51 protein-coding genes (2 of these 51 running past the window's edge) are annotated in these 57,358 nt (G+C 68.9%); 33 read left to right on the top strand and 18 right to left on the bottom strand.

The genetic code is table 11. The annotated features are described in order from the left end of the window. Positions 1–160, bottom strand: partial view of an aldehyde dehydrogenase family protein gene (locus GB932_RS11870; protein WP_156760910.1) — the 5' portion only. Its footprint begins 1,250 nt before the window's first position; the window shows 160 of its 1,410 coding nt (coding positions 1–160); it begins with the start codon at positions 158–160; its stop codon lies off the left edge, out of view. A 219-nt stretch (positions 161–379) separates the two neighbouring features. Further along, complete coding sequence (locus GB932_RS11865) at positions 380–2,257, bottom strand: FAD-binding monooxygenase (RefSeq protein ID WP_156760909.1); 1,878 nt, start codon at positions 2,255–2,257, stop codon at positions 380–382. A gap of 288 nt (positions 2,258–2,545) precedes the next feature. Here GB932_RS11865 and GB932_RS11860 point away from each other — a divergent pair, with 288 nt between their 5' ends. Beyond that, positions 2,546–4,192, top strand: coding sequence for a thiamine pyrophosphate-binding protein (locus tag GB932_RS11860; protein WP_156760908.1), 1,647 nt, complete (start codon positions 2,546–2,548; stop codon positions 4,190–4,192). A gap of 78 nt (positions 4,193–4,270) precedes the next feature. Here GB932_RS11860 and GB932_RS11855 read toward each other — a convergent pair whose 3' ends face one another. Beyond that, positions 4,271–5,644: an MFS transporter gene (locus tag GB932_RS11855; RefSeq protein WP_156760907.1), complete on the bottom strand. Its 1,374-nt coding sequence runs from the start codon at positions 5,642–5,644 to the stop codon at positions 4,271–4,273. A gap of 80 nt (positions 5,645–5,724) precedes the next feature. Between GB932_RS11855 and GB932_RS11850 the strand changes: the two genes are divergently transcribed. From GB932_RS11850 to GB932_RS11825, 6 genes are read left to right on the top strand one after another with little or no spacing between them, the layout of a single operon-like run. Next, on the top strand, positions 5,725–7,221 hold the full coding sequence (locus GB932_RS11850) for a fumarylacetoacetate hydrolase family protein (protein WP_156760906.1): 1,497 nt from the start codon (positions 5,725–5,727) through the stop codon (positions 7,219–7,221). Further along, positions 7,218–7,877 (top strand): GntR family transcriptional regulator, encoded by a 660-nt coding sequence (locus GB932_RS11845; RefSeq protein ID WP_156760905.1) that lies wholly within the window; start codon positions 7,218–7,220, stop codon positions 7,875–7,877. Before GB932_RS11850 ends, GB932_RS11845 begins: the two co-directional genes overlap by 4 nt. 36 nt (positions 7,878–7,913) lie before the next feature. Further along, entirely contained in the window at positions 7,914–9,416 is a 1,503-nt protein-coding gene (hpaE, locus tag GB932_RS11840; protein ID WP_156760904.1) for a 5-carboxymethyl-2-hydroxymuconate semialdehyde dehydrogenase, read from the top strand. A 30-nt stretch (positions 9,417–9,446) separates the two neighbouring features. Next, positions 9,447–10,625 (top strand): 3,4-dihydroxyphenylacetate 2,3-dioxygenase, encoded by a 1,179-nt coding sequence (gene hpaD, locus GB932_RS11835; RefSeq protein WP_156760903.1) that lies wholly within the window; start codon positions 9,447–9,449, stop codon positions 10,623–10,625. Positions 10,626–10,630: 5 nt separating this feature from the next. Continuing rightward, on the top strand, positions 10,631–11,416 hold the full coding sequence (hpaH, locus tag GB932_RS11830) for a 2-oxo-hept-4-ene-1,7-dioate hydratase (RefSeq protein WP_156760902.1): 786 nt from the start codon (positions 10,631–10,633) through the stop codon (positions 11,414–11,416). After that, the gene (locus GB932_RS11825; RefSeq protein WP_156760901.1) at positions 11,401–12,180 is read left to right on the top strand and encodes an HpcH/HpaI aldolase family protein; all 780 of its coding nucleotides are present in this window, start codon (positions 11,401–11,403) and stop codon (positions 12,178–12,180) included. The genes hpaH and GB932_RS11825 overlap by 16 nt, the downstream gene beginning before the upstream one ends. Before the next feature lie 87 nt (positions 12,181–12,267). Here the strand turns inward: GB932_RS11825 and GB932_RS11820 are convergent, their stop codons facing one another. From GB932_RS11820 to GB932_RS11810, 3 genes are read right to left on the bottom strand one after another with little or no spacing between them, the layout of a single operon-like run. Next, a complete protein-coding gene (locus GB932_RS11820) occupies positions 12,268–13,629 on the bottom strand; it encodes an NAD-dependent succinate-semialdehyde dehydrogenase (RefSeq protein WP_156760900.1) in 1,362 nt (453 codons plus the stop codon). Further along, positions 13,626–15,194: an APC family permease gene (locus GB932_RS11815; RefSeq protein ID WP_156760899.1), complete on the bottom strand. Its 1,569-nt coding sequence runs from the start codon at positions 15,192–15,194 to the stop codon at positions 13,626–13,628. The genes GB932_RS11820 and GB932_RS11815 overlap by 4 nt, the downstream gene beginning before the upstream one ends. Before the next feature lie 42 nt (positions 15,195–15,236). Continuing rightward, a complete protein-coding gene (locus GB932_RS11810; RefSeq protein WP_156760898.1) occupies positions 15,237–16,595 on the bottom strand; it encodes a flavin monoamine oxidase family protein in 1,359 nt (452 codons plus the stop codon). Between the two features lie 173 nt (positions 16,596–16,768). On the opposite strand from GB932_RS11810, the gene GB932_RS11805 reads away from it, so the two are divergent. Beyond that, the gene (locus tag GB932_RS11805) at positions 16,769–17,236 is read left to right on the top strand and encodes an Lrp/AsnC family transcriptional regulator (protein WP_156760897.1); all 468 of its coding nucleotides are present in this window, start codon (positions 16,769–16,771) and stop codon (positions 17,234–17,236) included. Positions 17,237–17,249: 13 nt separating this feature from the next. Here the strand turns inward: GB932_RS11805 and GB932_RS11800 are convergent, their stop codons facing one another. The 7 genes from GB932_RS11800 to GB932_RS11770 form a co-directional block, all read right to left on the bottom strand. Further along, positions 17,250–18,380, bottom strand: a complete 1,131-nt coding sequence (locus GB932_RS11800; protein ID WP_156760896.1) for an adenosine deaminase — start codon at positions 18,378–18,380, stop codon at positions 17,250–17,252. A gap of 23 nt (positions 18,381–18,403) precedes the next feature. Then, positions 18,404–19,693, bottom strand: a complete 1,290-nt coding sequence (locus GB932_RS11795; RefSeq protein ID WP_156760895.1) for a thymidine phosphorylase — start codon at positions 19,691–19,693, stop codon at positions 18,404–18,406. Between the two features lie 34 nt (positions 19,694–19,727). Further along, on the bottom strand, positions 19,728–20,129 hold the full coding sequence (locus GB932_RS11790) for a cytidine deaminase (protein ID WP_156760894.1): 402 nt from the start codon (positions 20,127–20,129) through the stop codon (positions 19,728–19,730). Between the two features lie 7 nt (positions 20,130–20,136). Then, positions 20,137–21,435: an ABC transporter permease gene (locus tag GB932_RS11785; RefSeq protein WP_156760893.1), complete on the bottom strand. Its 1,299-nt coding sequence runs from the start codon at positions 21,433–21,435 to the stop codon at positions 20,137–20,139. Beyond that, a complete protein-coding gene (locus GB932_RS11780) occupies positions 21,432–22,616 on the bottom strand; it encodes an ABC transporter permease (protein ID WP_156760967.1) in 1,185 nt (394 codons plus the stop codon). Before GB932_RS11780 ends, GB932_RS11785 begins: the two co-directional genes overlap by 4 nt. Positions 22,617–22,672: 56 nt before the next feature. Then, positions 22,673–24,187 carry an ABC transporter ATP-binding protein gene (locus tag GB932_RS11775; RefSeq protein WP_156760892.1) on the bottom strand — a complete coding sequence of 505 codons (1,515 nt, stop codon included), beginning with the start codon at positions 24,185–24,187 and terminating at the stop codon, positions 22,673–22,675. Between the two features lie 140 nt (positions 24,188–24,327). Next, positions 24,328–25,434, bottom strand: coding sequence for a BMP family lipoprotein (locus GB932_RS11770; RefSeq protein WP_156760966.1), 1,107 nt, complete (start codon positions 25,432–25,434; stop codon positions 24,328–24,330). Positions 25,435–25,706: 272 nt separating this feature from the next. Here GB932_RS11770 and GB932_RS11765 point away from each other — a divergent pair, with 272 nt between their 5' ends. The 8 genes from GB932_RS11765 (at position 25,707) to GB932_RS11730 (ending at position 34,617) form a co-directional block, all read left to right on the top strand. Then, positions 25,707–27,683, top strand: coding sequence for a primary-amine oxidase (locus GB932_RS11765; RefSeq protein WP_197517455.1), 1,977 nt, complete (start codon positions 25,707–25,709; stop codon positions 27,681–27,683). A gap of 86 nt (positions 27,684–27,769) precedes the next feature. Next, positions 27,770–28,774: an AraC-like ligand-binding domain-containing protein gene (locus GB932_RS11760; RefSeq protein ID WP_438616715.1), complete on the top strand. Its 1,005-nt coding sequence runs from the start codon at positions 27,770–27,772 to the stop codon at positions 28,772–28,774. Between the two features lie 98 nt (positions 28,775–28,872). Further along, the gene (locus GB932_RS11755) at positions 28,873–29,673 is read left to right on the top strand and encodes a MoaF C-terminal domain-containing protein (protein WP_156760890.1); all 801 of its coding nucleotides are present in this window, start codon (positions 28,873–28,875) and stop codon (positions 29,671–29,673) included. Between the two features lie 6 nt (positions 29,674–29,679). Continuing rightward, entirely contained in the window at positions 29,680–30,075 is a 396-nt protein-coding gene (locus GB932_RS11750; RefSeq protein ID WP_156760889.1) for a nuclear transport factor 2 family protein, read from the top strand. Positions 30,076–30,131: 56 nt separating this feature from the next. Then, positions 30,132–31,292 carry an ABC transporter substrate-binding protein gene (locus GB932_RS11745; protein WP_156760888.1) on the top strand — a complete coding sequence of 387 codons (1,161 nt, stop codon included), beginning with the start codon at positions 30,132–30,134 and terminating at the stop codon, positions 31,290–31,292. A gap of 16 nt (positions 31,293–31,308) precedes the next feature. Then, the gene (locus tag GB932_RS11740; protein WP_156760887.1) at positions 31,309–32,169 is read left to right on the top strand and encodes a branched-chain amino acid ABC transporter permease; all 861 of its coding nucleotides are present in this window, start codon (positions 31,309–31,311) and stop codon (positions 32,167–32,169) included. Then, on the top strand, positions 32,156–33,913 hold the full coding sequence (locus GB932_RS11735; RefSeq protein ID WP_156760886.1) for a branched-chain amino acid ABC transporter ATP-binding protein/permease: 1,758 nt from the start codon (positions 32,156–32,158) through the stop codon (positions 33,911–33,913). The genes GB932_RS11740 and GB932_RS11735 overlap by 14 nt, the downstream gene beginning before the upstream one ends. Beyond that, on the top strand, positions 33,913–34,617 hold the full coding sequence (locus tag GB932_RS11730) for an ABC transporter ATP-binding protein (RefSeq protein WP_156760885.1): 705 nt from the start codon (positions 33,913–33,915) through the stop codon (positions 34,615–34,617). The genes GB932_RS11735 and GB932_RS11730 overlap by 1 nt, the downstream gene beginning before the upstream one ends. Positions 34,618–34,653: 36 nt before the next feature. Here the strand turns inward: GB932_RS11730 and GB932_RS11725 are convergent, their stop codons facing one another. After that, on the bottom strand, positions 34,654–35,466 hold the full coding sequence (locus GB932_RS11725) for an SDR family NAD(P)-dependent oxidoreductase (RefSeq protein ID WP_156760884.1): 813 nt from the start codon (positions 35,464–35,466) through the stop codon (positions 34,654–34,656). A gap of 46 nt (positions 35,467–35,512) precedes the next feature. Next, positions 35,513–36,259, bottom strand: coding sequence for an SDR family NAD(P)-dependent oxidoreductase (locus GB932_RS11720; protein WP_156760883.1), 747 nt, complete (start codon positions 36,257–36,259; stop codon positions 35,513–35,515). Positions 36,260–36,481: 222 nt separating this feature from the next. On the opposite strand from GB932_RS11720, the gene GB932_RS11715 reads away from it, so the two are divergent. From GB932_RS11715 to GB932_RS11705, 3 genes are read left to right on the top strand one after another with little or no spacing between them, the layout of a single operon-like run. Continuing rightward, positions 36,482–37,918 carry an APC family permease gene (locus tag GB932_RS11715; protein WP_156760882.1) on the top strand — a complete coding sequence of 479 codons (1,437 nt, stop codon included), beginning with the start codon at positions 36,482–36,484 and terminating at the stop codon, positions 37,916–37,918. A 28-nt stretch (positions 37,919–37,946) separates the two neighbouring features. Further along, on the top strand, positions 37,947–38,786 hold the full coding sequence (locus GB932_RS11710) for a molybdenum cofactor biosynthesis F family protein (RefSeq protein ID WP_156760881.1): 840 nt from the start codon (positions 37,947–37,949) through the stop codon (positions 38,784–38,786). A 1-nt stretch (position 38,787) separates the two neighbouring features. Next, positions 38,788–40,425 (top strand): amidohydrolase, encoded by a 1,638-nt coding sequence (locus tag GB932_RS11705; protein ID WP_156760880.1) that lies wholly within the window; start codon positions 38,788–38,790, stop codon positions 40,423–40,425. A gap of 32 nt (positions 40,426–40,457) precedes the next feature. Here GB932_RS11705 and GB932_RS11700 read toward each other — a convergent pair whose 3' ends face one another. Beyond that, positions 40,458–41,048, bottom strand: a complete 591-nt coding sequence (locus GB932_RS11700; protein WP_156760879.1) for a TetR/AcrR family transcriptional regulator — start codon at positions 41,046–41,048, stop codon at positions 40,458–40,460. A gap of 173 nt (positions 41,049–41,221) precedes the next feature. Here GB932_RS11700 and GB932_RS11695 point away from each other — a divergent pair, with 173 nt between their 5' ends. The 5 genes from GB932_RS11695 (at position 41,222) to GB932_RS11675 (ending at position 47,078) form a co-directional block, all read left to right on the top strand. Continuing rightward, positions 41,222–43,543 (top strand): arylsulfatase, encoded by a 2,322-nt coding sequence (locus tag GB932_RS11695; protein WP_156760878.1) that lies wholly within the window; start codon positions 41,222–41,224, stop codon positions 43,541–43,543. Positions 43,544–43,563: 20 nt separating this feature from the next. Continuing rightward, the gene (locus GB932_RS11690; protein ID WP_156760877.1) at positions 43,564–44,553 is read left to right on the top strand and encodes an ABC transporter substrate-binding protein; all 990 of its coding nucleotides are present in this window, start codon (positions 43,564–43,566) and stop codon (positions 44,551–44,553) included. An 82-nt stretch (positions 44,554–44,635) separates the two neighbouring features. Next, a complete protein-coding gene (locus tag GB932_RS11685) occupies positions 44,636–45,403 on the top strand; it encodes an ABC transporter permease (protein ID WP_156760876.1) in 768 nt (255 codons plus the stop codon). Next, positions 45,403–46,221, top strand: coding sequence for an ABC transporter permease (locus GB932_RS11680; RefSeq protein WP_156760875.1), 819 nt, complete (start codon positions 45,403–45,405; stop codon positions 46,219–46,221). Before GB932_RS11685 ends, GB932_RS11680 begins: the two co-directional genes overlap by 1 nt. Then, a complete protein-coding gene (locus GB932_RS11675) occupies positions 46,221–47,078 on the top strand; it encodes an ABC transporter ATP-binding protein (protein WP_156760874.1) in 858 nt (285 codons plus the stop codon). Before GB932_RS11680 ends, GB932_RS11675 begins: the two co-directional genes overlap by 1 nt. 11 nt (positions 47,079–47,089) lie before the next feature. On the opposite strand, the gene GB932_RS11670 is transcribed toward GB932_RS11675, so the two are convergent. Beyond that, positions 47,090–48,202, bottom strand: coding sequence for a mannose-1-phosphate guanylyltransferase (locus tag GB932_RS11670; RefSeq protein WP_156760873.1), 1,113 nt, complete (start codon positions 48,200–48,202; stop codon positions 47,090–47,092). A gap of 221 nt (positions 48,203–48,423) precedes the next feature. On the opposite strand from GB932_RS11670, the gene sdhC reads away from it, so the two are divergent. From sdhC to pstB, 9 genes are all read left to right on the top strand, one after another. After that, a complete protein-coding gene (sdhC, locus tag GB932_RS11665) occupies positions 48,424–48,858 on the top strand; it encodes a succinate dehydrogenase, cytochrome b556 subunit (protein ID WP_156760872.1) in 435 nt (144 codons plus the stop codon). Then, positions 48,858–49,301: a succinate dehydrogenase hydrophobic membrane anchor subunit gene (locus GB932_RS11660; RefSeq protein WP_156760871.1), complete on the top strand. Its 444-nt coding sequence runs from the start codon at positions 48,858–48,860 to the stop codon at positions 49,299–49,301. The genes sdhC and GB932_RS11660 overlap by 1 nt, the downstream gene beginning before the upstream one ends. 26 nt (positions 49,302–49,327) lie before the next feature. Next, the gene (sdhA, locus tag GB932_RS11655) at positions 49,328–51,154 is read left to right on the top strand and encodes a succinate dehydrogenase flavoprotein subunit (protein ID WP_156760870.1); all 1,827 of its coding nucleotides are present in this window, start codon (positions 49,328–49,330) and stop codon (positions 51,152–51,154) included. Next, a complete protein-coding gene (locus tag GB932_RS11650) occupies positions 51,154–51,912 on the top strand; it encodes a succinate dehydrogenase iron-sulfur subunit (RefSeq protein ID WP_156760869.1) in 759 nt (252 codons plus the stop codon). The genes sdhA and GB932_RS11650 overlap by 1 nt, the downstream gene beginning before the upstream one ends. 85 nt (positions 51,913–51,997) lie before the next feature. Beyond that, on the top strand, positions 51,998–52,876 hold the full coding sequence (locus tag GB932_RS11645; RefSeq protein WP_156760868.1) for an exodeoxyribonuclease III: 879 nt from the start codon (positions 51,998–52,000) through the stop codon (positions 52,874–52,876). 134 nt (positions 52,877–53,010) lie between these two features. Further along, positions 53,011–54,126, top strand: coding sequence for a phosphate ABC transporter substrate-binding protein PstS (locus GB932_RS11640; protein WP_156760867.1), 1,116 nt, complete (start codon positions 53,011–53,013; stop codon positions 54,124–54,126). 133 nt (positions 54,127–54,259) lie between these two features. Continuing rightward, positions 54,260–55,252, top strand: coding sequence for a phosphate ABC transporter permease subunit PstC (gene pstC, locus GB932_RS11635; protein WP_156760866.1), 993 nt, complete (start codon positions 54,260–54,262; stop codon positions 55,250–55,252). A 1-nt stretch (position 55,253) separates the two neighbouring features. Next, positions 55,254–56,345, top strand: coding sequence for a phosphate ABC transporter permease PstA (gene pstA / locus GB932_RS11630; protein ID WP_156760865.1), 1,092 nt, complete (start codon positions 55,254–55,256; stop codon positions 56,343–56,345). A 49-nt stretch (positions 56,346–56,394) separates the two neighbouring features. Then, positions 56,395–57,174, top strand: a complete 780-nt coding sequence (pstB, locus tag GB932_RS11625) for a phosphate ABC transporter ATP-binding protein PstB (protein WP_156760864.1) — start codon at positions 56,395–56,397, stop codon at positions 57,172–57,174. Positions 57,175–57,317: 143 nt separating this feature from the next. On the opposite strand, the gene GB932_RS11620 is transcribed toward pstB, so the two are convergent. Further along, positions 57,318–57,358: the end of a DNA-directed RNA polymerase subunit beta gene (locus tag GB932_RS11620; RefSeq protein ID WP_156760863.1), read on the bottom strand. The gene runs 589 nt beyond the window's last position; 41 of the gene's 630 nt are visible here — the last part of the coding sequence; the start codon falls outside the window, past its right edge; the stop codon is at positions 57,318–57,320.

The raw sequence follows: 57,358 nt of genomic DNA, 5'->3' as shown, positions 1-57,358 counted from the left end.
CGGGCTGCGCCGCCTGGGCGCGCGCGACCGCGGCATCGACGTCATCCGCGGTCTGCTTCGGCACGTAGCCGATCGTCTCGCCCGTTGCGGCATCGGGGATCGCCCGTCCCGTCTCGGGGTCCGCCTGGATGCGGTCGAGCAGTGCGGTGGTCTCGGACATCTTCGTCTCCTTCGGAAGCGGTCGCGCCGCGACGGCGCACGACAGGGGCCGACAGGCCCATCGAGCCCAGTCTCCGCTTTCCGATGCGACGCGAGTAGGCCGTCGCCGCACGCGTCTTTCCTCCACGCGCACGGCTTCCCCATCCGCGACAGAGCCACCTCTCGCGCGAGCACACGATCCGGTGCTCCCCAGCGAGAAGGGGGCTCTTCCTGGGGCGGGTCAGCCCCCCATGATGCCGTCGAAGAAGTCCGCGAGCTCGGTCGTCGCCGTCAGCGGCAGCACCTGCGAGACATACTGGTCGGGCCGCACGACGACGATCGCCCCCTCGCGCGAGACGCCGCGTCCCTCGAAGATGTCCTCGCCGGGCAGCGTCGCGTACACGCGCTCGTAGTCCCGAACCCGGAAGGGACCGACACGCGGCCAGAACGCATCCGGAACCGCGGGAATCTCGACGTCGGTGTGGGGCTGCTGGTAGATCACCTTCACGTCGAACCAGGCGTCGATGTCGGCGCCCTCGGGGCGGTGCCGGACGAGAGGCGAGGCCGGGTCGTCGACGAGCCACGCGGCGAGGTCTGCCGTCGGCGACGGAGCCCCGGCGGGAGAGGCGTCCGCGAATACGTAGATGCGCCACCGGCCGTCGGCCGTCGCGTGGTGTCCGAGGTGGACAGGGTTCGCGTCGCACACCCGCGTGACCATATGCGACTTGAAGCGCTTGCCGACAGGGAATCCCGTGGCCAGGCCCTGATGCTCGGCAGCACCCGTGACGATCGACGGCTGATACCGGGTCATGAATCCCGCGGGGAACTCGGCCGTACGCACATAGAACTCCTCGAGCTCGGCCGGATTCTCGAACTCCTCGGGCTTCTTCGCCATGAGGCTCGACCACTCGCGGTCGAACTCGATCAGATCGACGGCGATCTGCTGACGCTCACCCGAGTAGGTGTCGAGAAGCTCGTCGCCCGCGCGTCCGTCGAGCACATGGGCGAGCTTCCAGGCGAGGTTCCAGCCGTCCTGCATCGATACGTTCATCCCCTGCCCGGCCTTCGCCGAGTGGGTGTGGCACGCATCGCCGAGGATGAACACACGCGGGCAGCGCGATCCGACCTCGTCGACGTCGTCGAACTTGTCGGTCACGCGATGCCCGACCTCGTAGACGCTGCGCCACGCGACCTCGCGCACCTCGACCGTGTACGGATGCAGGATCTCGTTCGCGCGGCTCTCCACCTGATCCTGCGTGGTCTCGCGTACGTTGCCGTGGTCGCTCTCGCTCACCTCGCCGAGATCGACGTACATGCGGAAGAGATGGTTTCCCTCGCGCGGAATCAGCAGGATGGATCCGCCGTCGTGCGATTGGATGGCGCACTTCGTGCGGATGTCGGGGAAGTCCGTGTCTGCGAGGACGTCCATGACGCCCCAGGCATGGAAGGCCTGGGATCCGCGCAGCTCGCGACCGATCGAGCGGCGCACACGGCTGCGCGCACCATCGGCGCCGACGAGGTACTTCGTGCGCACGATGCGCTCGGCCCCCTCATCGGCGCCCGCGCTGCGGCGCAGCGTCACCTCGACAGGGTGCTCTCCGTCGACCGCCCGCTGGGAGACGAACTCCCACCCGTAATCGGGCGCCGTGCGCGTCGGCGCATTGTGCATCGACTCGAGGAAGTAGTCGAGCACGCGCGCCTGGTTGACGATCAGGTGCGGGAACTCGCTGATGCCATGCTCGTCGTCGACGGCGCGACCGCCCCGGACGATCCGGCGCGGATCCTCGGCGTCCGGTCGCCAGAAGGCCATCTCGGTGATGCGATACGCCTCCTGGGTGATCTGCGGAGCGAAGCCGAAGGCCTGGAACGTCTCGACGGAGCGGGCCTGGATGCCGTCGGCCTGTCCGACCGCGAGGCGCCCCGGGCGGCTGTCGATGATGCGCGTGTGGATGTGCGGGAACTCCGCGAGCTGCGCCGCCGCGATCACCCCGGCGGGCCCCGTGCCGACGATCAGCACATCCATCTCGTCGGGAAGCTCGGCAGGTCGGTTCAGGCCGATGCCCGCGGCGGGCTTCACACGCGGATCGCCGGATACGTACCCGTGGTGGTGGAACTGCATGCGCTTCGTGCTCCTCACATCTGTGTGGGGGCGTTCCGGATCTTCATCCATCCGCGACGCCGTCGTCGTCCCAAGTAGTTCGATAATCGAACTCTCAGTTCTTTAATAGATACCCGGATCATACGGGGTCATCGTCTCGCGCACAACGAGAGGCGAGTTACACTCGATGCGTCCGACCCCCGACGACGAGGGTCGGTGCCCGAAAAAGGGGCACGAAGCGCGCACGGCAGTCGCGAGACACATACGGACTCCCCACATTCCGTTTCTGTCTCCCGAAAGGCCATCTCCATGCCGAACGTCGCACAGCACGTCGCCCATGCCCTCGCCCACCACGTCGACCACGTCTTCGGCGTCATGGGCAACGGCAATGCGTACCTCCTCGATGCCCTCCTGAACTCGACCGACGCCACATACACGGCGGTGCGCCACGAGCAGGGCGCCGTCGTCGCGGCCGACGCGCACTTCCGCGTCTCGCGCCGCATCGCCGCCGCGACGACGACCTACGGCGCCGGCTTCACGAATACGCTCACCGCGCTCGCCGAGTCGGCCATGGCGCGGATCCCGCTCGTCCTCGTCGTCGGCGACGAACCCACGTCGGGGGCGCGCCCGTGGGACGTCGACCAGATCGCGCTCGCGGCCGGGGTCGGCGTACGCACCTACACCGTCGGCCGCCTCGACGCCGTCGCGACCGTGACACTGGCGATCGAGCAGGCGCTCGCGAAGCGACTCCCCGTCGTGCTCGCGCTCCCCTACGATGTGCCGACCCGCGAGGCGGGCCCCCTCCCCGACGTCCTCCCCGAGCTGTCCCCGACGCCGAGCATCGCGCCCGGACCCGATGCGCCGATCGCGCAGGTCGCGGCGCTTCTCGATGCCGCAGAACGCCCCATCCTCATCGGCGGGCGCGGCGCGTGGCTCGCGGATGCGTCCGACGCGCTGGGCGCGCTCGCGGAGCGCACGGGCGCCGTGACGTCATCGTCCACGCTCGGACGCGGCGTCTTCCCCGACGAGCGCTACGACCTCGGCGTGACGGGCGGCTTCGGCGCGCCGGGAGCGATGGACCTCATCCACGCGGCCGATGTCGCCGTCGTGGTCGGGGCATCCCTCAACCAGTTCACGATGCGCTTCGGCGAGCTCTTCTCCCCCACGACGCACGTCGCGCAGATCGACACGGCACCGTCGGCGACGCACCCACGGGTCGGCACCTATCTGCGCGGCGACGCCCGCCTCGTCACGGAGCGGCTCGTCGCCGAGCTCGGCGCGGGATCCGGATCCGGATGGCGCGAGAGCATCGACGCGACTGCCCTCCGGATCCAAGAGGTCGGCGAGGAATTCGCGGACGACGGGCGACTGGATCCGCGCGCCGCCGCCGCCCGACTCGCCGATCTGCTTCCGGGGGATCGCGTCGTCGTGAGCGACGGCGGCCACTTCATCGGCTGGGCGAACATGTTCTGGCCCGTCGCCTCGCCGGGCCGGATGGTCATGGTCGGCACGGCGTACCAGTCGATCGGATTCGGCTTCCCGAGCGTGGCGGGCGCCGTCGCAGCGGATCCCGAGGCGACGATCGTGCTCACGACGGGCGACGGTGGCGGACTCATGGCGCTCGCCGACCTCGAGACCGCCGTGCGCACCGCGGGCGGGCGCGGCATCTGCGTCGTGTGGAACGACGGGGCGTACGGCGCAGAGGTGAACCTCTACGGCGCGCTCGGGCTGAACGAGCACCCCATGCTCATCCCCGGCGTCGACTTCGCCGCGCTCGGCGCGGCAGCGGGCGCCGAGGGCGTCATCGTGCGGACGCTTGCCGACCTGGACCGCGTCGCCGAGTGGGCCGCGCGGCCGGCGACCGAGCGCCCATTCCTCATGCTCGACCTGCGGATCTCGGGCCGCGTCATCGCGCCCTACCAGCAGGAGATCATCCGCGTGAACACCCGCAGCTGATCCCTTCCCTTCATTTCTGGCACATCTCTGCACTCACACCCTGCGGAGATGTGCCAGAAATGAAGAATCGTCGCCGGGTCAGGAGGCGGGCTTCTCCCAGGCGTAGATGCCCCGGCGCTGCTCCTCCTCCGCGCCCGGGCGCAGGTTGATCCCGTTGCGGCTGCGCAGCAGGATCGTCGCGACGAGCCCGAGGAGCGCCATGCCGAGCAGGTAGTACCCGATGTTCACCGCGTCGCCCGTGGACTCGAAGATCCACGCGGCGATCGTCGGCGAGAAGGCGCCGCCGACGATCGATCCGAGGGCATACGAGATCGAGACGCCCGAGAACCGCACCGACGAGGGGAACAGCTCGGCGTACCAGGCCGACTGCGGGCCATAGGTGAGCCCGAGCCCGACCGTGAGCAGGAGCAGCGCCGTCGTCAGCGACGCGACGGTTCCGACGTTGACGAGCGGGAAGGCCGAGATCGCCGCGGCGCCCAGCAGGACGTACCCGATGATGTAGGTCGTCCGGCGACCGATGATGTCGCTGATCCAGCCGCCCAGAGCCGTGAACACGAGCCAGCTGACGGCGGACCAGGTGACGGCGGCGAGAACGGGTCCGCGCTCGAGACCGAGCTCGACCGTGCCGTAGTTCTGGATGTAACCGCCCGTGGTCATGTAGCCGATCGCGTTGTTTCCGGCGAATACGAAGGCCGCGAGGACGACGAGGGGCGTGAAGCGCGCGAAGAGCTTCACAACGGGCGCCTTCGTCTTCTCCTTGCGCGCGGCGATCTCGGCGAACACGGGGCTCTCCTCGACGCCGCGGCGGATCCAGTAGCCGAGTGCGATGAGCACGATGCTGAACAGGAAGGGGACGCGCCACCCCCACTCGAGGAACGCGTCACCGGGGAACACGGCGTTCATGATCTGCATCATGCCGCTCGCGAGCAGCAGACCGATCGGCACGCCGATCTGCGGCATCGCCCCGAAGATCCCGCGGCGCTTCGCCGGCGCATGCTCGACCGCCATGAGCACGGCACCGCCCCACTCGCCGCCCGCGGAGATGCCCTGGATGACGCGCAGGATGATGAGGAGAATCGGCGCGAGGACCCCCGCCGACGCGTAGGTCGGCAGGACGCCGACCAGCGCGGTCGCGCAGCCCATGAGGATCAGGGTCATCACGAGCACCGGCTTGCGCCCGATCCTGTCGCCGAAGTGGCCGGCGAGGAACGCACCGAGAGGACGGAAGAGGAAGCTGATTCCGACGGTCGCGAACGACAGGATCGTCGCAACCCCCTCGCCCGCCGGCTGGAAGAACAGCTCGCCGAAGACGAGTCCGGCCGCCATCGCGTAGATGAAGTAGTCGTACCACTCGATCGTCGTCCCGGCGACGGTCGCGAAGGCGACGCGGCGCCGATCGCGCGTGCCCGAGATCGTTCCGGTGGGCGTGAGATGGGGTGAGGTTGAGGACATCGAATACTCCCTTGTAGTGGATGCGTGGACGATAGTATACGATTTCAGATACAACACCAGCGGCGGAAGGCACAGGCGCCATGACGAACACCCGATCCGACGATCCGCGGTTCGCCGCGCTCCCCCTCCCGCCCGGCAAGATCATCGCGGTGCACCTGAGCTACGTGTCGCGGTCCGACCAGCGCGGCCGACGCCCCGCGCACCCGTCGTACTTCCTCAAGCCGACGAGCTCGATCGCCGCCAGCAGATCCGACGTCGCCCGTCCCGCGGGATGCGAGCTGCTCGCCTTCGAGGGCGAGATCGCGCTCGTGGTCGACACCGCCGGATCCCGCATCTCGCCCGAGCGCGCCTGGGACCACGTCGGCTGGGTCACCGCGGCGAACGACTTCGGACTGTACGACCTGCGTGCGAATGACAAGGGATCCAATCTGCGCAACAAGGGGCGTGACGGCTACACACCTCTCGGGCCCGGGCTCATCGACGCGCGGGGCGTCGCGCCCGACGCCCTCCGCGTGCGCACGTGGCGGAACGGCGAGCTCGTGCAGGACGACACGACTGCCGACGCGCACATGCTGTTCCCGTTCCGCCAGCTCATCGCCGACGTCTCGCAGCACGTCACGCTCGAGCCGGGAGACATCATCGTCACGGGGACGCCCGCGGGCTCGTCCGTCGCCGTGCCGGGGGACGTCGTCGAGGTCGAGGTCGACGCGCCCTCCGCCGACGGCGCCCCCACCACGGGCCGGCTCATCTCGCGCGTCGTCGAGGGCCCCGGTGACTTCGATCCCGACCTCGGCTCGCTCCCCGCAGTCGACGACCACCAGCGGGAGGAGGCGTGGGGATCCCGCGAGGCGGCGGGTCTGGCGCCGTTCGGCGCACCCGCGATGGATCCCGCGCTCCGCGCCAAGTTCGAGCGGTGCCCCGTCGCGGGGCTGTCGCAGCAGCTGCGGAAGCGCGGCATCCGGTCCTGCTTCATCGACGGAGTGCAGCCGCTCGAGAAAGGCGCGAAACTCGTCGGCGTCGCCAAGACGCTCCGGTTCGTCCCGCTGCGCGAGGACCTCTTCTCCGCACACGGCGGCGGCTACAACGCACAGAAGCGCTGCTTCGACTCCGTGAAGGAGGGCGAGGTCATCGTGATCGAGGCCCGCGGCGAACGCCGATCCGGCACGCTCGGCGACATCCTCGCCCTGCGCGCGCAGACGCGCGGCGCCGCCGGCATCGTCACCGACGGCGGCGTGCGCGACTCCGACCTCGTCGCGGGCTTCGACATCCCGGTCTTCGCCGCCGGCGGTCACCCCGCCGTCCTCGGCCGCGTCCACGTGCCGTGGGAGTCGGATGTGACGATCGCCTGCGGCGGCGCCGCCGTGCAGCCGGGCGACATCATCGTCGGCGACGACGACGGCGTCATCGTCGTCCCGCCGGGCCTCGCGGAAGAGGCGGTCGACGCCGCCCTCGCGCAGGAGGACGAAGACGACTGGATCGGCGCGCAGGTGCGGCGCGGCGCGGCCGTCGACGGCCTGTTCCCGATGAACGCCGAGTGGCGCGCCCGCTACGAGGCGGAGAGCGGGGGACCCGCATGAGCGACACCACGACGATGAGCAAGTCCGAGCGCGCCTATACGTGGGTCGGCGCGCGCATCACGTCGCGCGAATTCGGCCCCGGGTACCGCCTCGTGCTCGGCGAGATCGCGCGCGAGCTCGACATGAGCGTCGTGCCCGTGCGCGAGGCGATTCGACGCCTCGAGGCCGAGGGGCTCGTCACGTTCGAGCGCAACGTCGGCGCGCGCGTCGCTCTCGCCGATCCCGACGAGTACGTGCACGCGATGCAGACGCTCGGCGTGCTCGAGGGCGCCGCGATGGCGCTCGCCGCCGACCACATCACGCCCGACGACCTCGACCGCGCCGAGCATCTCAACGCGCGCATGCGCGAGATGCTCGCGCACTTCGATCCGCACCAGTTCACCGTGCTGAACGAGCAGTTCCACACGATTCTCTTCGAGGAGTGCCCCAACCCGCACCTGCGCGACCTGGTCGAGCGCGGGTGGGCCCGCCTCAACAATGTGCGCGACTCGACCTTCGCGTTCGTGCCGGCCCGCGCGACGGAGTCGGTAGACGAGCACGACGAGATCCTGCGCCTCGTGCGCGAGGGGGCCGCTCCCTCGGAGATCGAGGACGCCGCCCGCCAGCACCGGTGGCGCACCATGAACGCTTATCTCGACAACCGCGCGTCGCGCTGACGCGCCCCAACCTTCCGGATGACGAGGAGACGACAGATGACCGACCACCAGCGATCGCTGCCCCAGGACCTGCCCGAGCGGATCCGTCACTACATCGGCGGCGCGTTCGTCGATTCGATCGACGGCGACACCTTCGACGTGCTGGACCCCGTGACGAACAGCACCTACATCCAGGCCTCGGCCGGCAAGAAGGCCGACATCGACGCCGCCGTCGCGGCCGCGAAGGAGGCGTTCGACTCCGGCCCCTGGCCGCGGATGCTGCCGCGTGAGCGCTCGCGCGTGCTGCACCGGATCGCCGACATCGTGGAGTCGCGCGACCACCAGCTCGCCGAGATGGAGTCGTTCGACTCGGGCCTGCCGATCACGCAGGCGAAGGGCCAGGCGCGCCGCGCCGCCGAGAACTTCCGCTTCTTCGCCGACCTGATCGTGGCGCAGGCCGATGACACCTTCAAGGTGCCGGGTCGGCAGATCAACTACGTCAACCGCAAGCCGATCGGCGTCGCGGGGCTCATCACGCCGTGGAACACGCCGTTCATGCTCGAGTCGTGGAAGCTCGGTCCCGCGATCGCGACGGGCAACACCGTCGTGCTGAAGCCCGCCGAGTTCACGCCGCTCTCGGCGCAGCTGTGGGCGGGGATCTTCGAGGAGGCCGGGCTGCCCGAGGGCGTATTCAACCTCGTCAACGGCCTCGGGGAGGACGCGGGCGATGCGCTCGTGAAGCACCCCGACGTGCCCCTGATCTCGTTCACGGGCGAATCGAAGACTGGCGAGCTGATCTTCGCGAACGCCGCCCCGTACCTCAAGGGCCTGTCGATGGAGCTCGGCGGCAAGTCGCCGGCGATCGTGTTCGACGACGCCGACCTCGACGCCGCGATCGACGCGACGATCTTCGGCGTCTTCTCGCTCAACGGCGAACGCTGCACGGCAGGATCCCGGATCCTCGTGCAGCGGGACGTGTACGACGAGTTCGTCGAGCGCTACGCCGCCCAGGCGAAGCGCGTGAGGGTGGGCTTCCCCGACGACCCTGCGACCGAGGTCGGCGCGCTCGTGCACCCCGAGCACTATGACAAGGTCATGAGCTACGTCGAGATCGGCAAGGGCGAGGGGCGCCTCGTCGCCGGCGGCGGCCGCCCCGACGGCTTCGACGAGGGCAACTTCGTCGCCCCGACCGTCTTCGCCGACGTCTCCCCCGACGCCCGGATCTTCCAGGAGGAGATCTTCGGCCCCGTCGTCGCGATCACTCCGTTCGACACCGACGAGGAGGCGCTCGCGCTCGCGAACGACACGCGCTATGGGCTCGCCGCCTACCTCTGGACGAACGACCTGAAGCGCGCGCACAACTTCTCGCAGGCGATCGAGGCCGGCATGGTGTGGCTGAACTCGAACAACGTCCGCGATCTGCGCACCCCCTTCGGCGGAGTGAAGGCCTCGGGCCTCGGCCACGAGGGCGGATACCGTTCGATCGACTTCTACACCGACCAGCAGGCCGTGCACATCACCCTCGGCAAGGTGCACAACCCGAGCTTCGGCAAGGCCTGAGACCACCCGACGAGAGCAAGGACGCTGATCATGACCGCCGATACCCCGCAGACCGACCGCCGCGGCACGAAGACCTCCTCGGGCTTCTTCGTGTCCCAGGAGGCCCCCATCGAGGCACGCGATGCCGTGGCGACCCCCGCGTCGCCCGCGCCCGATATCCTCCGCTGCGCATACATGGATCTCGTCGTCACCGATCTCGCGGCATCCCGCGAGTTCTACGTCGACATCCTCGGCCTCCACGTCACGGAGGAGGACGACGACGCCATCTACCTCCGCTCAACGGAGGAGTTCATCCATCACAACCTGGTGCTGCGCACCGGCCCCGTCGCCGCCGTCGCGGCATTCTCCTACCGGGTGCGGACGCCGGAGGACCTCGACAGGGCCGTCGCGTTCTACACGGAGCTCGGCTGCCGCGTCGAGCGCCGCGAGGACGGCTTCACGAAGGGCATCGGCGACTCGGTGCGCGTCGAGGATCCGCTCGGCTTCCCGTACGAGTTCTTCTACACGACGAGCCACGTCGAACGGCTGAGCTGGCGCTACGACCGGCAGAGCCCCGGTGAGCTCGTGCGCCTCGACCACTTCAACCAGGTCACCCCCGACGTGCCGCGGGCCGTCCGCCACTACCAGGACCTCGGCTTCCGCGTCACGGAGGACATCCAGGACGAGGCGGGCACGGTGTACGCCGCGTGGATGCGCCGCAAGCCCACCGTGCACGATACGGCCGCGACCGGCGGCGACGGCCCCCGCATGCACCACGTGGCCTTCGCGACCCATGAGAAGCACAACATCCTCGCGATCTGCGACAAGCTCGGCGCGCTGCGTCGCAGCGACGCCATCGAGCGCGGACCGGGGCGTCACGGCGTCTCTAACGCCTTCTACCTGTACCTGCGCGATCCCGACGGCCACCGTGTCGAGGTCTACACGCAGGACTACTACACGGGCGACCCCGACAACCCCGTCATCACGTGGGACGTGCACGACAATCAGCGCCGCGACTTCTGGGGGAACCCCGTTGTGCCGAGCTGGTACACCGACGCGTCGCTCGTTCTCGATCTCGACGGAAACCCGCAGCCTGTCGTCGCCCGCACGGACGACAGCGAGATGGCCGTCACGATCGGGGCCGATGGGTTCTCGTACACGCGCGAGGAGGACGAGCGGGAGATGCCCGAGTGGAAGCAGGGCGAGTACAAGCTCGGACACCAGCTCTGACTGCCATGCTCACTCCCGAGAACGTCCAGACCCTCGCCGCGGAGCTCGCCGAGGCCGAGCGCACGCACGGCGTCATACCCCGCATCACCGCCCGTCATCCCGAGGCGACCGTCGAGGACGCGTACGCGATCCAGGGCGTGTGGCGCGATGCGCAGCTCGCCGCGGGCCGCCGCCTCGTCGGGCGCAAGATCGGCCTGACCTCGAAGGCGATGCAGCAGGCGACCGGCATCACCGAGCCCGACTACGGCGTCATGTTCGACGACACCGTCTGGTCGACCGGCGCGGTTCTCCCGTTCGAGAGGTTCAGCAATGTGCGCATCGAGGTCGAACTCGCGTTCCTGCTGAAGGAACCCCTCGAGGGGCCGGGCTGCACGCTGATCGACGTGCTGCGCGCCACCGAGTATGTCACCCCCGCGCTCGAGATCCTCAACTCGCACATCGAGCTGGAGGGACGTACGATCGTCGACACCATCAGCGACAACGCGGCCTATGGCGCGATGGTGACCGGCGGCGTTCCCACGCGCCCCGATCAGCTCGATCTCCGCTGGGTCTCGACCCTGCTGTATCGGAACGAGACGATCGAGGAGACCGGCGTCGCCGCCGGCGTCCTGGGCCACCCCGCGACGGGAGTCGCGTGGCTGGCCGACAAGTTCCACGAGCACGGGGCTCGTCTCGAGGCCGGCGAGATCATCCTCGCGGGCAGCTACACCCGGCCCATGTGGGTCGAGCGGGGCGACACGGTGTTCGCCGACTACGGGCCGATGGGAACCATCACATGCCGCTTCGACTGACCCCGACCCTGCGCCGCCTCCTGACCGACGCCGACCGCGCGCTCTTCGGCGGCTGGGTCTGCTCGGGCTCGCCCGTCATGGCGGAGATCATGGCGGGCTCCGGGCTCGACTGGCTGATGATCGACATGGAGCACGGGCCGAGCTCGCTCGAGAGCGTGCAGGTGCAGCTCCAGGTCGCCGCCGCCTATGACGTCGCGACCGTCGTGCGGGTGCCCGCGAACGACGCCGTGTGGATCAAGCAGGTGCTCGACCTCGGCGCTCGAACGATCATGGTGCCGATGGTCTCCACGGCGGCCGAGGCGGAGGCCGCGGTCGCGCATGCGTCGTACCCGCCCCGCGGACACCGCGGCGTCGGCAGCGCCCTCGCCCGATCGGGACGATGGAACCGCATCGAGGGTTACCTGCAGAACGCGTCAGAGCACGTCTCGGTGATCGTGCAGGTCGAGACGCTCGCCGGTGTCGACAACACCCGCGCGATCGCGGAGGTCGACGGCGTCGACGGCGTGTTCGTCGGCCCGAGCGACCTCGCCGCGTCGATGGGGCTCATCGGGCAGCAGACGCACCCGGACGTGACGGCGGCCGTCGCCCGGGCGTTCGCGGGCGTCCGCGCCGTGGGCACCCCCGTCGGCGTCAACGCCTTCGACCCTGACCAGGCGCGCCGCTACGCGGGCGAGGGCGCGAGCTTCCTGCTCGTCGGCGCCGATGTGACGCTCGCGGCCCGCGGCGCGGAGGCACTCGCGAAGGCGTTCATCGACGCGCCCTGACCGCGAGCGCACACAGATTCCGCGAGATCACACACCACTTCGTGTGATCTCGCGGATCTCTTGTACGTTCGCGCGGGTCGCGGCGCGTCACGCCACGCGGACGAGCTTCTTGTTGACGAACTCGTCCGCCGCGAGCAGGCCGAGCTCGCGCGAGGTGCCGCTGCGCTTGACGCCGCCGAACGGCAGCTCCGCGCTGTCGGCCAGCACGCAGTTGACGTAGACCATGCCCGCGTCGATCTGGTCCGCGACGCGCTGGGCCTGCTCCGGGTCGGTCGTGAAGACATATGAGCCGAGCCCGAAGGGCGTGTCGTTCGCGATGCGGACGGCCTCGTCCTCGTCGCCGACGCGGTAGACGACGCCGACGGGGCCGAACAGCTCCTCGCGATAGACGTCCATCTCGGGCGTGACGCCCGTCAGCACCGTCGCGGGGAAGAACGCCCCCTCGCGCGGGCCGCCGACGACGACGGTCGCCCCCTGCGCCACGGCGCGGTCGACCTGCTCCTCGAGGCGCTCCGCCGCCGCAAGCGACGACAGCGGGCCGAGCACCGTGTCCTCGGCCATGGGGTCGCCGAGCTTCGCCGCGCCCATCGCCGCCGCGAACTTCTCGACGAACGCATCATGCAGCTCGTCGATCACGAGGAAGCGCTTGGCGCCGTTGCAGGCCTGGCCGTTGTTGTCCAGGCGCGCGTCGACGGCGCTCTGCACCACCTGGTCCAGGTCGTCGGTCGACAGCACGAGGAAGGGGTCGGATCCGCCGAGCTCCAGCGCCACCTTCTTGAGGTGCTGCCCGGCGAGCGACGCGACGGCCGATCCGGCCCGCTCGGACCCCGTCACCGACACACCCTGCACGCGCGGATCCGCGATGATCGTCGCCGCCTGCTCGTTCGTCGCATAGACGTTGACATACCCGCCGGCCGGCAGCCCGGCGTCCGAGTAGATCTCCTCGAGGATCGCGGCCGATTCGGGGCACTGCGGCGCGTGCTTGAGGATGATCGTGTTCCCGTTGATGAGGTTCGGCGCCGCGAAGCGGGCCACCTGATAGGCGGGGAAGTTCCACGGCATGATGCCGAGCAGCACACCGAGCGGGGCGCGGCGCACGACACCCGTGCCCGAGCCGAGGATGTCGATCGGCTGATCCGCCGTGATCCGCTCCGCGTTGTCGGCATAGAACTCGACGATGTCGGCCGCGAAGTCGACCTCGCCTTCCGCCGCGGCGAGGGGCTTGCCCATCTCGCGGACGATCACCGCCGCGAGCTCGTCGCGGCGCTCGCGGTGCAGCTCGGCGATGCGGCGCACGACGCGCGCGCGGTCGGCGACGGACGTCAGCCGCCACGCGGCGTACCCGTCCTGTGCCGACGCGATCGCCTCCTGGATCTCGGGATCGGTCGCCGTCTCGTAGGTAGACACGGTCTGCCCCGTCGCGGGGTCGACGACTGCGTACTCGCTCATCGGTTCACCTTCTCGCTCTCTGCTGCGTGCACGGCAAGCACCTTGCCGCGGAAGAAGTCGGGCTGCCGGATCGCCATCACGATCATGATCGCGACGCCGATGCCGATGATCAGCACGCCGAGGAGCCCGACGATTCCGACCCCTCCGATGTTCTCACCCGAACCGTACGAGGGGTCGAGCGCATCGCGGATCGTCATGATGAACATCGCGAGGAGGATGATCCCGCCGACGAGCGGCGCGAGGAACCTGCTGAGGAACGCGCCCACGGAGTCGAACCACTGGCGGCGGAAGTACCACACGCAGGCGAAGGCCGTCAGGCCGTAGTAGAAGCAGACCATCATGCCGAGCGTGAGGATCGTGTCCCACAGCACGTTCTCGCTGATGAATCGCATGACCGCGTAGAAGCCGCCGGCGATGGCCACAGAGACCACGATCGCGAACGCGGGGGTCTTGTGCGTCGGGTTGACCGTGTCGAACCGCGCGGGGAGCGCCTTGAAGTGCCCCATCGCCAGCATCGTCCGGGCGGGGCCGATGATCGTCGACTGCAGCGACGAGACCGAGCTGAGCAGGACGGCGAGCGAGATGAGGAAGGCGAACGGGCCGAGGATCGAGTCGGCGAGCCCGAAGAACACGTTCTGGACGATCGCCCCGTTCAGGAGGCCGCCCTCGCCCTCGCCGACGCCCGCGTACATCATGAGCGCGACCGCGAGGAACAGGTACAGCACGCCGACGATCGACACCGTCAGCGTCGCGGCGCGGCCCGGGGTGCGGGTCGGGTTGGTGGTCTCCTCGTTCATCGTGAGGACGACGTCCCAGCCCCAGAAGATGAAGATCGACACCGACAGCCCCGCGACCACCGCGGAGAGCCCGCCGGCCGTGAACGGATCGAACCACGACAGCTCGAAGGGGATCGCGGTCGCGACGCCGCCCGAGACCGACTTGATGATCGCGATCGTCGCGAAGCCGAGCAGGATCGCGAGCTGGAACGCGACGAGCACGGTCTGGAAGACCTTCGACTCCTTCATGTCGCGGAAGGACAGGTACGCCGCTCCCGTCATGAACAGGAGGCACACCGCGACGTTGATGAACGGATTGAACGTGAGGTCGGCGATCGCGGGATCCCCCGCCAGCTGCGAGATCAGGAGGAAGAAGAAGTCGACCGCGACCGCCGCGAGGTTCGACAGGACGAGCACCGTCGCGATGACGAGCCCCCACGAGGCCATCCACCCGACCCACGGGCCGAAGGCGCGCGTCGCCCAGGTGAAGGTCGTGCCGGAGTCCGGCATCGCCTTGTTGAGCTCTCGGTACCCGAAGGCGACGAGGAGCATGGGGATGAACCCCAGCAGGATCACGGCCGGCGCGTGCGTGCCGACCTCGGCGGCCGCGGGCCCCAGCGAGATCGTGAACGTGTAGGCGGGGGCCACTGTCGAGACGCCGATGACCGTGGCGCCGAAGAGCCCCACTGCGCCGACGGCGAGCCCCTTGCGGGAGATGATCTCCGTGATGAGGCCTGGCTTTCCGGGATCGGCCACGGCCGTGGGGCTGTCTGCTGTCTTGTCGCTCATGTGTCTTCCTTGACGGTGAGGGCGGGGCGGCGTCGGCCGGCGTCAGGCGCCGAGCTCGGCGATCAGGGTGTTCGCGGTCAGGCGCCCCATGCGGATGGCGCCGTCGACGTGCTGGAATCCGGCGCCCGCGATGTCGCTGCAGGCGAAGTGGATCGGGCCGACGGGCGTGCGCACATCGGCCCCGTAGCGGTGCAGGCCGCCGAGGTCGAAGCTCGCGGCGTACGCGCCGCGGGTCCACTCCTCGGCGCCCCAGTCGCTCTCGTAGTAGACGATGGGGTCCTTCGCCTGAGGGCCGTAGTACGCGGCGAGCGAGTCGAGGATCCGCTCCCTGCGCTCCTCGGCCGACAGCTCGAACACGCCGTCCGCGTGGTGGTCGGAGACGAAGCCGACGAGCGTTCCGCGGTCGTCGCCGTGGTTCGTGTTGTCGTACGCCTCGTGGCAGATCTGGTACGGGCTGAACACGGTGCCGGACAGCCCGTCCTCGCGCCAGAACGGGCGATCGTAGACGGCGTGCACCTTGATGACGAAGCCCATCGAGAGGTGCTGGTGCATCTGGTGCTGGCGCCGCGGCAGCGGCGGATCGAAGGTGATGCGATTGTAGAGCACGGGCGCGTGTGCGAGCACGACGCGCTTCGCCCGCACGGTCATCCCGTCGCTTGTGACGACGACGCCGTCCGCGCCGTGCTCGATCCGCCGCACGGGCTGACCTAGGTGTACATCATCGCCGACGCGCTCCGCGAGGCCGTGCGAGACGGCCTGCATGCCCTGGACGATGCGCTTGTCGAGGATGAAGTCCGCGTCGACGAGGTTCGAGAAGCTGCCCGCGCTCGCGGCCATGAGCATCGCCTGCAGCGTCGAGAACGCGTGCGCCGGCTTCGTCAGCATCGCGGGCCCGATGTAGAGGGCGATGTTGTCGCGCGCCTCCTGGTCGTCGGTCTCGGCCGCGAGCCAGGCCTCGAACGAGATCCGGTCGAGCTCCTCCGCGCGCGGGTGTGCCCAGGGCCGCTCGGGATCGAGCTCGGCCGTGAGCGCGTCGAGCGTCGAGATGAGCCGCACGAGCTCCGCCTCGGTCTCGGGCGCGACGGGGAAGATGTCGCCCGTGAAGCGGGTCAGCTCACCCGCCTTCGAGATGTACAGGCTGTCGCCCTCGCGGTAGCGCGCGAACGTCTCGAGGCCGAGCTCGTCGAGCGTCTCGAGCAGCGCCTCCTGATCGGGCGACACCCACTGTCCGCCGATCTCGAGCATGGCGCCGTCGACGTCGTCCGTCCAGGTGCGGCCGCCCACGCGGTCGCGCGCCTCGAGCACGGCCACGGTGACGCCGCGCGCCGTGAGGTCTGCCGCCGCGCGCAGGCCGGTCGGTCCGGCCCCGACGATGACGACGTCGCGTGTGATCTCGGTCATGTGCATCTCCTTCGCATGCGGTCCGGCAGGACCTTCCCGCGAGCATAGGCGACATGAGACCCGATTGCAACGAAATCAGTTGTCCAACTCGTCTAGAACTACGGTTTTCGAAGGTATATGCTCCAAGTGTCGACGAAGTCGGCAGATCCGGCGAAGGATGGAAGAATCGCCTCATGACCTCGAAGCGCACCGCCCCGAGCCTCGACGACACGTCGAAGGCGATCATCGAGCTGCTGCAGACGGACGGACGGCGATCGTACTCCGAGATCGGCAAGAGCGTGGGCCTGAGCGAGGCCGCCGTGCGTCAGCGCGTACAGCGCCTGACCGAGTCGGGGGTCATGCAGATCGTCGCCGTGACCGACCCCGTGCAGATGGGATTCGCGCGGCAGGCGATGATCGGGATCCGCGTCTCCGGCGACGCGCGCGCCGTCGCCGACGCGCTCAGCGAGCTGCCGTTCGTGATCTACGTCGTCCTCACGGCGGGCTCGTTCGACATCATCGCCGAGGTGCTCTGCGAAGGCGACGACGAGCTCATCGAGATCCTGAACTCCGAGATCCGAGGGATCCCCGGCGTCGCCTCGACCGAGACCTTCCTCTACCTGCACCTGCGCAAGCAGCTCTACAGCTGGGGCACGCGCTGAGGCGCGCGACCCCTTAGCGGTCGAATCCCTCCGTGATGAGGTCGATCAGCTCCTCGCGCTGCTCGACGGGGAGGAACGTCGCCGCGGCGGCGTTGAGCTGGAACTGCAGCACGTCGTCGAGGTCGTAGTCGAACGCCTCGACGAGGATCGCGATCTCGCGCGTCAGGGTCGTGCGGCTCATGAGGCGGTTGTCGGTGTTGACCGTCACGCAGAACCCCAGCTGGTACAGCAGGTCGAACGGGTGGTCCTCGATCTGATCGCCCCACGCCGCGATCGCGCCGGTCCCGAGGTTCGAGCTCGGCGACAGCTCGAGCGCGACCTCGCGGTCGCGCACCCAGCGCGCGAGGTCGCCGAAGCGCACGTGCACCTCGTCGCCCTCGGACGAGGCCTCTTCGAGGTCCTCCGCGATCCGCACGCCGTGCCCGAGGCGCAGCGCGCGCCCGTCGAGCAGCGCGCTGCGGATCGAGTCGACGCCCGCCGCCTCGCCCGCGTGCAGCGTGACGGGGAAGAACTCTCGCGCCAGCAGGTCGAGCGCCTCTCGGTGCCGCGACGGCGGGAAGCCGTCCTCCGGCCCCGCGAGATCGAAGCCGACCACGCCGTCGTCGCGGAAGTCGAGGGCGAGCCGCGCGACCTCGGCGGACCGGTCGCCCTGCCGCATGGCCGAGAGGATCTGATTCACCCGGATGGAGTGGCCGGCCTCGTCCGCGCCGTCCTCACCCTGGTCGAGACCGTCCTGCACCGCCTGCACGGCCTCTTCGAGCGTGAGCCCGGCGTCCGTGTGCTGCTCGGGCGCCCAGCGCACCTCGCCGTAGACGACGCCGTCGTTCGCCAGGTCCTCGACGAACTCGCGCGCGATCCGGGTGAGGGCGTCGGCCGACTGCATCACCGCGATCGTCAGCTCGAAGGTCTTCAGGTACTCGACGAGCGAGTCGGACGCCGCCTGCTCCGCGAACCACTCGGCGAGGCCGCGCGCATCCGCGGCGGGGAGCTCGATGTCGGCCTCGCGCGCGAGCTCCCATACGGTCGACGCCCGCACGCCGCCGTCGAGGTGGTCATGCAGCGACACCTTGGGGAGGCTGCGGATCGGCACGCCGCCGACGTGCGCCTCGCGGCGGGGTGAGCGGGACCTCTGCGGACGAGCCATGCGATTCTCCTGACGGCGGCCGGTCATCCGGCGGTGATGCGGTCGCGCACGATCGGTGCGGCCCCGGGTGCAGTATCGCCGATCTCGTACGCGCCCGCCAGGGCGTCGAGGGCCCGCTCGAAGCGGCCCGCGTCGTCGGCGTTCAGCGTGAGCAGCGGCTGCCCCGCGCGCACTCGATCGCCGGGCTTCGCGTGCAGGTCGATCCCCGCGGCGTGGACGACCGGATCCTGCGCCCGCGCGCGGCCCGCGCCGAGGCGCCACGCGGCGAGCCCGACGGCGAACGCGTCGAGCGACTGCAGGACGCCGTCGCGTTCCGCGGTGACGACGTGCGTCTCGCGGGGCACCGGCAGGCTCGCGTCCGGATCGCCGTCCTGCGCGCGGATCATCCGCCGCCAGGCGTCCATCGCGCGCCCATCGGCGAGCGCGTCCGCGGGATCCCCGTCGACGCCCGCCATGCGGAGCATCTCGCGGGCGAGCGCGACCGTCAGCTCGACGACGTCGGCAGGGCCGCCGCCCGCGAGCACCTCGATCGACTCGCGCACCTCGTTCGCGTTGCCCACCGTCAGGCCGAGAGGCGTCGACATGTCGGTGAGGAGCGCCGTCGTCTTCACACCGGAGTCGGTTCCGAGCGCCACCATCGTCTCGGCGAGCTCGCGGGCGCGCGACTCGTCCTTCATGAAGGCGCCGGATCCGAACTTCACGTCGAGCACGAGCGACTCGGTGCCCTCGGCGATCTTCTTCGACATGATGCTCGACGCGATCAGGGGGATCGCCTCGACGGTGCCGGTGACGTCGCGCAGCGCGTACAGGCGCTTGTCAGCCGGGGCGAGGCCCGACCCCGCCGCGCAGATGACCGCCCCGACGTCGCCGCGCAGCTGCGCGAACATCTCATCGTTGTCCAGAGCCGCGCGCCAGCCGGGGATCGACTCGAGCTTGTCGAGCGTGCCGCCCGTGTGGCCCAGGCCTCGCCCGGACAGCTGCGGCACGGCGACGCCGAAGCACGCCACGAGCGGCGCGAGCGGCAGGGTGATCTTGTCGCCCACTCCCCCCGTCGAGTGCTTGTCGGCGGTCGGCTTGCCGAGCCCGGCGAAGCTCATGCGCTCGCCCGACGCGATCATCGCGTCGGTCATGACGCGGATCTCGTCGCGGGTCATGCCGTTGAGCAGGACGGCCATGGTGAAGGCGGACATCTGCGCATCCGCGACGTAGTCGCGGGTGTAGGCGTCGATCAGCCAGCGGAGGGCCGGCTCGGGCACCGCCCCGCCATCGCGCTTGGTCCGGATCACATCGACGGCGTCGAAGGGCTCGGTCATCGGTCTCCTCAGAAGGTGTCTGTCATGCGGCCGGTCAGCCGGCCATGTGCTCGAGGTCGCGCGGCCCGAACGCGTCGGGCAGCACCTCGTCGATCGTGCGGATCCCCGAGACCGTCTCGAAGAGCATGCCCGGCAGGGCGTGCTCGTTGAGCAGCTGCCGGCAGCGCCCGCACGGCATGATCGTCTCGCCCGCGCCGTTGACGCAGACGAAGGCCACGAGGCGACCGCCGCCCGTCATCGCGAGGTTCGAGACGAGGCCGCACTCGGCGCACAGGCCGACGCCGTATGACGCGTTCTCGGTGTTGCAGCCGGCGACGACGCGCCCGTCCGAGACGAGCGCGGCGGCCCCGACGGGATAGTTCGAGTACGGCACATACGCCCGGCGCATGGCGTCGATCGCCGTCTCGCGCAGGCCGTCCCAGTCGATGTCCGTCATGGATCCCTCAGTTCTTGATGTACGGCTTGCCCGTGCCGGCCGGAGCCCGCGATCCGCCGACGAATCCGACGACGGCGAGGATCGTCACGAGGTACGGGAGCATGAGCATGAACTCGCTCGGAATGGGGGTGCCGAGCACGACGAGGAGACCCTGCAGCTGGTTCGCGAACCCGAACAGCAGGCCCGCGAGCGCGGCCCTGATGGGGTGCCACTGGCCGAAGATGACCGTCGCGAGGGCGATGAAGCCCAGGCCCGCGGTCATGTTCTCGCCGAACTGCGGCACCGACACGAGCGTGAAGTACGCGCCTCCCGCGCCGGCGATCGCGCCTCCGAGCGTGACGTTCCAGAAGCGCGTCGGGTTCACCTTGATACCGACGGTGTCCGCGGCCTGCGGGTGCTCGCCGACGGCGCGGAGGCGGAGGCCCCAGCGGGTGCGGAAGAGCCCCCACGCCACGAGCCCGACCGCGATGTACATGAAGTACACGATGAACGTCTGGTTGAACAGCACGGGGCCGATCACGGGGATCTCGCTCAGCACGGGGATCGGCCAGCTCGGGAATCGCGTCGCGCGGTTGAGCACGAGCTCGTTCGGCACGAGGACGATCCCGTACAGGAACGTCGTCAGGCCGAGGACGAGCACGTTCAGCACGACACCGACGATCACCTGCTCGACGACGTACTTGATCGAGAACACGGCCAGGACGAGCGCGACGAGCACGCCGCCGACCATGGCTCCCAGGAGGCCGATGAACGGGTTGTCGGTGATCGACGACAGCACGGCGGCGCTGAAGGCGCCGAGCAGGAGCTGGCCCTCGATCGCGACGTTGACGACGCCGACGCGCTCGCCGATCACGCCGCCGAGGCCGCCGAGCACGAGCGGGACCGAGAGCGAGAGCGCCCCCGACAGGAGGCTCACGACGGGGATGAGGCCGTCGGCCCCCGCCCAGGCGAGGAAGCCGAAGATCCCGAACGCCGCGAACGCGATCGGCACCCAGATGACCGTGCGCCGATAGGCGGCGCTGTCGACGACGGTCCACGCTGTGAGCGCGGCGAGGAGCGCGAGGCTGATGTACGCGGCCGGCATGGCCGGGACCGAGAGGTCGCCGAGCTGGATCGTCGACGGGCCGCCCGCGAGGCGGAACACCGCGATCCCCCCGCGCGGGACGAACAGGAACAGGAGGGCGAGGAGCACCGTGATGCTGCCCAGCGTGATCGGGAGCTTCCACTTCCGGGTGCGCACGTGCTGTCGCTCGACGGGCCCCTCGTCGGGCGTCGTCTGCGGATCGTGGACGACCTGGTCGCTCATCGCGCCACCGCCTTCTTCGCCATCTTGGCTCGGTTCTTCGCCTGGATCTCCTGTGCCGACTTGGGCAGGAAGAAGATCGTGCGCACGAGGGGCGGCGCCGCGACGAACAGCACGACGACGGCCTGGACGACGAGGACGATGTCGACGGGGATCCCCTCGGCGCCCTGCATCGCGTAGGAACCCGCCTTGAGCGCGCCGAAGAGGAGGCCCGCCGCGACGGTGCCGAACGCGCGGCTGCGCCCGAGCAGGGCCACCGTGATCGCATCGAAGCCGAAGCCGGCATCGATCGTGCTCGTGAACCCGCTCGTCACGGCGCCCTGGATCTGCTGCGCCGCGGCGAGCCCGGCGAGGCCGCCGGCGAAGAGCATCGCGTAGATGTAGATCCGCTTCACGTCGATCCCGGCCGCGCGCGCCGCGTGGCGGTTCTCGCCGACGGCGCGCATCCGCATGCCGAGCGTCGACCGCTCGAGCAGCCAGTAGACGAAGACGGCCGCGAGGAGCACGAACACGAAGCCCCAGTCGAGCGCCGGGAAGCGCGGGCCGAGCAGGCTCGGGAACACCGCCGACGACGGCGTCGGATCCGAGATCGGCTGGTTGCTGCCGGCCTTCTGCAGCACGCCCGCCGTCGACACCATCCACGTGACGAGGTAGACCGCCACGTAGTTCAGCATGATCGTGAGGATCACCTCGTGCGCCCCCGTGAGCGCCTTCAGGACGCCGACTATCCCCGCCCACACGGCGCCGCCGACGACGGCGCCCAGCATGGTCATGACGATCTGCAGGGGCCACGGCAGCCCCATCGGGAAGGTGATGAGGGCGGCGAAGGCGGCGCCGAAGATGATCTGGCCCTGGGCGCCGATGTTGAACATGCCGACGCGGAACGCGAGGGCGACGCCGAGGCCCGCGGCGATGAGCGGCGCCGAGTATCCGATCGAGTTCGTGAGCGAGCGGATCCCCGTGAGGAAGCCGTCCGCCGTGGTGTTGTAGATCGCGCCGCGGAACAGCGCGGCGTACCCGCCGCCGACGGAGTTCCAGAGCGCGACGAACGTGTCGCCCGGGCGCGCGAAGAAGTAACCGGCCGCGTCCCGCACCTCCTCGCTCGTGGCGGCGATGAGGATGCCGCCGACGACGAGCGCGACGACGAAGGCGAGGATCGTCGTGACGAGGCTGCCGCGCAGCATCTCGCGGATGATCTCGCTGCCGCGCGGAGCCTCGGCGGTCTGCTCTGTCTGCGCGCTCACTCGGCGCCCTCCTCGACGTCGGCGCCGGCCATCATGAGGCCGAGCGTGTCGCGCGGGGTGTCACCCGGCACGATGCCGACGATCTCCCCGCGGTACATGACTGCGATGCGGTCGGCGAGCGCGACGACCTCGTCGAGCTCGGTGGAGACCACGATGACGGCGAGCCCCTCGTCGCGCGCGGCGACGATGCGGCTGTGGATGAACTCGATCGATCCGACGTCGACGCCGCGCGTCGGCTGCGCCGCGATGAGCAGCTTGATGTCGCGGTTCATCTCGCGCGCGACGACGACCTTCTGCTGGTTCCCGCCCGACAGCGTGCCTGCGGCCGCGTGGGGACCCTGCGCGCGGATGTCGAACTCCTCGATGCGGGCGCGCGCGAAGTCGTCCATGGCGCCGCGCTGCAGCGTGCCGCCGCGGGAGAACTCGCCCGTGTCGGTGCGGTCGAGGATCAGGTTCTCCGAGATCGTCATGGAGCCGACGAGGCCCTCGATCATCCGGTCCTCCGGCACGAAGCCCACGCCGGCGTCGAGGATCCTGTGCACGCTGCGTCCCGTCAGCTCGGTCCCGCCGAGCCGGATCGAGCCGCTCACGTGCTCTTCGAGACCCATGAGCGCCTCGGTCAGCTCGGTCTGGCCGTTGCCCTGCACGCCGGCGATCGCGACGATCTCGCCGGGACGCACGTCGAAGCTGACGCCGTCGACCATCACCGCGCCGTGCTCGTCCCGGACGCGCAGATCGGTCACGCTGAGGCCGCCCTCCTGCGGCTGCGCGGGCGCCTTGTGCACGGTGAGCTCGACCGCACGCCCCACCATGAGGCTCGCGAGCTCCGCGTTCGTGGAGGTCGGGGACGCCTCTCCCACGACCGCTCCGCGACGGATGACGGTGATGCGGTCGGCGACCTCGCGCACCTCGCGCAGCTTGTGCGTGATGAAGACGATGCCCCTTCCCTCCTCGCGCAGCTGGCGCATCATCGCCATCAGCTCGTCCGTCTCCTGCGGCGTGAGCACGGCCGTGGGCTCATCGAAGACGAGCACCTCCGCGTCGCGCGCGAGGGCCTTGATGATCTCGACGCGCTGCTGCACCCCGACAGGGAGGTCTTCGACGATCGCGTCGGGATCGACGTGGAAGCCGAAGCGCTCGGCGATCCGCGTCACCTGCTCGCGCGCGTGCGCCAGGTCGAGGGCGCCGATCCGCGTCGTGTTCTCGTGGCCGAGGGCGACGTTCTCGGCGACCGTGAACACCGGAATGAGCATGAAGTGCTGGTGCACCATGCCGATGCCGGCAGCCATCGCGTCGCCGGGCCCGCGGAAGTGGCGCGCGGCGCCATCGATGACGATCTCGCCCTCGTCGGCCTGGTAGAGGCCGTAGAGGACGTTCATGAGCGTCGACTTGCCCGCGCCGTTCTCGCCGAGCAGCGCGTGGATCTCTCCCGGCTCGACGACGAGGTCGATGCGATCGTTGGCGACGAGGCTGCCGAACCGCTTGGTGATGCCGCGGAGCTCGAGCTTCATAGGGTCAACCTAACCTGAGGGCCTGCCACGAGGACAGAGGGGTCGGGGAAGGGCGACGCCACGCGCCGCTCGGGGCGACCGGATGGGGATCCGGTCGCCCCGAGGCGCGTGTGGCGGATGCCGTCAGCGCGCGATGCGCGTCACGGCGAGTTGGGCGAGTCGACCTCGATCTCGCCGGCGACGATCTGCTCCTGCAGCGCCGCGAGCTCGTCGGTCAGGCCGTCGGGGAGCTCGCCCTCGAAGTCGTGGAACTCCGACAGGCCCACGCCCTCGTTCTCGAGCGTGCCGACATACGGCGTGACGTCGAAGTCGGCGCCGGCCTCGGAGGCATCGACGGTCGCGTCGAACGTCGCCTGATCGATCGCCTTCATGATCGACACGAGGGTGAGGTCGGCGTTGTCCGGCTCCTTCACCGCGAGGTCGCTGTCGACGCCGAGCATGAGCGCGTCGGGGTACGACTCGCGGATCGCGGCGATCGCCGAGGTGTAGATCGGGCCGCCGACGGGCAGGATGACATCGGCGCCCTGCGAGAGCACCTGCTGCGCCGTCTGGCGCGCGGTGTCGTTCGCCTCGAAGCCGCCGGTGAACAGGCCGGACTGCTCCTCGGTGTCCCAGCCGATGACGTCGACGGAGGCGCCCTTGTCCTCGTTGTACCGCTCGACGCCGAGCTGGAAGCCGTCCATGAAGACCATGACCGACGGGATCTCTCCGCCGCCGAAGGTGCCGACCTTCTCGACACCCGTCTGCGCGGACCAGGCGGCGGAGGCGTACCCGCCGAGGTACGCGGCCTCAGCCGTGTTGAAGACGAGGGGGCGGATGTTCGGCGCGTCGGTCTCGCCGTCGAAGTCGCCATCAGCCCAGTCGTCGATGATCGCGTAGTTCACGTCGGGGTTCGCCGTCGCCGACTCGACGGTCGCCGCCGAGAGGTTGAAGCCGACCGAGACGATGAAGTCGCAGCCCTGCTGGACGAGCTGCTCGAGGTTGGGGCCGTAGTCGTTCGCGTTGGTCGACTCCATCTCGACGGGGGTCACGCCGAGCTCCTCCGCCGCTCGGTCCATGCCCTCCTTGGCCGACTGGTTGAACGAACGGTCGTTCCAACCGCCCTCGTCCGAGATGAGGCAGGGCAGGAAGTCGGGTGCCGCGTCGCCGCCTTCGGATCCGCCCGACTCCTCGGGGGCCGAACCGCAGCCTGCGAGGAGGATCGCGGCGCTCGCCGCTGCGATGCCGCTCATGGCCGCTCGCTTCATGATCTTGGTCACGCTGTCTCCTTCTGAGGGAAATAACCCCGCCACGCACGAACTCCAGGCGTTCGGCGCCCTCCGGGGCAATGTGCACACGCTACCCCCCACCCACTGCGCGATTCGACGTACGACGCGTGTCTGCAACGGGAAAGTTACATTCCCGCGGGTGCGCCGCACCCGCACCACGCTCACGAGAGCCCCCTTGCGCCCGACTTCCGCTCACCGTACGCTGACATGACGTTTATTGAGCAGTTGCTCGAAATAAAGTGAGGTCAACGATGCCCGACACATACGCACACGCCTGCTCGCCTGCCGTGGCGGAGCCGCACCCCCTCGATCCGCTGACGGCCGAGGAGATCGATGCCGCGCGCGCTGTTCTCGCGGGCGCCGGCCTGATGGAGGAGGGCGTCCGCGTGCCGATGCTCCTTCCCCACGAGCCCGCCAAGGCCGCACTCGCGGCGTGGCGGGAGGGCGATCCGATCGACCGCGCCGTCGAGGTCACACTGCTCGACACCCGGACCGGATCCGCGAGCGAAGCGATCGTGTCGATCACGCGCGGCGAGGTCGTCGAGCACCGCGTGCTCGAGAACGACCGCGAGCCGTACGGCCAGCCGCAGTATCTGTTCGAGGAGTATGAGCGCGCGGCCGAGATCGCCAAGGCGTCCGAGGCATGGCAGGCCGCCATGCGTCGCCGCGGGCTCGAAAACCGGATGGAACTCGCCTTCTGCGCTCCCCTGGCCCCCGGCTTCACGGGCCGGGCCGACGAGACCGGCCGCCGCGTCATCCGCTCGCTCACCTTCCTCCGTGACCACGAAGACGACTCCCCCTGGGCGCACCCGGCCGAGGGCCTCATCGTGCACATCGACCTCACCGCGGGAAGCGTCATCCGCGTCGAAGACGAGGGCGACGTCCCGGTGCCGCCCGGCAACGGGAACTACTCGGCCGATGCGGTCGGCCCCGCGCGCACGTCGCTCAAGCCGATCGAGATCACGCAGCCCGAGGGTCCGAGCTTCCGGGTCACGGGATCGCGTGTCGACTGGGAGAACTGGTCGCTGCGCGTCGACTTCAACGCCCGTGAGGGGCTCGTGCTGCACGATGTGCGCTTCGACGACCGCCCGGTTCTCCACCGCGCCAGCGTGCCCGAGATGGTCGTGCCGTACGGCGACACCTCGCCCACGCGATTCTGGATCAGCTACTTCGACGCCGGCGAGTACCTGCTCGGCAAGAACGCGAATCCGCTCGAGCTCGGATGCGACTGCCTCGGAGTGATCCACTACTTCGACGGCCACGTCGCCGACGATCGCGGCAACGGAGTGAAGATCCCGAACGCCGTGTGCATGCACGAGGAGGACTACGGCGTGCTGTGGAAGCACACCGATCTTCATGGCCGTTCCGAGGTGCGCCGATCGCGGCGATTGGTGATCTCGTACTTCTCGACGATCGGCAACTATGACTACGGCTTCTTCTGGTACCTCTACCTGGACGGCTCGATCCAGGTCGAGGCGAAGGCGACCGGCATCGTGTTCGCGGGCGCGGATGAGCCCGGCACCAGGCACCCCCATATGAGCGAGGTCGCGCCCTCCGTCTTCGCCCCCGTCCACCAGCACCTGTTCTGCGCCCGGCTCGATGTCGCGATCGACGGCCAGGAGGGCACTCTGCACGAGATCGACGCGAAGCGCATTCCGATGGGTGCGGACAACCCGTTCGGCAACGCCTTCACCTGGACCGAGACACCGCTCACGACCGAGCGTGAGGCGCAGCGTGTGGCCGACACCTCGGTCGCCCGCACGTGGGAGGTGCGCAGCACGACGCGACGCAATCACGTCGGGCGCGAGACCGCGTACCGCCTGATTCCGGAGCCGACGGCTCTGCTCATGGCGGATCCCGAGTCGTCGGTCGCCGCCCGTGCCGCCTTCGCGACGAAGCATCTGTGGGCGACCCGACACCGCGACGGCGAGACCTGGCCGTCGGGTCGCTACCCGAACGCGCACCAGGGCGGATCGGGCGTCCCCGCCTACAGCGCGGAGGACGCGTCGATCGACGGCGAGGACATGGTGCTCTGGCACACCTTCGGCTTCACGCACGTGCCTCGCCCCGAGGACTGGCCCATCATGCCGGTCGACTACACGGGCTTCTGGTTCAAGCCGCACGGCTTCCTCGACCGGAACCCGGCCCTCGACCTGCCGGAATCGTCGCAGGCGCATCGGACCGAGGAAGGGTGCTGCTCCGGCGGTTCCTGCTCCTGCACGCACTGATCGAGGGCGGGTGAGCCCAGCAGCCCGGAGCCTGCTAGGCTCACCCGCAGATCGTATACAATGCCGTCGCGATCACACCCGAGGTGATTCCCGTGTCAGATCAGTCCACGGAGACCGAAGCGGTCTCGACCATCGTTGCCTGCAACATCAGCGAGTTCCGCGCCGCCGTCTCCGATTCGTTCGTCCCGCTCCAGGTGGGAAGCGCCCACCCCGAGCGATTCCGCGGGGTGATCCGCGCCGCCGACATCGACGACGTCCACATCACCCATGTGCACGCGACCGACCATGAGGTCGTTCGCACACCGGACCTCATCGCCCGCGATGACCGCGCCTTCTTCAAGCTGAGCCTCATGCTGAGCGGATCCGGGCTGCTGATCCAGGACGGTCGCGAAGCGATCCTGCGCCCCGGCGATCTCGCGGTCTACGACACCAGCCGGCCCTACTCGCTCGAGTTCGGCCAGGAGTTCCGCACCATGGTGGTGATGTTCCCTCGTCAGATGCTGTCGCTCTCCTCCGAGTCGATCGGCGAGCTCACGGCCGTGCGCATCTCCGGATCCGAGGGACTGGGTGCCGTCGTCGCTCCCTTCCTCACGCAGATCGACGCGCATCTCGAAGAGCTGTCCGGGCCGACGGGGTCCCAGCTGATGCAGAGCGCGCTCGACCTCGTCGGCACCGTCTTCACGCGGGAGCTCGGTCTCGACAACACGGCGGATCCGCACACCCGACTCCTGCAGCGCATCCGCGGATACATCGACCGGAACCTCGGCTCCACCGAGCTCACGCCGGCGCACATCGCCAACGCGCACTTCATCTCGACGCGTCACCTGCACGGCCTCTTCCAGGCCGACGGTACGACGGTGTCGACCTGGATCCGGAAGCGGCGCCTCGAACGCTGCCGGCGCGATCTGATCGATCCTGCCCTTGCCGACCGCCCCGTCGCGGCCATCGCGGCGCGCTGGGGTTTCGTGGATGCGGCGCACTTCAGCCGCGCCTTCAAGGCCGCGTACGGAGACTCGCCGAGCAGAGTGCGCGCATCCGCGCAGGCGACCGCACACGTCGGCGTTGCCCCATCCGGCACGCCGATTGACTGACCGCGCGCGATCCCCCTTCCGCCCTTGTCGGCCTCCCGGCCGCGGCCACACGATGGCCGAGCAGCCCGCACCGGCGCGGGCTCCAGGGAGGATTCCGCATGTCCGACATCTCCGCACCCGATCCGGATGACTGGCGAACCTACGACGAGTTCGCCGCCGGAATCGATGCCTACCGGCTCCCGAACGCCTCGCTCCAGGGCACACGCCTGATCCTGTCGCTCGAGGATGGCGCTCGCCTCGATCTCGACTTCGGCGCCGACTCCGTCACCTGGACGGCCACGGGCGCGATCTCACAGTCCGAGCCCGCGAGCGATCCGTACGACGCGGTCCCCATCCGCCGCGACGTCACGTTCGTGAATCTGCCGCTGGAGAGCCGGGAACGAGAGTCGATCACCGTCGTGTTCTCCACCACGACTCATCGTGCCCTGGTGACGCGGTCACGCATCGCAGAGCACGACATCCCCGACACGCCTCGCGTGCACCAGGACTTCTGGGCCGGGGTGACCGACGGAGGCGAGCCAACAGGCGACGTACCCGCTCCGAGCCGCGATCTGATCGGCAAGCGCAACGTCTACCGCTACAGCCCGCACCATCTCTACGAGCATGTGTACATCTCGAGCCAGCGCTACGCGTGGCAGTGTGTCGAGGGCGTGCAGCGCGGCCACGGAGACATGGACATGTCGACCGTGTGGAAGTTCGCCGACGGGCTCTACCTGTTCTGCTTCCGGGAGTTCCGCATCGCGGTCGCGAGCGTGTGGCTTCACGACCTCGGCTACCAGCTGATGACGACCGGCATCTTCCTCGGCCTCAACGGCGAGGGGGAGGCCGAACATTCGACCGCCGGCGGACACATCTATCCGCTCGGCTCTGTCGACTACCCCGACGTCCAGCCGGTGTGAGACGCCATGACGAACGCAGACGTGATCAGGGCGCACTACGCCGCTTCCGACGCGGGCGACATCGACGGCATGGTCGCGCCGCTGTCACCGCACGTGACGTGGACCGAAGCCGCGGGCTTCCCCTACGCGGGAACGTACTCCGGGCCCGACGAGGTCGTGCGGAACGTCTTCGCGCGGATCGCCGAGGACTGGGACGCGTACCGGTTCACGGTCGACGAAGTGATCGACGGCGGCGACACCGTCGTCGGGATCGGCGCGTACTCCGGCACGTACCGCCTGACCGGACGCTTCTTCGAGGCGCGCGTCGCGCATGTCTGGCGCCTGAAGGACGGCGTCGTCACCGCATTCGAGCAGTTCACCGACACAGCGATGGTGCAGAAGGCGCTGCGCGGATCCGCGTAGTCCCTCCGTCATCGCATTTCTTCCGCGCCGGACGGCGCACACGAGAGGTGGATCACATGATCAGAAGCAGGATTCTCACCGCCACGGCGGCCATCGCCGCGACAGGGCTCGCGCTCGCGGGCTGCGCCGCCGGGGAGGGCGGGGACGACCCGATCGTCGTCGGCTCCGTCAACACGATCAGCGGCGCCGCGACCTTCCCCGAGGCGTCGGAGGCGGCCGAGGCCGTCTTCGACGCCGTCAACGAAGCGGGCGGCATCGACGGCCGGATGGTCGACTACCGAGCGCTCGACGACAAGGGCGACCCGGCGAGCGCCACTGCGGCCGCTCGCGAGCTCGTCGGCAGCGACGGCGCCGTCGCGATGGTGGGCTCTGCAAGCCTCATCGAGTGCGAGCTGAACGCCGACTACTACGCGCAGGAGGGCATCCTGTCGGTCCCGGGAATCGGCGTCGACACGGGGTGCTTCGAGAGCGAGAACATCTCCCCCGCCAACGTCGGCCCGTTCAACGACATGACGCTCACGCTCCTGTACGGATCCGAAGTCCTCGGCTTCGACGAGATCTGCGTTCTGCTCGAGATCGCCGGCTCCACGCGGCCCACCTATCAGGCTGCGATCGACAGATGGACCGAGATCACGGGTCAGGAACCGGCCTACATCGACGACACCGTTCCGTACGGGGCATCCGACTTCACGCCGTACATCGTCAAGGCCCGCGACGCAGGGTGCGAGGCGGTCGCGGTCAACCCCGTCGAACCGGATGCGATCGCGCAGGTCAAGGCAGCGAACGCGCAGGGGTGGGATGACGTGACGTGGCTCTATCTGACGAGCGTCTACAGCGAGAACTTCGCCGATGCCGTCGACGACGCCGGCGCGGGGATCTACGTGCCGGCCGAGTTCTATCCCTTCACGGAGGAGAGCGACATCAACGCCGACTGGCACGAGCTCATGTCGGAGAACGAGATTCCGCTCACGGCCTTCAGCCAAGGCGGGTACCTCGCCGCGACGTACTTCGTCGAGGTGCTCGAGGGCATCGAGGGCGACATCACGCGCGACTCCGTCGGGGAGGCGCTGCGTGGGATGGAACCGATCGAGAACCCGATGGTCGGTGACCCGTACGTGTTCGGCGAGGTGCCGACATCGGGCTGGCCGATCGTGCTGGAGAGCGGAACGAACACCTGGGAGCGCGCGGCCGACGACTGGCTGCGCATCCCCGAATGATCCGGGCAGCCCTCACATGATTCAGGGAGCGATCGCAGGCCTCGCCGCCGGCGGGCTGTACGCCGCGCTGGCCGTCTGCCTGACGCTGATGTCGCGGCTCGTGCGAGTGGTGAACTTCGCGCAGGCGGGGACCGGGATGTTCGGCGGCTTCTGCGCCGTCTGGCTCGTGACGCAGATCGGCGTGCCGATCTGGGCCGGCACGCTCATCGGCATCGTCGTCGGCGGGCTGCTCGCGGCGATGATCGGCGCAATCGCCGCGACGTGGCTGTCGGAGGCCGACACCTCGACGCGCTCGGCGATGACCGTCGGCCCGCTGCTGCTTCTCATCTCGCTGTCGTTCATCCTGTTCGGCAACAAGCCTCAGCCGTTCGAACCGATCATCGCCGGCCCGGCGTTCTCGATCGGCGGCGTCGTGGTGAGCTGGGTCGCCGTGGCGACGGTGTCGCTCGCGGTCATCGTCGCGGCCTCGGCGAACATCGTCCTGACGCGGACCCGCACGGGGATCCTCCTGCGCGCGCTGTCGGAGCGACCGACGACCGCTGAACTGCTCGGGATCCGATCCCGCCCCCTGTCGATCGCGGTCTGGTTCGTCACGGGTGTGATCAGCGCGACCGCGATCATCATCGTCGCTCCGTCGCAGTCCAACGACGCGACGAGCCTGTCGATGCTCGTCGTTCCCGCCGCGGCGTCCGCGCTGCTGGGCGGCTTTCGACGGCTCGATCTCGCCGTTGTCGGCGGGCTCGCCCTCGGCGTCCTCGGCGGTGTCGTCGCGCAGATCGACGAGGTGGCTGCGGTGCGCAATTTCCTTCCATTCGTGTTCATCGTGGTCCTGCTGCTCTGGACCCAGCGCAAGGAGGTCTGGGATGCTGCTCGCTGACAGAAGGTGGTTCCGCTCCGGCTGGCCGTTCGCCGTGGCAGTCGCCGCGGTCGCCATCGGCTACGCGCTCAGCATCGGGCTGTCCGGATACGCGGTCTATCTCGCGATCAGCGTCGTCACGAGCTCGATCGCGATCATGGGCCTCGGCATCGTCACGGGATCCGCCGGAATGATCGCGCTGTGCCAGCTCACGTTCGCCGCCGTCGGTGCGTGGATCGTCGCGTGGCTCAACGTCTCGGGTGCCCCGGGCGGATTCGCCGTCTGGCTCGTGCTCGGCGCGCTCGGCGCCGGTATCGTCGGCATCCTCATCGGCCTTCCCGCTCTGCGCCTGCGCGGCGTCAATCTCGCGGTCGTCACCTTCGGCTTCGCCGCCGCAGCGGCCGTGACGCTCGGGCAGATCCAGTTTCCGGGTTCGACGGACGGCATCGCGGTGCAGCGGCCAGGGCTGTTCTCCGACGATCGCTCATACTTCTTCTTCAGCGTCATCGCGCTCGCGGTCTGCGCCCTCGCGGTGTTCTTCCTCCAACGCGGCCGGTGGGGGGCGAGCTGGAAGTCCGTCGCCTTCTCGGAGCGCGGCACGGCGTCGGCCGGACACAGCGTGCGCACCGCGAAGCTCACAGCCTTCGCCGTGAGCGCGGCACTCGGAGGCGTCGCCGGCGGGCTGATCGCCGGTCAGGTGCAGCTGCCTTTCGCCACCAGCTTCACCCCGCTCCTCTCGCTCGCACTGTACGTGCTCGCGATCATCTCGGGCGCCCACCTCATCGATATGGCGATCTTCGGCGGGCTCCTGTGGGTGCTCATCCCGGAGCTGCTCAAACGCTGGGACATCCCCCAGGACTGGGCCTTCGTCATCTTCGGAGTGCTCGGCGTGCAGGCCCTGACGAGCGGCACGAATCTGGGGCAGGCGATCCGCGACTTGCTGCATCGTCGTCGTCGGTCGCCCGAGGACGACGCGTCGATCGATCGCGACGAACCGGCGGAGGACGCGGTCACGACCACGACGGTCGCGACGATCGATCCCGCCGCCGACAGCAACGCTCCTGTGCTGACCGTGGAAGGCCTCACCGTCGAGTTCGGTGCGCTGAAGGCTCTCGACGGCGTCTCGTTCGAGGTTCCCGCGGGAACCATCATGGGCCTCATCGGCCCGAACGGCGCCGGAAAGTCGACCTTCGTCGACGCCGTCAGCGGCTTCCTCCCGGGCCACGGCGGGCGCGTCCTCCTGGACGGAGGAGATCTCGGATCCCTCAGCCCGACAGCACGCGCTCGGCGCGGCCTCCGCCGCACCTACCAGCAGGATCGCGTCCCGCCCCAGCTCACCGTCGAGGCGTACGTTCGCTTCGTGGCGCGGCGACGCCTCGACCGTGCGGAGATCGACCGCGCTCTCGCCTTCTTCGGCTGCCCGCCCGCCTCCGACCGGCTCTCGGCCGTCGATGTCGGCACCCGTCGTCTGATCGAGGTCGCGGCCCACCTGCTCGCGGCGCCGCGGGTGCTCGTTCTCGACGAGCCCGCAGCGGGCCTCTCGCACGACGAGCATCTGGCGCTCGCCGCCCGGCTGCGCGAGGTTCCGGATCGCTACGGGGTATCGCTCGTGATCATCGAGCACGACCTCGACCTCGTGCGATCGGTGTGCCCCCGGCTGACGGTGCTCGACTTCGGTCGGGTGATCGCGAGCGGCCCCCAGACCGAGGTGCTGGAGGACCCGGCGGTCGTGAAGGCATACATGGGAGAGACGGAGATGCTGTGATGGCACACGCGAATGGCGACCTCACGCTCGAAGACGTCGCGGTCAGCAGGGGCGCGGGCGAAGTGATCTCGGGGATCACGACAACACTCGTCCCGGGCGAGGTGCTCGCGCTCGTCGGCCCCAACGGCGCAGGCAAGACGAACCTGATCGAGGCGATCTCGGGGGTGACACCGCATTCAGCGGGGCGGATCCTGCTCGACGATGAGCCGATCGACAAGGTCTCCCGCGTCGGGCGAGCGCGTCGCGGGATCGTGCACATCGAGCAGGGACGGGCCGTGTTCGGCTCGCTCACGGTCCGCGAGAACCTCTCGATCACGGCGCGCGGCCCCGGCGGCATCGACGAAGTGCTGGAGAGCTTCCCGGAGCTCAGCAGACGCCTCGATTCGCCCGCGGGCCTGCTCTCGGGCGGCGAACAGCAGATGGTCGTGCTCGCCCGTTCCTTCGCCGCGAAGCCCCGATTCCTGCTCATCGACGAGATGTCGCTCGGCCTCGCCCCGGTCGTCTTCCATCGGCTGCTGCCGATCGTGTCCGATATCGCGAGCTCCGGCGTCGGAGTGCTGCTCGTCGAGCAGTTCACCCAGCTCGCCCTCGGGCTGGCCGAGAACGCCATCGTCGTGGCGAGCGGATCCGTCACCTATCAGGGCGCATCCGCGCCGCTGCGGGACGAACCGGAGCTGCTGCAGCGCGCGTATCTCGGAGGGTGACGGATGGGCGCGCGCATGGCGCGCCCATCCGAGCGGCTACATCCCCGCGTGCTCGAAGGCGAGCGTCGGCACGTCGACGATGTGGGCACCGCCGTCGGCGACGAGAACGGAACCGGTCATGTACGACGACTCCCCCGATCCGAGGAAGCGCACGATCGACGCGATCTCGGCGGGCAGCGCAGGACGTCCGAGGGGAACGTCGCCGGTGACGGCGGCGTAGGCCTCTCCGCGCGAGGACAGCTGAGCGTGTGACGCGAACTCATCCATCTCGGCATCGGCCATCGGCGTCTGCACCCACCCGGGGCACACGGCGTTCACGCGAACGCCCCGACGACCGTAGTCGCGCGCCAGGGAGCGAGTCAGCCCGATCAGAGCGTGCTTGCCGACCGTGTACCCCGCCACGCTCGGCCCTGCGAAGAGCCCCGCGAGCGATGAGACGACGACGATCTGGCCCTTCGTCTCGATCAGCGCGGCGAGGCTCTCGCGCGCCATCGTGAACGCCGTCGTGAGATTGGCGTTCAGCGCGGCCTGCCATGCGTCGTCGTCGGTGTCGGCCACCGCGGAGAACCCGTGCCCGCCCGCGTTCGCCACGAGAACGTCGAGGCGCCCGAACCGGTCGAGCACGACGCGGACCGCCTCCGCCGCGGACGCACGGTCCGCCGCGTCTGCGACCACCGCCGTCCCGCCGACGGCTTCAGCCACCCGATCCAGCGGTTCCTTCCGGCGACCGATCACGACGACGTGCGCGCCCTCGGCCGCGAATCGCTCCGCGACGGCCGCGCCGATCCCCGTGCCTCCTCCCGTGACGGCGACGACTCTTCCTTCAACTTCTTCTCCTGCGAATCCCATCTCGATCCTCTCTGTTCGACGGGCGTGCGATCCCGCGGCCGATCGGCTACGCGGGGAAGGCAGAACGGGCGCTGTACCCGAAGTCGCTGACGAGCGCGGTGCCGTTGATCGCGCGCGCCCATGGTGAGCAGAGGAACGCGACCGTGCCTGCGATCTCGTCCGGCGTCTGGACCGGGAAGCTCTGCCCCGAGAATCCGTCGGGCAGGTGCAGATCCCCCCGACTCATCGCCGTGTCGACGACGGACGGGCAGAGAGCCGCGACCCGCACCCCGTCGGGCGCGAGATCCACGGACGCGGCCCGCGCGAGCTGCAGGACAGCGGCCTTCGACGCGCAATAGGGAACCATCCCCGGCGCGGCGACGAGAGCCGAGTCGCTCGCAACGAGCACCGCGACGGCGAGCCGCGACCGGCGCAGCAGCGGGGACACGTGGCGCAGCAGGAGGAAGGATCCGGTCGCGTTGACGTCCATCACCCTCCGCCACTCGTCGACGGTCACCTCGTCGACCGTCGTTCCCACGGAGCCGGAGACCCCCGCGCACGCCACCGCGAGGTCGACACCGTCGAATCGCTCGGCCGCGGCAGCCACAGCCGCGCGCATCTCGTCGTCGCGGGTCACGTCGGCCGCGAGGGCGAGCACAGCACCGGGCTCTGCGACTGCCGGCGGCTCGGGCGCCGCGCGGTCGATGAGGACGAGACGACACCCCTCGCGAGCAAGCGCATCCGCGACGGCGCGGCCGATCCCTCCCGACGCGCCCGTGACGAGGGCGACGGCGCCTGCGAGCCCCAGATCCATCCGAAGCCTCCTCGCCTCGTGCCTGTGTCCGAGGACACGCGCAACCGGCGCGCGTCCTCCCGTTGATCGTGCACGTGCCTGACCCGTCCGATCGGCCCTCTGCGCTGACGCAACACAAGCGTGCGCTCTCCCGCAAGCGCGAGCGCATCCCGGCGACACAGAATCGGTGGCACGCACTCGTAGGTCTTCGAGTGCCGCAGAACGCCTGGCAAAGGAGCCTTCGTGAGCACAGCACCCTCGACCGAACTCAGACAAGGAGCCCTCGGCGTCGCCGGCATCGTCTTCCTCGTGCTGGCTGCCGTCGCGCCGCTGACCGGCATCATCGTCGTCGCGTCTCTCGCGATCGCCCTCGGCAACGGCGGCGGAACCCCGGTGTCGTTCTTCCTCGTGGCCGTCGTCCTCCTTCTGTTCGCCATCGGATACGCACAGATGTCGAAGCAGATGGTCAACGCCGGAGGCTTCTATGCGTTCGTCGTCAAGGGGCTCGGCCGAACGGGCGGCCTGATCGCCGGCTTCATCGCGACTCTCGGCTACAACTTCTTCGTCGTCGGCACGATCGGCACGAGTGGCTTCTTCATGCAGACGATCATCGCCGACCTCACCGGCTTCAACCTGCACTGGTATGTGTGGGGCCTGCTGTCGATCGTCGTGAGCTTCTTCATGGCGCGCTCCGGCGTCGACTTCAGCTCGAAGGTGCTCGGCGTCGCCCTCGTCCTCGAGGTGCTGATGCTGGTGATCTTCGACGTCTCAGTTCTCGTGCAGACCGGCTACGACATCAGCGCGTTCAGCCCGCAGTCGGTGCTCTCCGGTTCCCTGCCGATCGGACTGCTGCTGGCCGCCACCGGCTTCCTCGGCTTCGAGGCGACCTCCCTGTTCAGCGAGGAGTCGAAGAACCCGCTGAAGACCGTTCCCCGGGCCACCTATACGTCGATCGCCGCGATCGGCATCATCCTCGGCGTCACGACCTGGGCGGTCGTGAGCGCGACCGGCGTGGAGCAGGCTCAGCAGACGGCGATCGATCATCTCGATGCCGGAGACCTGATCTTCTCGCTGTCCGAGAAGTACCTCGGCGGTGGGCTGACGATCGTGATGATGATCCTGCTGCTCGTCAGCCTCTTCGCCGCCATGCTCGCCTTCCACAACTCGGCCAGCAGGTATCTGTTCTCGCTCGGCCGCGCGAAGGTGCTGCCGAGCGCCCTCGCCCGCACCCGGAGCAACGGGGCACCGCAGTTCGCGGGCATGGTGCAGGCCGGCTTCGCGGCGATCGTCGCCGCACTGTTCGCGGTCGCAGGCGCGGATCCGATCGTCTCGCTCGTGCCCTCGATGCTCGGCTTCGGCACCCTGAGCGTCCTGGTTCTGCAGGGGCTCGCCGCCCTGTCGATCGTCGTGCACTTCCGCCGCGAGAGGGACAGGCGCCTCTGGAGCACGCTGATCGCACCGGGCGTCGGATTCCTCGGGATCGCCTCGATCGTCGTACTCGCCGTGGCGAACTTCGACATCGTCGCAGGATCCGATGCCCTTCTGATCCAGCTCATGCCCCTGCTGCTCGTCGTCGCGATCATCGGAGGCATCCTGTTCGGTTCCCACCTGCGCAGGAACCGGCCCGACGTCTACCGCGGCCTGTCGGAAGACCTCGAGCGCTTCACCGTCCGCGACTGACCAGAGAACACCTCGACAAGGAGCACAGATGACCGAGCAGATCACCCTCTCCGACACCCGCACATGGCTTCCGCTCGACGGGCTCGCACCGGGATTCGACGCCAGCAAGGCCGAACCCAGCCACGCACTCGACGGTCGGACGATCACCGTCGTCGACGAGCGCGGAACGCGAGTGACCCACACCTTCGGCGACGGAACGGTCGCCTGGGAGTATGCGCCGAGTGCGGGCGATTCCACCGCGGCCGACACGCGAACAGACCCGTGCGAGGTGTTCGAGGTCGACGATGAGCTCTTCTACGCGCAGTTCCACCACCAGCACCACCCGACAGAAGCGGTGTCGCTCGTGCTCGATCTGCGCGGCGGCCATGCGCTTACGATCGTCAGCGTCCTCGGCGAGGCCTCCCCCGGCCGCACCGCCGTGCAGCAGGTCTTCGTTCCCGGACGCATCGAGGGGATCGAGCAGACGGGCCCCGCGCCCGCGCCGACGACCGAACTCATCGGCCGTCGCGTGCTGTGGGTGTATTCGTCCGAGCACGCCTACGAGCACGTGTACCTCTCGCCCCACTGGTACACGTGGCAGTGCCTCGCCGGCCCCGAGCGGGGGCTTGCCGACACGGACGAGAACTCCGTCTGGCGGATCCGCCCCGGCATCTGCGTCTTCGCGTGGCGCGAGAAGGTCATCCCCTGCGGCTCGGTCACGATCGCCGATCATCGTGATGCGACCGCGATCCGGTCGCACGGCGTCCTGTTCGGCGCGGACGAGGCGGGGGCGGGCGCCACCCACTTCACCTTCGGCGCGCACGGCAGGCTGATCTCGACGACCGTGCACCCCGACGCCTACGACCCGGCCCGTCCGCTGGAGCGCTGAGATGACCCCCGACCTCATCCTCACGGGCGCCGTCGTCCGTACCGCCGATCGCGCGAACCCGATGGGTTCGGCTCTCGCGATCGGCGGCGGCAGGATCCTTCGGATCGGCTCGGACGACGATGTTCTCGCCCTCGCGACGAGCAAGACCGAGGTGCGCGAGCTCGCAGGCCGTGCCGTGTACCCGGGCTTCGTCGATGTGCACAATCACCACGCCCTCGCCGGGCGGACGGATCTCTTCGAGCTGTCATTCAGCCCCGCGCTCGACCTCGAGGGGATCCTCGACGCCGTGCGTGCCCACGCCGAAGCGCTTCCCGCGGATGCGTGGATCTCCGGCGGCGCCTTCCCGAGCACGATGGAGGACGAGCTGAACAGCTCGGCGGTGCGCCGCCGCCTCGATGATGCGGCGGGCGGGCGCCCCGTGATGCTCATGGAGGACAGCCGACACAATCGCTGGGTGAACAGCGCCGCCCTGCGACTCGCCGGAATCACGCGCGAGAGCATCCCCGCGGAGGGCACGACCCTTCTCGACCCCGACGACGGCGAACCGACGGGCGTGTTGCTGGAGGGGGCGGGAATCCCGGTCCAAGAGGCGCTCGAACGCGGCGGAGGGCTCACGGCCGAGCAGCATCGCCGGAGCTCGCGGCGCGGCATCGAGATGCTGAACGCGTACGGCGTCACCTCCTTCCAGGACGCGGCGGCCTCGGCCGAGATCCTCGCCTCCCTCGCGGCGCTCGACGAGGCGGGTGAGCTGCACGCATGGGTCGTGACGAGCCTCACCGTCAACGACCAGATCTTCGGATACGACCCCGTGGGCGAGCCCCTCATCGAACTCGGCGAGCAATACCGCACCGAGCACCACCGCCCCGACTTCGTCAAGATCTTCCTGGACGGCGTGCCTCCCGCACGCACCGCTCTGTTCCTCGATCCGTACCTTCCCGACGACGTTCACGGCGCGCACCATCACGGCGAGACGACGATGGATGCCGAGGAGCTCTCCACCGCGCTGAGGTCGACGAGCGGACGCGGACTCGGCGCGAAGGTCCATTGCACGGGGGACGGATCCGCACGCCTGTTCCTCGACGTCGTCGAGCGGCTGCGCGGCGAGGGCTTCGCAGACACCCGTTTCCAGATCGCCCACGGACAGTTCCTCGCCCCCGAAGACGTGGAGCGGATGGCGCGACTGCGCGTGACCGCCGACATCTCCCCCTTCATCTGGTACCCGGGCGTCATCCCCGATGCGCTCACGGCGGTCCTCGGCGAGGAGCGCGCGAAGAGGTCTCAGCCGAACCGTTCGCTCATCGACGCGGGCGGTCTCGTCGCGGGCGGATCCGATTGGCCTGTCAGCGAGTCGCCGAACCCGCTCGAAGGGATTCAGGGCCTCGTCACGCGCGCCGACCCGCTGGGTCGCGCATCAGGCACCCTGTGGATCGAGCAGGCCCTGACCGCCGAGGAGTCGCTCGAGGTCTTCACGGTCAACGCGGCACGCGCGATGGGGATCGACGATGTGACGGGTTCGCTCGAGCCCGGGAAGTCGGCGGACTTCGTCGTGCTCGATCGCGACGCGATCGGCGGCGAGCCGGACCGGATCATCGACGCGCGTGTCGAGGAGACGTGGTTCGCGGGGCGACGGGTGCACTGATCGTCACCGCGATCGGAGACTCGCCCCCTCCGCTACGCGCGGATCCGGTCGAGGAACTGATCGAGCGCGGCCGTGATCCGCTCATCGATCGCGGTCTCCGGCATCAGAAGCGACATGACCTGCCAGCCGGCGTTCATCGCGGCGACTTCGTCCACGACGGCGCCGATCTCGACGCCGTCGTCGAGTTCGCCCTCCGAACGCGCCTGCTCCAGGAACGTCCACATGAGGCCTCTCCATCGCATGTTGTTGCTGCGATGGAGCTGGCTCAGATCATCGTTCTGCATCGCCTGTTCCCAGAACGCGACGACGACCCGCGCGTACGGCCGGCTCGATGCTCCGAAAGGGAGGATCTGCCTGCACAGCTCGCGCAGTCCGGCGAGGCCCGTCACTCCGGCGAGCGCCTCGTCGAGTCTCGCGTTCGTCGCGGAGTACGCCCGCACGAAGGCCGCCGAGATCAGGCTCTGCTTGTCCGGGAAGTATCGGGCGAGGGCGCCATGCGCGAATCCCGCTTCCTCGGCGATCTCGCGCATCGTCGCACGGTCGAAGCCTCCGCGCTGAATCAGGCGCCATGTGGCATCCACGATCAGCTCGCGGCGTTCATCGTGGTCGACGATCTTCGGCATTCGATTTCACCACCTCTTGTCCGCTCGATCCTTCCATGAGCCTCGAGCCGAAGATCTCCATGTGGTGATGAATGTTACGCAATGGTGACCACAATATGGTGAAGAAGCGATAGTCTTTTCATCACCAGCCGGTGACGAAAACGTCCCAGCTCACGATCGACGAAGGAGTCGACATGGTGATTCCGGCGGCGTGCGCACGAGGCTACGCAGACTTCGACGGAACAGCGGCCGAGTTCACGTCGGACTCCGATCCGGCGTGGCCGCAGCCCCGCCGAGCGTCACCCGGTGCCCCGAACGTGATCGTCGTGCTCGTCGACGACCTCGGCTTCAGCGATCTGGGCCCGTTCGGCGGCGAGATCGACACGCCGCACATCGATCGGCTCGCGGGCGCGGGATGGACCTTCACGAACTACCACACGAATCCCGTGTGCTCACCCTCACGCGCCTCGCTGATGACGGGGCTGAACCCGCACCGTGCGGGCTTCGGAACAGTCGCGCACGTCGATCCCGGCTTCCCCGGATACAGCTGCGAGCTCCCCTCCGACGCTCCGACGCTCGCCGAGTCCCTGCGCGCCGGCGGGTACGCGACCTTCATGGTCGGCAAATGGCATCTGACCCTCGAGTCCAAGATGCACGACGGAGCCGACAGATCGACCTGGCCTCTGCAGCGCGGATTCGACCGCTACTTCGGAAGCATGGACGGCTTCACCGCGCTCCACCACCCCCACCGTCTCGTCGAAGACAACTCACCCGTCGATCTGCGCGAGTACCCCGATGGCTTCTTCCTCACGGACGAGCTCACGGATCGTGCGATCCGGATGATCGATGAGCTGCGCGTCAACGATGCCGACAAGCCGTTCTTCCTGTACTTCGCGCATACGGCCGTACACGGTCCGCTCCAGGCGAAGCCCGACGACATCGCGAAGTACCGCGGCGCATACGACGCCGGATGGGATGAGATCCGGCGCCAGCGTTTCGAACGACAGCGCGCACTCGGGATCGTGCCGGGCGACGCCGCCCTCCCGCCGCACGCGCCGACCGACGGAGAGCCGATCCCCGCATGGGACGAGCTCACCGACGACGAGCGCGAGCTGTTCGCCCGTCACATGGAGGTGTACGCCGCGGCGGTGGACGAGGTCGATCAGAGCCTCGGTCGCCTGCTGAACCACCTGGACGCCCTCGGCGAGCGGGAGAACACGATCGTCCTCCTGGCGAGCGACAACGGCGGGACGGCCGAGGGGCGATCGACGGGGACGCGAAGCTACTTCGCCCAGTTCGGCATCGGCCATGCGCTTCCCGAAGACTGGGTTCCCGACGTTCCGCGCGTCCTCGACCTGATCGGCGGACCGCGTGTCTACAGCCACTACCCCGCTGGTTGGGCGCGCGCGTCGAACACCCCCTTCCGCTCGTTCAAGGGCAGCGTCTACGAGGGCGGCGTCCACGCTCCCCTTGTGATCTCCTGGCCCGCCCGCGAGAAAACGCATGGCGGGATGCGAGACCAGTACGTGTATGTCGCCGACGTCGCCCCGACGGTCCTCGACCTCACGGGCGTGCCTCCGCTGGACCACCGAGCCGGTGCGCCCGCCGCGGAGATCGACGGCCGCAGCTTCGCCGCGATGCTCACCGACCGCGCTGCCCCCGCCCGGAAGGAGCAGCTCTACGAGTGCTTCGGGCTCCGCGGAATGTACCGCGATGGCTGGAAGGCCGTGTCCCCGTCGCCGCCCACCCGCGAGCAGGGGGCAGCCGGAGGGGAATGGGAGCTCTACGATCTGCGGTCAGACCCAACGGAATCCGCCGATCTCGCGGGCGCCCGGCCCGACCTCACCGACGCACTCGCATCCGCCTGGCGCGAGGGCGCGTGGCACAACACCGTCTTCCCCCTCGACGACGACGGCACGCTCCACCGAGTGCACCCCTCGACCGACGACGAACTCTCGCGCGCCGTCCGGATCCCGGCGTTCTCCGCTCCACTCGAGCGGTTCCGATCCGCCCGCCTCACGGTGCTCAGATCGTTCCGGGTCGTTTTCCAGATCGACACGACCACGGAATCTGCTGGCGTCCTCCTGGCGCACGGCGACCAGGGCGGCGGGTACTCACTCCGCATCGAAGCGGGCGCGTGGCGCATCGCCTACAACGCCTACGGCACGATGCTCCGCGCGTCCTCCTCTCCCCTGCCGCCGGGCGCGCATGACGTCGAGTGGCGGTTCGACGAACGAGACGGCCTCCGATGGGACGTCTCGGTCGTGAGCGATGGCGCGCTCGCCTGTCGGCTCGACAACGTGCCGATGATCCTCGGAATGGCGCCTTTCACAGGAATCAGCGTCGGCTACGACTTCGGGAGCCCCGTCGACTGGGACATGTACGAGATCCACCGATCCTTCCCCCTCACCGGAGCGACTCTGCGCTCGGCGCACGTCATACCCGGAAGCCGCTCCGAGCACGACCCCACGATTCTGCGCGAGATCGGCGCCGCCGTCGCCGATCTCGCCGACTGATCCGAAAGGACACGATCACCATGAACACCCCACGCACACTCACCGTCACGTCCACTGCGCTGGCGGCGCTCGCCCTCGCAGCCTGTTCCGCAGGCAGCCCCGAAAGCGCCGATGAGGACGGGACCACCACGGTCACGGTCGCCGCCGTCGGCATCATGTCCGATGTCACCCTCGACATCGCGACGGAGCAGGGCTTCTTCGCCGAGGAGGGCATCGAGATCGAGATCTCCCAGGTCGCCGCGCCGCCGGCGGGCCTCGCCGCGCTGCAGGGCGGCCAGGTCGACATCGCCTTCTCCCCGGGCGTCGTCTTCGCGAACGCACGCGCTCAGGACATCCCCGTCGTCATCGTCGCGGGAGCCAGCGGCTTCCCCGCCGATGTGCCCCCGGGCCCCGAGCTGGACCTCTACGACGACACCGGTGTCTACGTCGACCCGTCGTCCGGATTCACCTCGCTGGCCGATCTCGAGGGGGCCACGATCGCGGTGAACGCCCGCAAGGCCAATCTCGAGGCGACCGCCAGCCAGGCGCTGCGAAACGCCGGCGTCGACCTGTCGACGATCGAATGGGTGGCCCTCGATTTCACGTCGATGATCGAATCGCTCACCTCGGGCCAGGTCGACGCCGCCGTGCCGGTGAATCCGTTCACCCTGCAGGCCGAAGAGGCCGGCATGGAGCGCATCGCGTCGCCTGCACCGGAGTTCTTCGGCGACGGCGCGAGCAGCTTCTGGCTGACCAGCTCGCAGATCGCCGAGGAGAAATCCGAGGTCGTGACGAGCTTCCAGGCCGCGATCCACAAGGCCAACGCCTATGCGAACGAGAATCTCGACGAGTCGATCGCCGCCGGCGTCGAGATCGCAGGACTCGACGTCGCCGTCGAGGACGCGGGGAAGATCTACTGGCCGCTCGAAGTCACCCAGCAGGACGTCGAGGTCATCGGCGACAACCTCGTTGAGCTCGACTTCCTCGATGCTCCGGTCGACATGACCGACGTCATCCTCCCTGGTGCATGAGCCGCCGAAACCTCACGGAGCACATCATGAACTTCGCCCTCCCCCGGCGCACGGCCGAGGCCGCATCCGCAGAGCCCCTCCCATGCGCCCCCTGAGACTCGTCTCCGGTACGGCCGGCTTCGCGTTCGCGATCCTGGCCTGGCAGCTGATCGCAGCCGGGCCGATGGCGGGATCCGCGTTGCCGACCGCGACGGCGACCTTCACCGAGCGGTTCTCCCTTCTGCCGACGCCCGAGTTCTGGGCAGACGTGGGATCCACCGTTCTCGTCGCGCTGGGCGGCTTCGCGGCCGCTCTGGTCACGGGTGTCGTCATCGGCATCGCCGTCGCGACATCACCCCTCACCATGCACGCGACGCGGGCGATCCTCGAGTTCCTCAAGCCGATCCCGCCGATCGTGCTCCTCCCGCTCGTCGTCCTCGTTCTCGGGCCGACCACGGACATGGGTCTGTTCCTCGTGTTCTACGGGTGCGCGCTTCCGATCATCATGCAGACGGCATCGGGTGTCTTCGATGTCGACCCCGTCACGATCGCGACGGCTCGCTCGTTCAGCATGGGACGCTTCGAGGTGCTCTGGCGGATCGTGCTGCCGAGCGCGATGTCGTACATCGGCACCGCCGTGCGCATCACCGTTCCCGCATCGCTCATCATCGCGGTCGTCGCAGGGCTGCTCGGGGGCGGCCCCGGGCTCGGAAACAGCCTGCTGCGCGCGCAGCTCAGCGGGTCCCAGACCCAGCTGTTCGCCTACGTCATCGCCCTCGGCGTGCTCGGCCTGCTCTTCCAGGCCGTGAGCGAAGAGGCGGAGCGCCGCGTTCTGCACTGGCACCCATCCTTCCGGAAGGAGGCCGTGTGATGACCGAAGCATCCACGACCCAACGGATCCGCCGGATCCCGACGATCACGAAACCCGTCCTCATCGGCATCGAGATCGCTGTTCCCGTCGCGCTCATCGCCCTCTGGTGGTTCGCGTCTGCGGGATCGACAGACCCGTTCTTCCCTCCGCTGTCAGCCATCGCCCAGCGCTTCCAGGAGCTGTGGCTTTTCGACCATCTCGTCAGCGACGTCCTGCCGAGCCTCGGCAACCTCCTCGCCGGTTTCGTCATCGGCGGCATCGGCGGCATCGCACTCGGCGCCGTGCTCGGAACCTTCCGCCTGGCGCGCTGGCTGTTCGCTCCCGTCATCGACTTCTGGAGAGCGATCCCACCGGTCGCGCTCGTGCCGATCGTCGTCTCCCTTCTGGGTTTCGGAAACGAGACGCGGATCCTGACGATCGCGATCGCCGCGCTGTTCCCGACGCTGATCTCGACAATCGACGGAATGCGCTCGGTCGACCCTCAGCTCCGCGATGTCTCGCAGATCTACCGACTCGGTGCGCGAGAGCGCCTGTTCGACGTGCGGCTGCCCGCCGCCAGCCCCCGCATCGCCTCCGGACTGCAGGTGAGCCTCCAGGTCTCCTTCATCGTCATGATCGCGAGCGAGATGCTCGGCTCGTCGAACGGGATCGGATCGATGACCCTCCTCGCCCAGCAATCGTTCGCGACCGCCGATATGTGGGCAGGCATCGTCCTGCTCGGCATCATCGGCTACGTCACCAATTTCGTCTTCACCCTCATCCGCGACCGCGTGCTCCGTTGGTACGTGCGTTCGCAGCAGCTCGGAAAGGCCATGTGATGACCTCCCAGATCACCCCCGCCTCGGACTCCGGGACTCAGCACCGGCTCAGCGTCCGCGGGCTCGGCAAGTCCTACGGATCCGGCCCCAGCACGACCAGGATCATCGAGGATCTGACCTTCGACGTGGCCGCGGGCGAGATCGTCTGCATCGTCGGCCCGTCCGGCGTCGGCAAGACGACGCTGCTGAAGTGCCTCACCGGTCTGCAGCCGGTCTCCTCCGGCGCCGCGTATATCGACGGCGTCCCCATCCAGGGGCCGCCGGAGGAGATGGCGCTCGTCTTCCAGGAGTACACGCGCTCCCTCATGCCCTGGCTGACGGTGCGCAAGAACGTCGCCCTGCCGCTGAAGCATCTGCGGCTGTCCGCGCGCGAACGCGATGAGCGCGTTGACGAGGCGATCACGGCCGTCGGCCTCGAGCACGCCGTCGACGGCTTTCCGTGGGAGCTCTCCGGCGGGATGCAGCAGCGCGTGGCCATCGCCCGCTCGCTCGCCTACCGCCCGGAGGTGCTCGTCATGGACGAGCCCTTCGCCTCGGTCGACGCGCAGACGCGATTCGAGCTCGAGGACCTGTGCCTGCGCATCCGCGACCGGTTCAGCATGACGATCGTCGTCGTCACGCACGACATCGATGAGGCCGTCTATCTCTCCGATCGCGTCGTTGTGCTCGGCAGCCGCCCCGCGGTCGTGACAGAGGTGCTCGACGTCGGCCTCCCGTCTCCGCGCGATCAGATCGCCACGCGCGCGCTGCCGGCGTTCGCGACGCTGCGCAGCGAGATCCTCTCGCACATCAGGGAGGGCAGGATCCCGACCGCGACGATCCGCACGCAGCAGAAGAAGCGACGTCGAGGGCGGTGATCCGCCGTCCGTCAGAGGACGCTGTCGCGCCCGCGATCGTGCAGCGAGCTGACGGCGCCCTTCACGCGCTGCGCGTGCTCGGGCGTCGTCACGAGAAGAGCATCCGGTGTGTCGACGACGATGACGTTCTCGACCCCGATCATCGCGACGACGCGATCCGTCTGCGAGACGACGAGCCCGGACGCGGCGTCGTCGAGCACGTTCTCGTTGTCGCCGATGACGGTCACCGTGTCGTGGCGCCCCGGCGCGATGAGGTTCCACAGGCTCGCGAAGTCGCCGACGTCGTCCCAGTCGAACTGGCCGGGGATCACGGCGAGCAGCCCCTTGTCGGCGGCGGGCTCGGCGACCGCGTAGTCGATCGCGATCTTCTTGAGGCCCGGCCAGACGCGGGCGACGACCTCGTCACGGTCGCCGGTGTCCCACGCGTCGGCGATCTCGACGAGCCCGTCGTGCAGCTCGGGCTCGTTCGCCGCGAGCTCCTTCAGCAGCACGTCCGCGCGCGAGATGAACATGCCCGCGTTCCACAGATAGGAGCGGTCGGCGAAGTACGACCGTGCGGTCGCGAGGTCGGGCTTCTCGACGAACCGCTCGACGAGCGCCGCGAGGGGCGCGTCGTCGATGACGAGCTCCTCGCCCGTCTTGATGTAGCCGAAGCCGACGGCCGGCTCGCTCGGCTGGATGCCGATCGTCGCGATGTATCCCTCGCGCGCGGCCGCGACGGCCTGGCGCACCGTGAACTCGAACACGCGCTGCCGACCGATGACGTGATCCGCGGCGAAGGATCCGATGATCGCGTCGGGGTTGCGGCCGCGCAGGATCGCCGCGGCGAGGCAGATCGCGGCGGCCGAGTCGCGCTGGTCCTGCTCGATGAAGACGTTCTCAGCGACGATGTCGGGGAGCGACTCCTCGACCTTGTCGCCGTGGGCTCGGCCCGTGACGACGCCGATGTTCTCGCGGCCCGCGAGGGGCAGCAGGCGATCCCACGTCGCCCGCAGCAGCGAGGCGCCGGATCCGGTCAGGTCGTGGAGGAACTTCGGCGACTCGGCGCGCGAGAGCGGCCAGAGCCGGGATCCGATGCCACCCGCGGGGATCACAGCGAAGAAGTCGTCGATCGGCGCAGACATGCGCCCCACGCTAGCCGACGCGGATCGGGATCCCTCGGCGACCTCGGCGCGTCGGCGCGTCTCCGGCGCGACCAGGGAAGTTATCTTGATGTCGAGATAGTTAGGTTCACCTACATCGATCGAAGACGGTCCTGGGAGTATCCTGGCGAGCAGGCCGATGAGCGCGTCCTCCGCGTCGCGCGAGACGTCGGACGCACCAACATCGATCAGAGAGGACGATCGTGTCCGCACCCGCGCGACTGACACCCGATGTGTCCCAGACCACGTCGAAGGTTCCGCGTGGCACCCTGTACCGCGGCCGCGAGGGCATGTGGTCGTGGGTTCTCCACCGCATCACCGGCGTCGCCATCTTCTTCTTCCTCCTCGTCCACGTGCTCGACACGGCGCTCATCCGCGTGTCCCCAGAGGCGTATGACGCGGTCATCGGCACCTACAAGAACCCGATCATGGGCTTCGGCGAGGTCGTCCTCGTCGCCGGCATCGCGTATCACGCGTTCAACGGCCTGCGCGTGATCCTCATCGACTTCTGGTCGAAGGGCGCGAAGTATCAGCGCCAGCTGTTCTGGGGCGTCATCGCGGTCTGGGCCGTGACGATGATCGGCTTCAGCGCGCGCCACATCCCGAACGTCCTCTCGCACATCGGAGGTGGCCACTGATGAGCGCCCAGACCATCGCCGCGCCGCGCACGCCGCAGCGCCGCAAGGGCTCCAACCTCGAGAAGTGGGGCTGGCTGTACATGCGCGCATCGGGCGTCCTGCTCGTCGTGCTGATCTTCGGGCACCTCTTCGTCAACCTCATGGTCGGCGACGGCATCAGCGCCCTCGACTTCGCCTTCGTGGCGGGCAAGCTGGCGAATCCGTTCTGGCAGTGGTGGGACGTGCTGATGCTCTGGCTCGCCTTCATCCACGGCGCCAACGGCATGCGCACGATCGTGAACGACTACGTGCTGAACGCCAAGGCGCGCGCCGTGCTCGTCTGGGTGATCGGCATCGTCGCCGCGCTCATGATCCTGCTCGGCACGCTCGTCGTGTTCACCTTCGACCCGTGCCTGGGCGTCACCGAGAGCAGCACGCTCTGGACCGCCTGCCAGGCCGCCTGAGCCTGACGGAAGAGATTGACAGAGGAATGACTTCTACGGCATACCCCGACGCAGAGCTCAAGGACGGCGTCTACCACCACCAGTTCGACGTCGTGATCGTCGGCGCCGGCGGCGCCGGCATGCGCGCCGCGATCGAGGCGGGGCCCGGCGCCAAGACGGCCGTCGTCACGAAGATCTACCCCACGCGCTCGCACACGGGCGCAGCGCAGGGCGGCATGGCCGCGGCGCTCGCGAACGTCGAGGACGACTCGCCGGAGTGGCACACCTTCGACACGATCAAGGGCGGGGACTACCTCGTCGACCAGGACGCGGCGGAGATCCTCGCGAAGGAGGCCATCGACGCGGTCATCGACCTCGAGAACATGGGCCTGCCCTTCAACCGCACGCCCGACGGCAAGATCGACCAGCGCCGCTTCGGCGGCCACACCCGAGAACACGGCAAGGCGCCCGTGCGCCGGGCCTGCTACGCCGCCGACCGCACGGGCCACATGATCCTGCAGACGCTGTACCAGAACTGCGTCAAGCTCGGCATCAACTTCTTCAACGAGTTCTACGCCCTCGACCTCATCACGGTGAAGGACGGCGGCACGACGAAGATCGCCGGCATCGTCGCGCTCGAGCTCGCGACGGGCGACCTGCACGTCTTCCAGGCGAAGTCGGTCGTGTTCGCCTCCGGCGGCTTCGGCAAGATGTTCAAGACGACCTCGAACGCTCACACCCTCACGGGCGACGGCGTCGGCATCGTCTGGCGCAAGGGCCTGCCCCTCGAGGACATCGAGTTCTTCCAATTCCACCCGACGGGCCTCGCGGGCCTCGGCATCCTCCTCACGGAGGGAGCGCGCGGCGAGGGGGCGATCCTCCGAAACGCGTCGGGCGAGCGCTTCATGGAGCGCTACGCCCCCACCATCAAGGACCTCGCGCCGCGCGACATCGTGGCGCGGTCGATGGTGAAGGAGGTCCTCGAGGGCCGGGGAGCCGGCCCGAACAAGGACTACGTCTACCTCGACTGCACCCACCTGGGCGCCGAGGTCCTCGAGACGAAGCTGCCCGACATCACGGAGTTCGCCCGCACCTACCTGGGCGTCGACCCCGTCGTCGAGCCGGTCCCCGTCATGCCGACCGCGCACTACGCGATGGGCGGCATCCCGACGAACAACGACGGCGAGGTGCTCGCCGACAACGAGACGGTCGTGCCCGGCCTCTTCGCCGCCGGCGAGTGCGCCTGCGTGTCGGTGCACGGGTCCAACCGCCTCGGCACCAACTCGCTCCTCGACATCAACGTGTTCGGCAAGCGCTGCGGCATCAATGCGGTCAAGTACGCGCAGGACGCCGAGTTCGTGCCCCTCCCCGAGGACCCGGCGAAGGAGGTGCGTGAGATGGTCGAGCGCCTGCGCACCTCGAACGGCACCGAGCGCATCGCCGACCTGCGGCGCACGCTGCAGGATGAGATGGACAAGAACGCGCAGGTGTTCCGCACCGAGGAGACCCTGACGAATGTCATGGGCACGATCCACGAGCTGCGCGAGCGCTACATGAACGTCGGCGTCGACGACAAGGGCAAGCGGTTCAACACCGACCTGCTCGAGGCCATCGAGCTCGGCTTCCTGCTCGACCTCGCCGAGATCGTCGCGTACGCCGCGCGCAACCGCAAGGAGAGCCGCGGCGGGCACATGCGCGAGGACTACCCCGATCGCGACGACGAGAAGTACATGCAGCACACGATGGCGTACCTCACGGGCGACCCGCACTCGCCCGATCCGGACGACCACATCACGCTCGAATGGAAGCCGGTGACGTTCACGAAGGACGACGCCGGAGAGCTGCGCTACCCGCCCATGGAGAGGAAGTACTGATGGCCGACACCGCCACGGCCGAGGCTCCCATCGAAGAGGTCATCCAGTCGTACCTCGTGACCTTCATGGTGCGCCGGTACGACCCCGAGGTCGACAGCGAACCCAAGTGGGTCGACTACGACGTCGAGATGTACCCGACCGACCGCGTGCTCGACGCGCTGCACAAGATCAAGTGGGACATGGACGGCTCGCTGTCGTTCCGCCGCTCGTGCGCGCACGGCATCTGCGGATCCGACGCGATGCGCATCAACGGCCGCAACCGGCTCGCGTGCAAGACGCTCATCAAGGATCTCGACATCTCGAAGCCCGTCTACGTCGAGGCGATCAAGGGCCTTCCGCTCGAGAAGGACCTCATCGTCGACATGGAGCCGTTCTTCGCCGCGTTCCGCGAGGTGCAGCCGTTTCTGCAGTCGCGCAGCGAGCCCGAGAAGGGCAAGGAGCGCTACCAGTCGATCGACGACCGCGAGCGCTTCGACGACACGACGAAGTGCATCCTGTGCGCCGCGTGCACGTCCTCGTGCCCGGTGTTCTGGACCGACGGCCAGTACTTCGGACCGGCGGCGATCGTGAACGCGCACCGCTTCATCTTCGACTCGCGCGACGACGAAGCGCAGGTGCGTCTCGACATCCTCAACGACGCGGAGGGCGTGTGGCGCTGCCGCACGACCTTCAACTGCACCGAGGCGTGCCCGCGCGGCATCGAGATCACCAAGGCGATCGCCGAGGTGAAGCAGGCCGTCCTCAAGGGCGGACGCTGATCAGAGCCCGCCGGAAGGCGCCGGGATCCGTCCGCGGATCCCGGCGCCTTCGTCTTTGTCAGAGGTCCCGACTAGCCTGATTCCCATGACTCGCATCGCCTCCGTCAACGTCAACGGGATCCGCGCGGCCGCGCGCAAGGGAATGAACGACTGGGTCGACGCCGCGGGCGTCGACATCCTCACGATCCAGGAGGTGCGCGGCCAGCGCGAGCACCTCGAGCAGCTCCTTCCCGGGTGGCACGTCCTCGAGCACGAGGCGCCGCAGAAGGGCCGCGCGGGCGTCGCGATCCTCTCGCGCGAGGAAGCCGTGGCCCACCGGGTGGACGCCCTCGGCATCGATCCCGCCGACATGGACGGGCGCTGGCTGGAGGCGGACTTCCGCGTCGGCGACGCCGAGATCACCGTCGTGTCCGCATACGTGCACTCCGGCGAGGTCGACTCACCCCGCCAGGAGCAGAAGTGGGCCTTCCTCGACGCGATGGAGCGCCGCATGCCGTCCCTCAGCGGGGGCCTCGCCCTCGTCACGGGCGACCTGAACGTCGGCCATCGCGAGTTCGACATCAAGAACTGGAAGAGCAACGTCACGCGGGCCGGATACCTCGCCCGGGAGCGCGCGTATTTCGATCGATTCCTCGGCGCCGCGGGCGAGCCGGTCGCCGGCCAGGCAGGCATCGGGCGCGGCAAAGTCGGCGAGCTGAGCGACACGCGCGCGTTCAGCACGGACGGCGTCGGCCTCGGCTGGGTCGACGTGGGCCGCTCCTTCGCCGGCGAGGTCGACGGGCCGTACACGTGGTGGTCGAACCGTGGGCAGGCGTTCGACAACGACACGGGCTGGCGCATCGACTACCACCTCGCGACGCCTGAGCTGGCGGCTCGCGTGGAATCGTACCGCGTCGATCGCTACGCGTCGTACGACGCGCGCTGGAGCGACCACGCCCCCGTCGTGGCCGATTACGCGCTCTGAGCATTCTCCAAGTCGCGTTCACCGGCCGTTCACTTTCAGTCTCCGATCCGGACAGACAGGGCACCTACCGTCGCTGAGCGTTGGGTGTCCCTCCCAGCACCAGCTCTGTCCTCCTCAACGGATCGGATACTTTCGTGAAGCTCACCCGCCTCTCCGGCTTCGCCGCCATCGGCGCCGTCGCCGCACTCACCCTCGCCGGCTGCGCCGCCAACGAAACCAGCGGCGGCACCGATATGGACAACGGCTCGACCGACGGCACCACGTCGGGCGCGTCGGGCACGCTCACGGCGAGCGGCGCCTCCTCGCAGGCCTCGGCCCAGGCCGCCCTCGTCGCCACGTTCCAGACGGCGAACCCCGACGCCACCATCAACTACGAGTCGACCGGCTCCGGCACGGGCCGCGACAACTTCGTCGCCGGTGCGTCGAACTTCATCGGCTCCGACCGCGCGTTCGAACTGGAGGAGTTCGAGGGCGGCTTCGCCTCGTGCACGTCGGAGAGCATCGTCGAGATCCCGACCTACATCTCGCCCGTCGCGCTCGCCTTCAACCTCCCGGGCGTCGACACGCTCAACCTCGACGCCGAGACGATCGCCGGCATCTTCGCCGGCGAGATCACCGAGTGGAGCGACGACGCGATCGCCTCGCAGAACGAGGGCGTCGACCTGCCCGACAGCGCGATCACGCCCGTGAACCGCTCGGACGACTCGGGAACGACCGAGACGTTCGTGAGCTACCTCGCGGCGACCGCCCCCGACGTCTGGACCTACGAGATCTCGGGCGAGTGGCCGATCGATGGCACCGAGCGCGCGCAGGGCACCGAGGGGGTCTCGCAGGTCATCGGCTCGAGCGAGGGCACCATCGGCTACCTCGACGCCTCGCAGGTCCCCGGCGAGGCCGGCCAGGTCGCCGTGGGCGTCGACGGCGAGTACGTGGCGTACTCCGCCGAGGCCGCCTCGAAGCTCATCGAGAACTCGGACCTCGAGGACGGTCGTGAGGCCCAGGACCTCGTGTTCGCCGTCGACCCGGCGTCCGCCTCCGACGGCGCCTACCCGATCGCCCTCGTCTCGTACCTCATCGGCTGCGTCGACTACGAGGACCCGGCCGTCGCCCAGCTCGTGAAGGACTACTTCACGTTCGTCGCGTCGGCGGAGGGCCAGCAGGTCTCGGAAGAGGAGGCCGGCAGCGCCCCGATCTCCGACAGCCTGCGCGAGCAGGTGCAGGCCGCGATCGACGCGATCGTCACCGAGTGACGCAACGCGTGACGTCGGTCCGGCCATAGGCTGATCCGGCACCGGTGCCCCCGCGGAGCCCGCGCGAGAATCGTCTCGACGCCGGAACGCGGGGGCACACGCATGATCCCCATACCCTGAAGACTGGGAGCACATGAGCACTTCCGAGACGGCGGCAGCGCCCGAAGCCCCGCCCTCCCCTCAGCCCGGCGCGATCCGCGCCAAGAAGCGCCCCGGAGACCTGGCGTTCTCTGGAACCGCGCTCGGCGCAGGCATCATCATCCTGCTGGTGCTCGCCGCGACCGCATTCTTCCTCATCGCGCAGTCGATCCCGGCATTCGCCGGCGACCCCGACGAGAACCCGATCCTCTCAGGCGAGAGCTTCTGGAGCTACGTCCTCCCGCTCCTGTTCGGCACGCTCTGGTCATCGATCATCGCGCTCGTCATCGCGACGCCGATCGCGATCGGCATCGCGCTGTTCATCTCGCACTTCGCTCCGCGCAAGCTCGCATCCGTCCTCGGCTACGTGGTCGACCTGCTGGCCGCCGTTCCGTCCGTCGTCTTCGGCCTATGGGGCATGCAGTTCTTCTCGGGCTTCGTCACGCCCTTCTACGGCTGGCTGAACTCGACGATCGGCACCTGGCCGGTGCTCAACCTCTTCTTCGGCGGCACCCCCTCGCCCAGCGGCCGCACGATCCTCACCGCGTCGCTCGTGCTCGCCGTCATGATCCTGCCGATCATGACGGCCATCTGCCGCGAGGTGTTCCTGCAGACCCCGAAGCTGCACGAGGAGGCGGCGCTCGCGCTCGGCGCGACGCGCTGGGAGATGATCACGATGTCCGTCCTGCCCTTCGCCCGCGGCGGCATGGTCTCGGGCGCGATGCTGGGCCTCGGCCGCGCGCTCGGCGAGACGATGGCGGTCACGATGGTGCTCTCCGGATCGCCGATCATCGCCGTGCAGCTGCTGCAGTCGGGCAATCCGCTGTCGATCGCCGCGAACATCGCGCTCGCCTTCCCCGAGGCATACGGCACGGGGGTCAACGCCCTCATCGCCACGGGGCTCATCCTCTTCATCGTGACGTTCATCGTCAACGCGATCGCGCGCTGGATCGTCAACCGCCGCGCCGAGTTCTCGGGAGCGAACTGACATGACGACCGCTACCGCCGCACCGTCCGCCATCACCGCCGGACACCTCCCCCGTTGGGCGCCCTGGGCGCTGCTCGGGGGGTCCCTGCTGGTCTCCGTCGCGATCTTCGCCACGCTGAATGTCGGCGCGCCGATCGCTGACTTCAACATCGTCGGCGCACTGTTCGTCGGCATGCTCATCTACATCACGTTCATCGTGGTGATCTCGAGCATCGCCGAGAGCCGCCGCCACGCGATCGACCGCCTGATGACGGCGCTCATCGCAACGGCGTTCGTCATCGCGCTGCTGCCGCTCATCTCGGTGCTCTGGACCGTCGTCATCAACGGCATCGCGCGCTTCGATATGGAGTTCTTCTCCTTCTCGATGCGCAACATCATCGGCGAGGGCGGCGGCGCCGTCCACGCGATCTGGGGCACGCTGATCATCACGGGGCTCGCGGCCGTGATCTCGATCCCGATCGGCCTCATGACGTCGATCTACCTCGTCGAGTACGGTTCCGGCGGGCGCCTCGCGAAGGCGATCACGTTCTTCGTCGACGTCATGACGGGCATCCCGTCGATCGTCGCGGGCCTGTTCATCTACTCGGTCTTCGCCCTCCTTCTCGGTCCCGGCGTGCGTATGGGCATCATGGGCGCCCTCGCGCTCAGCGTGCTCATGATCCCGGTCGTCGTCCGCGGCACCGAGGAGATGCTGCGCATCGTGCCGAACGAGCTGCGCGAGGCGTCGTACGCCCTCGGCGTGCCGAAGTGGCTCACGATCGTCAAGGTCGTGCTGCCGACGTCGATCGCCGGCATCATGACGTCGATCATGCTCTCGATCGCGCGCGTCATCGGCGAGACCGCGCCCCTGCTGCTCACGGCGGGGTTCACGCACAACATGCAGCTGAACGCGTTCGAGCAGCAGAACGGCCAGATGATGACGCTGCCGGTCTACGTGTACAACCAGGTGATGTACCCGAGCGCCTCGGCTCCGGATGCGTCGATCGAGCGCGCGTGGGCCGCGGCGCTCACGCTGCTGGTGATCGTGATGGCGCTCAACCTCCTCGCGCGCCTCATCTCCCGGCTGTTCGCCCCCAAGACCAGCGGTCGCTGAATCGGCGCCGACAACTTTCCCGAGTCGAAGAAGAAGAAGGATCCTCCAGGTGTCCAAGAGCATCGAAGTCAACGACCTCAACGTCTACTACGGCGACTTCCTCGCCGTCGAGGGCGTCAACATCGACATCCAGCCCGGCACGGTCACGGCGTTCATCGGCCCGTCCGGCTGCGGCAAGTCCACCTTCCTGCGCACTCTCAACCGCATGCACGAGGTCATCCCCGGCGCGCGCGTCGAGGGCGAGGTGCTCGTCGACGGCAGCAACCTCTATGGCGCGGGCGTCGACCCCGTGCTCGTGCGCCGCCAGATCGGCATGGTGTTCCAGCGGCCGAACCCGTTCCCCACGATGTCGATCCGCGACAACGTGCTCGCGGGCGTCAAGCTGAACAACCGGCGCATGTCGAAGAGCGACCAGGACGACCTCGTCGAGCGTTCGCTGCGCGGCGCCAATCTCTGGAACGAGGTCAAGGACCGCCTCGAGAAGCCCGGCTCCGGCCTGTCCGGCGGGCAGCAGCAGCGCCTCTGCATCGCCCGTGCGATCGCCGTGTCGCCCGACATCATCCTCATGGACGAGCCCTGCTCGGCGCTCGACCCGATCTCGACGTTCGCGATCGAGGAGCTCATCGCGGAGATCAAGAACGACTACACCGTCGTCATCGTCACCCACAACATGCAGCAGGCCTCGCGCGTGAGCGACAAGACGGCGTTCTTCAACATCGCCGGCACGGGCAAGCCCGGCAAGCTCATCGAATACGACGACACGACGAAGATCTTCACGGCGCCGACCGAGAAGGCGACCGAGGACTACGTCTCGGGCCGATTCGGGTGATTCTGAGGATCCCGGGAATGCTCCCGGGATCCGAGTCGTTAGACTGAGTGCGCCGGGCCGCAGCATAACCCCGGGCTCCAACTCTTGCCGCTCCGAGCGGCCTTCCGCCGAGAGGCGTTTTCTGCGGCCCGGCTTCTTCGTGTCTAGCCGAGCTCGTCGCGGCGCCACATCCGCGAGGCGATCG

The sequence above is a fragment of the Microbacterium karelineae genome (genome assembly GCF_009745985.1).
In the GTDB taxonomy this organism is placed as follows: domain Bacteria; phylum Actinomycetota; class Actinomycetes; order Actinomycetales; family Microbacteriaceae; genus Microbacterium; species Microbacterium karelineae.
Note: the sequence above shows the minus strand (reverse complement) of the source record. Positions and strands in the feature narration are given on the sequence as shown.

What these genes read in the sequence shown, in the direction of transcription:
- GB932_RS11710 (WP_156760881.1), top strand. Translation starts at nt 37,947, where the DNA reads ATGACCGAGCAGATCACCCTCTCCGACACCCGCACATGGCTTCCGCTC.
- GB932_RS11810 (WP_156760898.1), bottom strand. Translation starts at nt 16,595, where the DNA reads ATGACCGAGATCACACGCGACGTCGTCATCGTCGGGGCCGGACCGACC.
- GB932_RS11705 (WP_156760880.1), top strand. Translation starts at nt 38,788, where the DNA reads ATGACCCCCGACCTCATCCTCACGGGCGCCGTCGTCCGTACCGCCGAT.
- GB932_RS11675 (WP_156760874.1), top strand. Translation starts at nt 46,221, where the DNA reads ATGACCTCCCAGATCACCCCCGCCTCGGACTCCGGGACTCAGCACCGG.
- GB932_RS11740 (WP_156760887.1), top strand. Translation starts at nt 31,309, where the DNA reads ATGATTCAGGGAGCGATCGCAGGCCTCGCCGCCGGCGGGCTGTACGCC.
- GB932_RS11645 (WP_156760868.1), top strand. Translation starts at nt 51,998, where the DNA reads ATGACTCGCATCGCCTCCGTCAACGTCAACGGGATCCGCGCGGCCGCG.
- GB932_RS11725 (WP_156760884.1), bottom strand. Translation starts at nt 35,466, where the DNA reads ATGGGATTCGCAGGAGAAGAAGTTGAAGGAAGAGTCGTCGCCGTCACG.
- GB932_RS11845 (WP_156760905.1), top strand. Translation starts at nt 7,218, where the DNA reads ATGAGCGACACCACGACGATGAGCAAGTCCGAGCGCGCCTATACGTGG.
- GB932_RS11690 (WP_156760877.1), top strand. Translation starts at nt 43,564, where the DNA reads ATGAACACCCCACGCACACTCACCGTCACGTCCACTGCGCTGGCGGCG.
- GB932_RS11720 (WP_156760883.1), bottom strand. Translation starts at nt 36,259, where the DNA reads ATGGATCTGGGGCTCGCAGGCGCCGTCGCCCTCGTCACGGGCGCGTCG.
- pstC (WP_156760866.1), top strand. Translation starts at nt 54,260, where the DNA reads ATGAGCACTTCCGAGACGGCGGCAGCGCCCGAAGCCCCGCCCTCCCCT.
- GB932_RS11700 (WP_156760879.1), bottom strand. Translation starts at nt 41,048, where the DNA reads ATGCCGAAGATCGTCGACCACGATGAACGCCGCGAGCTGATCGTGGAT.
- GB932_RS11780 (WP_156760967.1), bottom strand. Translation starts at nt 22,616, where the DNA reads ATGCTGCGCGGCAGCCTCGTCACGACGATCCTCGCCTTCGTCGTCGCG.
- GB932_RS11775 (WP_156760892.1), bottom strand. Translation starts at nt 24,187, where the DNA reads ATGAAGCTCGAGCTCCGCGGCATCACCAAGCGGTTCGGCAGCCTCGTC.
- GB932_RS11680 (WP_156760875.1), top strand. Translation starts at nt 45,403, where the DNA reads ATGACCGAAGCATCCACGACCCAACGGATCCGCCGGATCCCGACGATC.
- GB932_RS11800 (WP_156760896.1), bottom strand. Translation starts at nt 18,380, where the DNA reads ATGGCTCGTCCGCAGAGGTCCCGCTCACCCCGCCGCGAGGCGCACGTC.
- pstA (WP_156760865.1), top strand. Translation starts at nt 55,254, where the DNA reads ATGACGACCGCTACCGCCGCACCGTCCGCCATCACCGCCGGACACCTC.
- GB932_RS11865 (WP_156760909.1), bottom strand. Translation starts at nt 2,257, where the DNA reads ATGCAGTTCCACCACCACGGGTACGTATCCGGCGATCCGCGTGTGAAG.
- GB932_RS11815 (WP_156760899.1), bottom strand. Translation starts at nt 15,194, where the DNA reads ATGAGCGACAAGACAGCAGACAGCCCCACGGCCGTGGCCGATCCCGGA.
- GB932_RS11730 (WP_156760885.1), top strand. Translation starts at nt 33,913, where the DNA reads ATGGCACACGCGAATGGCGACCTCACGCTCGAAGACGTCGCGGTCAGC.
- GB932_RS11685 (WP_156760876.1), top strand. Translation starts at nt 44,636, where the DNA reads ATGCGCCCCCTGAGACTCGTCTCCGGTACGGCCGGCTTCGCGTTCGCG.
- GB932_RS11855 (WP_156760907.1), bottom strand. Translation starts at nt 5,644, where the DNA reads ATGTCCTCAACCTCACCCCATCTCACGCCCACCGGAACGATCTCGGGC.
- sdhA (WP_156760870.1), top strand. Translation starts at nt 49,328, where the DNA reads ATGACTTCTACGGCATACCCCGACGCAGAGCTCAAGGACGGCGTCTAC.
- GB932_RS11825 (WP_156760901.1), top strand. Translation starts at nt 11,401, where the DNA reads ATGCCGCTTCGACTGACCCCGACCCTGCGCCGCCTCCTGACCGACGCC.
- GB932_RS11785 (WP_156760893.1), bottom strand. Translation starts at nt 21,435, where the DNA reads ATGAGCGACCAGGTCGTCCACGATCCGCAGACGACGCCCGACGAGGGG.
- hpaD (WP_156760903.1), top strand. Translation starts at nt 9,447, where the DNA reads ATGACCGCCGATACCCCGCAGACCGACCGCCGCGGCACGAAGACCTCC.
- GB932_RS11745 (WP_156760888.1), top strand. Translation starts at nt 30,132, where the DNA reads ATGATCAGAAGCAGGATTCTCACCGCCACGGCGGCCATCGCCGCGACA.
- GB932_RS11695 (WP_156760878.1), top strand. Translation starts at nt 41,222, where the DNA reads ATGGTGATTCCGGCGGCGTGCGCACGAGGCTACGCAGACTTCGACGGA.
- GB932_RS11755 (WP_156760890.1), top strand. Translation starts at nt 28,873, where the DNA reads ATGTCCGACATCTCCGCACCCGATCCGGATGACTGGCGAACCTACGAC.
- GB932_RS11795 (WP_156760895.1), bottom strand. Translation starts at nt 19,693, where the DNA reads ATGACCGAGCCCTTCGACGCCGTCGATGTGATCCGGACCAAGCGCGAT.
- GB932_RS11790 (WP_156760894.1), bottom strand. Translation starts at nt 20,129, where the DNA reads ATGACGGACATCGACTGGGACGGCCTGCGCGAGACGGCGATCGACGCC.
- GB932_RS11860 (WP_156760908.1), top strand. Translation starts at nt 2,546, where the DNA reads ATGCCGAACGTCGCACAGCACGTCGCCCATGCCCTCGCCCACCACGTC.
- GB932_RS11650 (WP_156760869.1), top strand. Translation starts at nt 51,154, where the DNA reads ATGGCCGACACCGCCACGGCCGAGGCTCCCATCGAAGAGGTCATCCAG.
- GB932_RS11750 (WP_156760889.1), top strand. Translation starts at nt 29,680, where the DNA reads ATGACGAACGCAGACGTGATCAGGGCGCACTACGCCGCTTCCGACGCG.
- GB932_RS11820 (WP_156760900.1), bottom strand. Translation starts at nt 13,629, where the DNA reads ATGAGCGAGTACGCAGTCGTCGACCCCGCGACGGGGCAGACCGTGTCT.
- hpaH (WP_156760902.1), top strand. Translation starts at nt 10,631, where the DNA reads ATGCTCACTCCCGAGAACGTCCAGACCCTCGCCGCGGAGCTCGCCGAG.
- GB932_RS11670 (WP_156760873.1), bottom strand. Translation starts at nt 48,202, where the DNA reads ATGTCTGCGCCGATCGACGACTTCTTCGCTGTGATCCCCGCGGGTGGC.
- GB932_RS11770 (WP_156760966.1), bottom strand. Translation starts at nt 25,434, where the DNA reads ATGAAGCGAGCGGCCATGAGCGGCATCGCAGCGGCGAGCGCCGCGATC.
- GB932_RS11850 (WP_156760906.1), top strand. Translation starts at nt 5,725, where the DNA reads ATGACGAACACCCGATCCGACGATCCGCGGTTCGCCGCGCTCCCCCTC.
- GB932_RS11735 (WP_156760886.1), top strand. Translation starts at nt 32,156, where the DNA reads ATGCTGCTCGCTGACAGAAGGTGGTTCCGCTCCGGCTGGCCGTTCGCC.
- GB932_RS11660 (WP_156760871.1), top strand. Translation starts at nt 48,858, where the DNA reads ATGAGCGCCCAGACCATCGCCGCGCCGCGCACGCCGCAGCGCCGCAAG.
- GB932_RS11805 (WP_156760897.1), top strand. Translation starts at nt 16,769, where the DNA reads ATGACCTCGAAGCGCACCGCCCCGAGCCTCGACGACACGTCGAAGGCG.
- GB932_RS11765 (WP_197517455.1), top strand. Translation starts at nt 25,707, where the DNA reads ATGCCCGACACATACGCACACGCCTGCTCGCCTGCCGTGGCGGAGCCG.
- hpaE (WP_156760904.1), top strand. Translation starts at nt 7,914, where the DNA reads ATGACCGACCACCAGCGATCGCTGCCCCAGGACCTGCCCGAGCGGATC.